Source organism: Escherichia albertii, from assembly GCF_028622335.1.
Classification (GTDB): Bacteria; Pseudomonadota; Gammaproteobacteria; order Enterobacterales; family Enterobacteriaceae; genus Escherichia; species Escherichia albertii.
Genome location: NZ_CP117568.1, coordinates 4552572 through 4610242 on the forward strand (window position 1 = coordinate 4552572; position 57671 = coordinate 4610242).

General features: G+C 49.9%; 54 protein-coding genes and 4 pseudogenes (1 of these 58 only partly in view). 32 read left to right on the plus strand and 26 right to left on the minus strand.

The features are described from left to right. The 12 genes and pseudogenes from moaA to PS053_RS22090 form a co-directional block, all read left to right on the plus strand. Positions 1-314, plus strand: partial view of a GTP 3',8-cyclase MoaA gene (moaA, locus tag PS053_RS22035; RefSeq protein ID WP_002430185.1) — the 3' end only. Its footprint begins 676 nt before the window's first position; only the last 314 of its 990 coding nucleotides appear in the window; the start codon falls outside the window, past its left edge; its stop codon occupies positions 312-314. Positions 315-335: 21 nt separating this feature from the next. Beyond that, entirely contained in the window at positions 336-848 is a 513-nt protein-coding gene (gene moaB / locus PS053_RS22040) for a molybdenum cofactor biosynthesis protein B (protein WP_000084645.1), read from the plus strand. Between the two features lie 2 nt (positions 849-850). Then, positions 851-1336 carry a cyclic pyranopterin monophosphate synthase MoaC gene (gene moaC, locus PS053_RS22045; protein ID WP_256879296.1) on the plus strand — a complete coding sequence of 162 codons (486 nt, stop codon included), beginning with the start codon at positions 851-853 and terminating at the stop codon, positions 1334-1336. Further along, complete coding sequence (moaD, locus tag PS053_RS22050) at positions 1329-1574, plus strand: molybdopterin synthase sulfur carrier subunit (protein WP_137651474.1); 246 nt, start codon at positions 1329-1331, stop codon at positions 1572-1574. The genes moaC and moaD overlap by 8 nt, the downstream gene beginning before the upstream one ends. Position 1575: 1 nt before the next feature. Beyond that, entirely contained in the window at positions 1576-2028 is a 453-nt protein-coding gene (gene moaE / locus PS053_RS22055) for a molybdopterin synthase catalytic subunit MoaE (protein WP_000852292.1), read from the plus strand. A gap of 135 nt (positions 2029-2163) precedes the next feature. After that, positions 2164-2868, plus strand: a complete 705-nt coding sequence (locus PS053_RS22060; RefSeq protein ID WP_000373628.1) for a Bax inhibitor-1/YccA family protein — start codon at positions 2164-2166, stop codon at positions 2866-2868. Between the two features lie 357 nt (positions 2869-3225). Further along, positions 3226-4887, plus strand: coding sequence for a phosphoethanolamine transferase (locus PS053_RS22065; RefSeq protein ID WP_025237334.1), 1662 nt, complete (start codon positions 3226-3228; stop codon positions 4885-4887). A gap of 162 nt (positions 4888-5049) precedes the next feature. Then, a pseudogene (locus PS053_RS22070) lies at positions 5050-5268 on the plus strand (Bax inhibitor-1/YccA family protein); the annotation flags it as partial. A gap of 10 nt (positions 5269-5278) precedes the next feature. After that, positions 5279-5992, plus strand: a complete 714-nt coding sequence (locus PS053_RS22075) for a Bax inhibitor 1 family protein (RefSeq protein ID WP_256879295.1) — start codon at positions 5279-5281, stop codon at positions 5990-5992. Positions 5993-6053: 61 nt separating this feature from the next. Then, positions 6054-6410 (plus strand): DUF3969 family protein, encoded by a 357-nt coding sequence (locus PS053_RS22080; RefSeq protein WP_256879294.1) that lies wholly within the window; start codon positions 6054-6056, stop codon positions 6408-6410. 54 nt (positions 6411-6464) lie between these two features. Further along, complete coding sequence (locus PS053_RS22085) at positions 6465-6644, plus strand: hypothetical protein (protein WP_002430182.1); 180 nt, start codon at positions 6465-6467, stop codon at positions 6642-6644. 380 nt (positions 6645-7024) lie between these two features. Continuing rightward, entirely contained in the window at positions 7025-7435 is a 411-nt protein-coding gene (locus tag PS053_RS22090; RefSeq protein WP_059215665.1) for a YbhQ family protein, read from the plus strand. Here the strand turns inward: PS053_RS22090 and PS053_RS22095 are convergent. Genes PS053_RS22095 through cecR form a run of 5 tightly spaced genes read right to left on the minus strand, consistent with a single transcriptional unit; the run spans position 7397 to position 13038 of the window. Beyond that, positions 7397-8503, minus strand: a complete 1107-nt coding sequence (locus tag PS053_RS22095) for an ABC transporter permease (RefSeq protein WP_273774529.1) — start codon at positions 8501-8503, stop codon at positions 7397-7399. The two genes, PS053_RS22090 and PS053_RS22095, sit on opposite strands and share 39 nt — an antisense overlap. Positions 8504-8513: 10 nt before the next feature. Continuing rightward, complete coding sequence (locus PS053_RS22100; protein WP_024223881.1) at positions 8514-9647, minus strand: ABC transporter permease; 1134 nt, start codon at positions 9645-9647, stop codon at positions 8514-8516. After that, positions 9640-11376: an ATP-binding cassette domain-containing protein gene (locus tag PS053_RS22105; RefSeq protein WP_256879293.1), complete on the minus strand. Its 1737-nt coding sequence runs from the start codon at positions 11374-11376 to the stop codon at positions 9640-9642. Before PS053_RS22105 ends, PS053_RS22100 begins: the two co-directional genes overlap by 8 nt. Then, on the minus strand, positions 11369-12364 hold the full coding sequence (hlyD, locus tag PS053_RS22110) for a secretion protein HlyD (RefSeq protein ID WP_256879316.1): 996 nt from the start codon (positions 12362-12364) through the stop codon (positions 11369-11371). Before hlyD ends, PS053_RS22105 begins: the two co-directional genes overlap by 8 nt. Before the next feature lie 2 nt (positions 12365-12366). Next, a complete protein-coding gene (gene cecR, locus PS053_RS22115; RefSeq protein WP_059215696.1) occupies positions 12367-13038 on the minus strand; it encodes a DNA-binding transcriptional regulator CecR in 672 nt (223 codons plus the stop codon). Between the two features lie 228 nt (positions 13039-13266). Here cecR and rhlE point away from each other — a divergent pair, with 228 nt between their 5' ends. Next, positions 13267-14628, plus strand: a complete 1362-nt coding sequence (gene rhlE / locus PS053_RS22120) for an ATP-dependent RNA helicase RhlE (RefSeq protein ID WP_059223689.1) — start codon at positions 13267-13269, stop codon at positions 14626-14628. 232 nt (positions 14629-14860) lie between these two features. Here the strand turns inward: rhlE and PS053_RS22125 are convergent. Further along, a pseudogene (locus PS053_RS22125) lies at positions 14861-15058 on the minus strand (NADAR family protein); the annotation flags it as partial. Between the two features lie 107 nt (positions 15059-15165). On the opposite strand from PS053_RS22125, the gene dinG reads away from it, so the two are divergent. From dinG to hcxB, 3 genes are all read left to right on the plus strand, one after another. Then, positions 15166-17316: an ATP-dependent DNA helicase DinG gene (gene dinG, locus PS053_RS22130; RefSeq protein WP_025237325.1), complete on the plus strand. Its 2151-nt coding sequence runs from the start codon at positions 15166-15168 to the stop codon at positions 17314-17316. 27 nt (positions 17317-17343) lie between these two features. After that, positions 17344-18306, plus strand: a complete 963-nt coding sequence (gene ybiB, locus PS053_RS22135; RefSeq protein WP_000386562.1) for a DNA-binding protein YbiB — start codon at positions 17344-17346, stop codon at positions 18304-18306. Positions 18307-18446: 140 nt separating this feature from the next. After that, entirely contained in the window at positions 18447-19532 is a 1086-nt protein-coding gene (hcxB, locus tag PS053_RS22140; RefSeq protein ID WP_044713371.1) for a hydroxycarboxylate dehydrogenase HcXB, read from the plus strand. Positions 19533-19778: 246 nt separating this feature from the next. Here the strand turns inward: hcxB and ybiJ are convergent, their stop codons facing one another. From ybiJ to mcbA, 3 genes are all read right to left on the minus strand, one after another. Further along, positions 19779-20039 carry a DUF1471 family protein YbiJ gene (gene ybiJ, locus PS053_RS22145; RefSeq protein WP_000849301.1) on the minus strand — a complete coding sequence of 87 codons (261 nt, stop codon included), beginning with the start codon at positions 20037-20039 and terminating at the stop codon, positions 19779-19781. A 264-nt stretch (positions 20040-20303) separates the two neighbouring features. Next, on the minus strand, positions 20304-20570 hold the full coding sequence (ybiI, locus tag PS053_RS22150; protein WP_000146363.1) for a C4-type zinc finger protein YbiI: 267 nt from the start codon (positions 20568-20570) through the stop codon (positions 20304-20306). Between the two features lie 220 nt (positions 20571-20790). Beyond that, positions 20791-21051: a DUF1471 family periplasmic protein McbA gene (gene mcbA, locus PS053_RS22155; protein WP_002430177.1), complete on the minus strand. Its 261-nt coding sequence runs from the start codon at positions 21049-21051 to the stop codon at positions 20791-20793. Positions 21052-21325: 274 nt separating this feature from the next. On the opposite strand from mcbA, the gene rlmF reads away from it, so the two are divergent. Further along, on the plus strand, positions 21326-22252 hold the full coding sequence (rlmF, locus tag PS053_RS22160; protein ID WP_001275950.1) for a 23S rRNA (adenine(1618)-N(6))-methyltransferase RlmF: 927 nt from the start codon (positions 21326-21328) through the stop codon (positions 22250-22252). A gap of 93 nt (positions 22253-22345) precedes the next feature. Here the strand turns inward: rlmF and glnQ are convergent, their stop codons facing one another. From glnQ to rhtA, 5 genes are all read right to left on the minus strand, one after another. Next, the gene (gene glnQ / locus PS053_RS22165; RefSeq protein ID WP_000569101.1) at positions 22346-23068 is read right to left on the minus strand and encodes a glutamine ABC transporter ATP-binding protein GlnQ; all 723 of its coding nucleotides are present in this window, start codon (positions 23066-23068) and stop codon (positions 22346-22348) included. Beyond that, positions 23065-23724: a glutamine ABC transporter permease GlnP gene (gene glnP, locus PS053_RS22170; RefSeq protein ID WP_001159052.1), complete on the minus strand. Its 660-nt coding sequence runs from the start codon at positions 23722-23724 to the stop codon at positions 23065-23067. The genes glnQ and glnP overlap by 4 nt, the downstream gene beginning before the upstream one ends. Positions 23725-23820: 96 nt before the next feature. Continuing rightward, a complete protein-coding gene (gene glnH, locus PS053_RS22175; RefSeq protein WP_000843863.1) occupies positions 23821-24567 on the minus strand; it encodes a glutamine ABC transporter substrate-binding protein GlnH in 747 nt (248 codons plus the stop codon). A gap of 396 nt (positions 24568-24963) precedes the next feature. After that, positions 24964-25467, minus strand: a complete 504-nt coding sequence (gene dps, locus PS053_RS22180; protein WP_002430176.1) for a DNA starvation/stationary phase protection protein Dps — start codon at positions 25465-25467, stop codon at positions 24964-24966. A 299-nt stretch (positions 25468-25766) separates the two neighbouring features. Continuing rightward, complete coding sequence (rhtA, locus tag PS053_RS22185) at positions 25767-26654, minus strand: threonine/homoserine exporter RhtA (protein WP_002430175.1); 888 nt, start codon at positions 26652-26654, stop codon at positions 25767-25769. Between the two features lie 234 nt (positions 26655-26888). Here rhtA and PS053_RS22190 point away from each other — a divergent pair. Both PS053_RS22190 and ompX read left to right on the plus strand, forming a co-directional pair. Continuing rightward, positions 26889-26954: pseudogene (locus tag PS053_RS22190) on the plus strand (hypothetical protein). Positions 26955-27006: 52 nt separating this feature from the next. Next, positions 27007-27522: an outer membrane protein OmpX gene (gene ompX / locus PS053_RS22195; RefSeq protein ID WP_002430173.1), complete on the plus strand. Its 516-nt coding sequence runs from the start codon at positions 27007-27009 to the stop codon at positions 27520-27522. A 49-nt stretch (positions 27523-27571) separates the two neighbouring features. Here the strand turns inward: ompX and opgE are convergent, their stop codons facing one another. Together opgE and mntS are read right to left on the minus strand one after the other, a co-directional pair. Next, a complete protein-coding gene (gene opgE, locus PS053_RS22200) occupies positions 27572-29155 on the minus strand; it encodes a phosphoethanolamine transferase (protein WP_001054665.1) in 1584 nt (527 codons plus the stop codon). Positions 29156-29422: 267 nt separating this feature from the next. Continuing rightward, positions 29423-29551 carry a manganase accumulation protein MntS gene (gene mntS, locus PS053_RS22205; protein WP_256879292.1) on the minus strand — a complete coding sequence of 43 codons (129 nt, stop codon included), beginning with the start codon at positions 29549-29551 and terminating at the stop codon, positions 29423-29425. A gap of 189 nt (positions 29552-29740) precedes the next feature. Here mntS and mntR point away from each other — a divergent pair, with 189 nt between their 5' ends. Further along, a complete protein-coding gene (gene mntR / locus PS053_RS22210) occupies positions 29741-30208 on the plus strand; it encodes a manganese-binding transcriptional regulator MntR (protein WP_000091014.1) in 468 nt (155 codons plus the stop codon). Continuing rightward, positions 30205-31323, plus strand: a complete 1119-nt coding sequence (locus tag PS053_RS22215; RefSeq protein ID WP_256879291.1) for an anion transporter — start codon at positions 30205-30207, stop codon at positions 31321-31323. Before mntR ends, PS053_RS22215 begins: the two co-directional genes overlap by 4 nt. A gap of 234 nt (positions 31324-31557) precedes the next feature. On the opposite strand, the gene ldtB is transcribed toward PS053_RS22215, so the two are convergent. Beyond that, the gene (ldtB, locus tag PS053_RS22220; protein WP_059219890.1) at positions 31558-32478 is read right to left on the minus strand and encodes a L,D-transpeptidase; all 921 of its coding nucleotides are present in this window, start codon (positions 32476-32478) and stop codon (positions 31558-31560) included. 218 nt (positions 32479-32696) lie between these two features. Here ldtB and PS053_RS22225 point away from each other — a divergent pair, with 218 nt between their 5' ends. Then, the gene (locus PS053_RS22225) at positions 32697-34289 is read left to right on the plus strand and encodes an ABC-F family ATPase (RefSeq protein WP_000961429.1); all 1593 of its coding nucleotides are present in this window, start codon (positions 32697-32699) and stop codon (positions 34287-34289) included. A gap of 199 nt (positions 34290-34488) precedes the next feature. Here PS053_RS22225 and ybiV read toward each other — a convergent pair whose 3' ends face one another. The 3 genes from ybiV to PS053_RS22240 all read right to left on the minus strand — a co-directional run bounded on the left by ybiV (position 34489) and on the right by PS053_RS22240 (position 38787). Continuing rightward, entirely contained in the window at positions 34489-35304 is an 816-nt protein-coding gene (gene ybiV / locus PS053_RS22230; protein WP_000114284.1) for a sugar-phosphatase YbiV, read from the minus strand. Positions 35305-35449: 145 nt separating this feature from the next. Further along, the gene (locus tag PS053_RS22235; protein ID WP_256879290.1) at positions 35450-37882 is read right to left on the minus strand and encodes a glycyl radical protein; all 2433 of its coding nucleotides are present in this window, start codon (positions 37880-37882) and stop codon (positions 35450-35452) included. A gap of 5 nt (positions 37883-37887) precedes the next feature. Beyond that, positions 37888-38787, minus strand: a complete 900-nt coding sequence (locus PS053_RS22240; protein ID WP_256879289.1) for a glycyl-radical enzyme activating protein — start codon at positions 38785-38787, stop codon at positions 37888-37890. Between the two features lie 130 nt (positions 38788-38917). Between PS053_RS22240 and fsa the strand changes: the two genes are divergently transcribed. Then, entirely contained in the window at positions 38918-39580 is a 663-nt protein-coding gene (fsa, locus tag PS053_RS22245) for a fructose-6-phosphate aldolase (RefSeq protein ID WP_010325356.1), read from the plus strand. A 187-nt stretch (positions 39581-39767) separates the two neighbouring features. Here the strand turns inward: fsa and moeB are convergent, their stop codons facing one another. Together moeB and moeA are read right to left on the minus strand one after the other, a co-directional pair. Further along, positions 39768-40517, minus strand: a complete 750-nt coding sequence (gene moeB, locus PS053_RS22250) for a molybdopterin-synthase adenylyltransferase MoeB (protein WP_204619280.1) — start codon at positions 40515-40517, stop codon at positions 39768-39770. Then, positions 40517-41752: a molybdopterin molybdotransferase MoeA gene (gene moeA, locus PS053_RS22255; protein WP_059215675.1), complete on the minus strand. Its 1236-nt coding sequence runs from the start codon at positions 41750-41752 to the stop codon at positions 40517-40519. The genes moeB and moeA overlap by 1 nt, the downstream gene beginning before the upstream one ends. Before the next feature lie 200 nt (positions 41753-41952). On the opposite strand from moeA, the gene iaaA reads away from it, so the two are divergent. From iaaA to PS053_RS22290, 7 genes and pseudogenes are all read left to right on the plus strand, one after another. Next, a complete protein-coding gene (iaaA, locus tag PS053_RS22260) occupies positions 41953-42918 on the plus strand; it encodes a beta-aspartyl-peptidase (protein ID WP_000513808.1) in 966 nt (321 codons plus the stop codon). Continuing rightward, positions 42905-44776 (plus strand): glutathione ABC transporter ATP-binding protein GsiA, encoded by a 1872-nt coding sequence (gene gsiA / locus PS053_RS22265; protein ID WP_256879315.1) that lies wholly within the window; start codon positions 42905-42907, stop codon positions 44774-44776. Before iaaA ends, gsiA begins: the two co-directional genes overlap by 14 nt. A 19-nt stretch (positions 44777-44795) precedes the next feature. Beyond that, positions 44796-46334, plus strand: a complete 1539-nt coding sequence (gsiB, locus tag PS053_RS22270) for a glutathione ABC transporter substrate-binding protein GsiB (RefSeq protein WP_256879288.1) — start codon at positions 44796-44798, stop codon at positions 46332-46334. A 17-nt stretch (positions 46335-46351) separates the two neighbouring features. Beyond that, complete coding sequence (gene gsiC / locus PS053_RS22275; RefSeq protein WP_000936056.1) at positions 46352-47272, plus strand: glutathione ABC transporter permease GsiC; 921 nt, start codon at positions 46352-46354, stop codon at positions 47270-47272. Between the two features lie 2 nt (positions 47273-47274). Then, positions 47275-48186, plus strand: a complete 912-nt coding sequence (gene gsiD / locus PS053_RS22280) for a glutathione ABC transporter permease GsiD (RefSeq protein WP_025237309.1) — start codon at positions 47275-47277, stop codon at positions 48184-48186. A 177-nt stretch (positions 48187-48363) separates the two neighbouring features. Further along, a pseudogene (locus PS053_RS22285) lies at positions 48364-50712 on the plus strand (sensor domain-containing phosphodiesterase). Positions 50713-50719: 7 nt separating this feature from the next. Further along, on the plus strand, positions 50720-52048 hold the full coding sequence (locus PS053_RS22290) for a GGDEF domain-containing protein (protein WP_000086887.1): 1329 nt from the start codon (positions 50720-50722) through the stop codon (positions 52046-52048). On the opposite strand, the gene PS053_RS22295 is transcribed toward PS053_RS22290, so the two are convergent. Together PS053_RS22295 and rimO are read right to left on the minus strand one after the other, a co-directional pair. After that, the gene (locus tag PS053_RS22295) at positions 52035-52748 is read right to left on the minus strand and encodes a HEAT repeat domain-containing protein (protein WP_000343802.1); all 714 of its coding nucleotides are present in this window, start codon (positions 52746-52748) and stop codon (positions 52035-52037) included. The two genes, PS053_RS22290 and PS053_RS22295, sit on opposite strands and share 14 nt — an antisense overlap. Positions 52749-52805: 57 nt before the next feature. Continuing rightward, a complete protein-coding gene (rimO, locus tag PS053_RS22300; RefSeq protein WP_000049365.1) occupies positions 52806-54131 on the minus strand; it encodes a 30S ribosomal protein S12 methylthiotransferase RimO in 1326 nt (441 codons plus the stop codon). 211 nt (positions 54132-54342) lie between these two features. Here rimO and bssR point away from each other — a divergent pair, with 211 nt between their 5' ends. Continuing rightward, on the plus strand, positions 54343-54726 hold the full coding sequence (gene bssR / locus PS053_RS22305) for a biofilm formation regulator BssR (protein WP_000497133.1): 384 nt from the start codon (positions 54343-54345) through the stop codon (positions 54724-54726). Between the two features lie 34 nt (positions 54727-54760). Here bssR and gstB read toward each other — a convergent pair whose 3' ends face one another. After that, the gene (gene gstB, locus PS053_RS22310) at positions 54761-55387 is read right to left on the minus strand and encodes a glutathione S-transferase GstB (RefSeq protein WP_000631895.1); all 627 of its coding nucleotides are present in this window, start codon (positions 55385-55387) and stop codon (positions 54761-54763) included. A 245-nt stretch (positions 55388-55632) separates the two neighbouring features. On the opposite strand from gstB, the gene dacC reads away from it, so the two are divergent. Then, positions 55633-56835, plus strand: a complete 1203-nt coding sequence (gene dacC / locus PS053_RS22315) for a serine-type D-Ala-D-Ala carboxypeptidase (RefSeq protein ID WP_024164614.1) — start codon at positions 55633-55635, stop codon at positions 56833-56835. 44 nt (positions 56836-56879) lie between these two features. Here dacC and deoR read toward each other — a convergent pair whose 3' ends face one another. Next, a complete protein-coding gene (deoR, locus tag PS053_RS22320; protein WP_025237306.1) occupies positions 56880-57641 on the minus strand; it encodes a DNA-binding transcriptional repressor DeoR in 762 nt (253 codons plus the stop codon). Positions 57642-57671 lie beyond the last annotated feature (30 nt).

Sequence of the window (57671 nt, forward strand, 5' to 3'; positions counted from 1 at the left end):
TTCGTCAACGTAGCGACGGCCCTGCGCAAGTCTTTTGCCACCCGGATTACGCTGGGGAAATCGGCCTTATCATGCCGTATGAAAAAGACTTCTGCGCCACCTGTAACCGCCTGCGCGTCTCCTCGATTGGCAAACTCCATCTCTGCCTGTTTGGCGAAGGCGGCGTTAACCTGCGCGATTTGCTGGAAGACGATACTCAGCAACAGGCGCTGGAAGCACGCATTTCAGCGGCGCTGCAGGAGAAAAAACAGACCCACTTCCTGCATCAAAACAACACCGGTATTACGCAAAACTTATCGTACATTGGCGGCTAAAACGCCAAAAGGAGAGATCAGATGAGTCAGGTCAGCACTGAATTTATCCCGACCCGTATTGCTATTCTTACGGTTTCTAATCGTCGCAGTGAAGAAGACGATACCTCCGGTCACTATCTGCGCGACTCGGCGCAGGAAGCGGGCCACCACGTTGTCGATAAAGCGATTGTCAAAGAAAACCGCTATGCCATCCGTGCCCAGGTTTCTGCGTGGATCGCCAGTGACGATGTGCAAGTGGTGCTGATTACTGGCGGCACGGGTCTGACGGAAGGCGATCAGGCGCCTGAAGCACTGCTGCCGCTGTTTGACCGTGAGGTCGAAGGTTTTGGTGAAGTGTTCCGTATGCTCTCGTTTGAAGAGATTGGCACTGCAACGTTGCAATCCCGTGCGGTAGCGGGCGTCGCTAACAAGACACTGATTTTCGCTATGCCTGGTTCGACCAAAGCGTGCCGTACCGCCTGGGAAAATATCATCGCGCCACAACTGGATGCCCGTACGCGTCCGTGCAATTTCCATCCACATTTGAAGAAATAAGTATGTCGCAACTGACCCATATCAACGCCGCTGGCGAAGCGCACATGGTGGATGTCTCTGCCAAAGCGGAAACTGTCCGCGAGGCGCGGGCGGAAGCCTTTGTCACCATGCGCAGTGAGACACTGGCGATGATCATTGATGGTCGCCATCACAAAGGCGACGTGTTTGCTACCGCGCGGATTGCTGGTATTCAGGCCGCAAAACGCACCTGGGATCTGATTCCGCTGTGCCATCCACTGATGCTCAGCAAAGTTGAAGTCAATTTACAGGCCGAGCCGGAGCACAATCGGGTACGTATAGAAACCTTATGCCGCCTGACCGGGAAAACCGGTGTCGAAATGGAAGCGTTAACCGCGGCCTCCGTGGCGGCGCTGACCATTTATGACATGTGCAAAGCGGTGCAAAAAGATATGGTGATTGGTCCGGTACGTTTGCTGGCGAAGAGCGGCGGCAAGTCGGGTGACTTTAAGGTGGAAGCGAATGATTAAAGTTCTTTTTTTCGCCCAGGTGCGTGAACTGGTGGGAACAGATGCAACAGAAGTAGCAGCAGATTTCCCGACCGTTGAAGCATTACGCCAGCATCTGGCGGCGCAGAGCGATCGCTGGGCGCTGGCGCTGGAAGATGGCAAATTACTGGCTGCTGTTAACCAGACACTGGTGAGTTTTGAGCATCCGCTGACTGATGGCGACGAAGTGGCGTTCTTCCCACCGGTAACCGGAGGTTAAGATGGCAGAAACCAAAATTGTTGTCGGCCCGCAGCCGTTCAGCGTAGGAGAAGAGTACCCGTGGCTGGCTGAGCGTGACGAAGACGGTGCGGTAGTCACCTTTACCGGTAAGGTGCGCAACCATAACCTGGGCGACAGCGTCAAAGCATTAACCCTCGAACACTATCCGGGAATGACAGAAAAAGCACTGGCAGAAATCGTTGATGAAGCGCGTAGCCGCTGGCCGCTGGGGCGCGTCACGGTGATTCACCGCATCGGTGAATTATGGCCGGGCGATGAAATCGTTTTTGTCGGCGTTACCAGTGCGCATCGCAGCAGTGCGTTTGAGGCCGGGCAGTTTATTATGGATTATCTCAAAACCCGCGCACCGTTCTGGAAGCGCGAAGCCACGCCGGAAGGCGATCGCTGGGTCGAAGCCCGGGAGAGCGATCAGCAGGCGGCGAAACGCTGGTAGTTTTTTGTTAGCCGGATAAGGCAAAGCTGCATCCGGCAATAACACAACATCAGATATACGTTTACTCCACGTCGATGCACACCCTCATGATTTGCAGTATCCTTAAGATATTCCTTGTATCTTCAGGAGAAAGCCATGGACAGATTCCCACGTTATGATTCAATCGTTCAACCCCGGGCCGGCCTGCAAACCTATATGGCGCAGGTCTATGGCTGGATGACCGTCGGTCTGCTACTTACCGCATTTGTTGCCTGGTATGCAGCCAATTCGGCCGCTCTGATGGAGCTACTGTTCACCAATCGTGTCTTTTTAATTGCTCTGATAATTGCACAATTAGCGCTGGTTATTGTGCTATCAGCGATGATTCAAAAGCTCAGTGCTGGTGTAACGACCATGCTCTTTATGCTTTATTCGGCGCTGACCGGCTTGACGCTTTCCAGTATTTTTATTGTTTATACCGCTGCGTCTATTGCCAGCACCTTTGTCGTTACTGCCGGGATGTTTGGTGCAATGAGCCTGTACGGCTACACCACGAAGCGCGATTTAAGCGGTTTTGGCAACATGCTGTTTATGGCGTTAATCGGTATTGTGCTGGCATCGTTGGTGAATTTCTGGCTGAAAAGTGAAGCGCTGATGTGGGCAGTGACGTATATCGGGGTGATTGTCTTTGTGGGCCTGACCGCCTATGACACTCAGAAACTGAAAAACATGGGTGAGCAGATTGATACCCGCGATACCTCGAATCTGCGTAAATACTCCATTCTTGGCGCATTAACCCTGTATCTGGACTTCATCAACCTGTTCCTGATGTTGTTGCGGATTTTTGGCAACCGCCGTTGAATATTTTTCTTACTTTTGAATCCCGACCAACAGTCGGGATTTTTTTGTAACAGTATTATTACGTTAATTAATGGGGAAAATAATAAACGCCATCAATGGTGTTTATTGAGGATTTTATTTAATAGAATCATTAGTTGGCTATTCAATTGAAATGAAATATTTTTTATCTAAAAGACTGGTATGTACGAAGAATAATGGAGTACAATTCAGCAGTTTAATATTGGTAAGGTGGTTGTTCTTTTTTGGCAAATACCAAATGCAATAAATCACTAATTCGTTAGAATTTTGTTGCAATGTTTCTTATTGGAAATGTCGAACATTGAACATACATTCATGTAAAAAATGGATTAGTTCTCTATGTCTTTTGTATTGCCTTCATTGTCTGTTTATCCACGGCAGAGAAAAATATATCTTTTTTTAGGGCTATTATTTTCCTCTACATTAATTCAACTTTGGCCTTTGTATCATTTACAACCTCTACGAGTAATATTGCGTGTTGGTACATGCAACATTCTAATTATATTATCTCTGACAGCATGTTATCGCTTGTGGATAGGGAAAATTTTAGCGCTGGGTGTATCATTAATACTCGCTGTTAACTTTATGATTGCACTTTGCTCATGGGAGATTTATCAAAGCGATTTCAATAATATTTTTGCTATGAGTATTCTTGAAACTCATTGGGCTGAAGTTAAGTCGATGACAGAGATGTATCTTTCATGGATACCTGTATGCGTTATGTATTTCTTCCTGACCTATTTTTCTATAGATAGTGGTGCAAAATGCCTCTCTTCTAAAATCCAACGCGCTGCAGTGATGGCATTATTAATTTTTCTGGCATGGTTTACTTATAGCCAGTGGAAAAAACAGCAGAAAGATAGTCTTGGAGGGTACTATCCTTTAAGTGCCCGTGTGTTAAAAGTTACGCCATTTTACGTAGCCTCGAACTTTATTGTTGCATACCGTGATATTGCATTTGCAAAAGAAATTAAGCAAATTGATATAGATTTACCAGTGCTAACTATTAAAGACACCAATATTGATACTTATGTGATCATCATTGGTGAATCGGCACGCCGTAGCAATATGGGGTTGTATGGTTTTGAACAAAATACTACACCGGTACAGAATAGTATTGCACCACAGGCACTTATTTTTGACCATGCTATATCACCGGCAGCAGCAACTGTAACTTCGATTCCAATGATACTTAGCAAAGCTACAACGGAAAGTTTTACAGCTGCTGATTTATCAAACAATATTGTTGCCGTAGCCAATAAAGGCGGTTTTAATACAACATGGCTGAGTACACAGAATGTTGTGGGTAAACATAATAATTATATTACTCTGATCGGTACTACCAGCAATCAATCACAGTGGATGACAGGTAAATATGATGATGCACTTTTACTTTATCTTGATGAAGCATTAAAGCAAAAAGGTAAAAAGCTCATCATGCTGCATATCAGTGGCAGCCATGAAATTGCATGTACGCGATACCCTGAATGGGCAGATAAAATAAATACAGGGAACAAATATGAAGATTGTTACAACAATTCAATATTGTTTACCGATTATATTATTGGGGAAGTTATTAAACGTCTGCAAGGTAGAAAATCCTCTTTACTTTATTTTTCTGATCATGGTCTGGAGAAAAATCCTGATATTCCTTCACTCTATATGCACGGCGCAGATACACCAAGTAAAGAAGCCTATGATGTACCGCAATTTATTTGGTACAGTTCTGAGTCATTGAACGGTCAGCCACGTAAACTTGGACATATTCGTGAAAACTATTCATTGCTTAATAACTACGCAATGATTCTTGACTGGTTGGGTATCTCAACAAACGAGCCCCGGTGTAACTCACCGTTATCTGAGTGTTATCGTCCGGCGACATCTATCCCAGTAACGGATGGCAGCCGAGCTAAAGTTTTTGAATATAAAGACTTGCGTGATACTTTTACCTCACCAAAGAAAAAAACACCTTATCGCGAAGCCAGTCCTAATCCGCTGTAATTTAATGACAGGGGAGCATCGCCAGGTGCTCCCTGATTCTTATTGAAAATACAATAGGCAAGGGCCAAACCATAAAATACGATTTATTGCATTGCGGTTGTCTTTTTTGCATCCAGAAATGTAAAAATATTTTGTATGAATAACTTTAGATTCATTCATAATAGTTTAATGATTGTGTTGTGGTCAGGCATTCTATCCTGTGCGCGAAATAAACTCCTTGAACTGGCGATGAAATGCCATAGCGAAGAATTATGGAGTCCGGTTCGCTGCGCTTTTACAGGTGCATTAACACTCTATTATTACTTTATCGGCTTCTTTGGAATACTTGCAGCAATAGCTATAACACTAGTTTGGCAAAGACACTCACGGTTTCCGTGGTAGTGAATTATTTATGGAAAAAATCACAATGTCGGATCTAATAAAGAAACAGCCATTAATAACCAGAATGATGGGTTGCATCTGGTTGATGACTGCGTCTGGTTTATGGGCAACAGCAGGTTTTGCATGGATACTAGACTATTATAATATTACCGCGACACACCAACATACGGCACCGTTCTTTTTAGCTACGGTTTTGCTTCTTGGTTTTGGATTCAGGCTAAGAGCGAAAGTTGAGGAAATAAATGCGTTAGCAATATGTGTTATTTATTTTTCCATAATCAGTTTATTTGCAATTATCTCCGCGAGCCTTTTCCCTGTAACATTTGTTACATTGTTATTTGGTATCTGTGGGGCAATGTTCCTTATTAGTACGCTATTGGCTTTGTGTTTTAATATCAATATGGCATCACGTTGGTATGCTCTATTATTAATTTGTGTTGGCTGGGGTATTTCTTTTGTTACTAATTTTACCTTGCTGAATAGTTTATATCTTTGGCTGATCAGTTTTTGCTTTGTATTATTATGGTCATTTATTGCCTTAAGAAAAATAAATGTGCTGAAGCTTTATGTGCGTAATTTATATAGCGCTGCCCCCTGGACTTTGAAGCATTGCGTCGTTGCCGGGGCGTTAATGCTTTACTTCGATTTTGTCTGTTTCTTTTGGTCAATTGTAATGATGATTTTTGAGTTGCTCAATATCAGGCGTTGGTTGCAAAGGTTATAAGGAGTTTTATGCATAAAATAATATATTGGTGATATGTTGACTGTTTAATGAGGGATTTCTTATGGAATTAATTTGTACCATTGATAATAAATACGTAGATAAATTTATGGGAATTCTACTTTCAGGCAATTTACAGTCTCTGAAAGAGGGAGCAATAACTATAGATGAGTCTGAATTGCTTGTTTTCAGGCCTTTTATTTCCAGCCTTATGCAGAGGAATGGTTGTGATTGTAAATTAGTGCATATAATTGATTTGGGGTGTGAGCTTGAAGATATTGAATCACTGGTTCCTGAGACATTTGAAGCGGTTATACAGAGCTTAATGACTAAAACAAGTGATTATATACATGCCAAAAAAGATGATTACCCTATGAGTGATAATGTGGAAAACATAGTTTCCTTTACATTCAGAAAATAAAAGGTTTATGAGATATTAAAAGATAAAACCGTTGCAGCAGATGTTAGTGCTTTAATGCTTGAAATTGGTTCAGAATTAGATGCTTCTGTTTCACTTGTTCAGCAAACATGCGATGAATCTGAGTTTAACAATTATCGTTCCGCTGTGGGTGAAATTATGGGGCGAATGCTCGTCGATATCATGAATCCCATCTATAAACAGCACCCCGAACTAAAACCCAGAGAAATTACCTGAAAATCACCGCGCTGCTTCATTCTGCCCCCATAACTGTCAGGTCTTTCCAGTACCAGATTACAGCTTAATGTCGCAGTGTAATAAATTTTCCCTCCAGTACTTTTTGCAGTCAGACGATACGGCGCCTGACTATGTGGATTGCGTTACGAAATTCCGGTAACACGATACGTCGACTAAACGGCGTAAAACTCTTGTAAATATGGACGGTGAACACTTTTGAACGAAAAGTGTTGTCTTCACCCAGACACAGCTCTTCTGTCTTTGCCTCTTACTTTATTGAAATAATGTAATCGGTGTCACAAAAAGGTGCGGTCTTACGGAATTTTCCGTAAAGTTCGGTACTCTGAATTAGTAGAGATAAATTCTTCAGGAGAGAAGCCATGAAGTGGCAACAACGTGTTCGTGTCGCAACTGGCCTGAGTTGCTGGCAGATTATGTTGCATTTACTGGTAGTGGCGCTGCTGGTGGTAGGCTGGACGAGTAAGACTCTGGTTCACGTCGGCGTGGGATTATGTGCGTTGTATTGCATCACGGTGGTGATGATGCTGGTGTTCCAGCGCCACCCCGAGCAACGCTGGCGCGAGGTGGCTGATGTGCTGGAAGAGCTGACCACTACCTGGTATTTTGGCGCGGCGCTGATTGTGCTGTGGCTGTTGTCCCGCGTGTTGGAAAACAACTACTTGCTGGCGATTGCAGGGCTGGCGATCCTTGCTGGCCCGGCGGTAGTGTCGTTACTGGCGAAAGATAAGAAGTTACATCACCTTGCGTCTAAACATCGCGTACGCCGCTGACCCTGTCGTGGCCGTTATTACCAGTAGCGGCCACAAACTATTCCACACAATATCCAGACTCGCATCCTTCAAATAGATCTGCTTGGTAATGTCCGTAAAGTGGCGAATAGGGTTAATCCATGTCAGGTTTTGCAGCCACACCGGCATGTTCTCCACCGGCGAAACGTAACCGGAAAGGAGAATGGCGGGCATCATAAAGACGAACACGCCGATAAACGCCTGCTGTTGCGTTGAACACAGTGACGAAATCAACAGACCGAATCCCACCAGCGATAAACCGTAAATCACCATCGTAAAGTAGAACAGCGCCAGCGATCCGGCGAAGGGAATCTGATACGCCCAGATCCCAATCGCCAGCACAATGGTGGCCTGGAAGGTGGCGACAATTAACGCCGGGACGGCTTTGCCGATAAATATTTGCCAGGTGGTGAGGGGCGAAACCAGCAATTGATCGAACGTACCTTGTTCACGTTCGCGGGCGACGGAAAGCGAGGTGACGATCATCACGCCGATAGTGGTGATCATGGCGATCAGCGACGGCACCACGAACCATTTGTAATCGAGATTCGGGTTATACCAGTTGCGTACCACCAGTTCGCTGTTGTTGGGCTTTGGTTTTCCTTCCAGCAGCTCCTGCTGATAATTTTTGACGATCTGTTGCAGGTAATTAGCGGCGATTTGCGCACTGTTGGAGTTACGCCCGTCGAGGATCAACTGCAACGGCGCGGTCTGAAAGGTATCCAGTTTGCGCGAGAAGTCAGCCGGGAAACGCACCAGCAATAACGCCTTTTGTGTGTCGATGGTCGGACGGATCTCCTGCGGGCTTTTCAGCAGCAACACATGGGTAAAGGCGCTGGCGCGGGCAAAGCGCTGGGTCAGTTCTACTGAATGTGCGCCGTTATCTTCGTCGTAAATGGCGATGGTGGCGTTGGTCACTTCCAGCGTGGCGGCGAACGGGAACAGGATCACCTGAATCAACACGGGTAAAATCAGAATTGCCCGCGTCTGTGGTTCGCGCAGCAGCGACTGCAACTCTTTGCGGATTAATGTCCATAAGCGATGAAACATGCTCTTCTCCCTAATCCAGCCGACGTTTGGTTTTCAGCCACGTCAGGCCGATAAACATCACCGCCGAAGCGATCAAAAACAGCACATTCACTATCAGCACCACTGGAATATTCCCGGCGAGAAACAAACTTTGCAGGGTACTGACGAAATAACGTGCGGGAATAATGTACGTCACCGCGCGGATCACCGCCGGCATACTGTCTATCTGAAAAATAAAGCCGGAAAGCATAATCGACGGCAGGAAAGCGGCGTTTAGTGCCACCTGGGCGGCGTTGAACTGGTTGCGGGTAATTGTGGAAATCAGTAGCCCCATCCCCAGGGTACTGAGCAAAAACAGGCTGGAGATAAAAAACAGAATCAGCAGCGACCCGCGATACGGCACGCCGAGAATAAACACCGACACCAGCATACACAGCAGCATCGCCAGCATCCCGAGAAAGTAATAGGGAATCAGCTTACACAGCAGCAGTTCCGTGCGGGTAATCTCCGTAGAGAGTAACGCCTCCATAGTGCCGCGTTCCCATTCTCGCGCCACCACCAGCGAGGTGAGAATGGCGCCGATGACCGTCATGATGATGGTCACCGCACCGGGGATAATAAAGTGCTGGCTAATCGCCGCCGGGTTAAACCAGTAGCGTGTCTGGACGTCAATAAGCGGTTCAAAAGTCTGCCCGTTGTCCTCCGCCCGCTGCATTTGCCAAATCTGCCAGATCCCTTCGACATAGCCCTGCACAAAGTTAGCGGTATTTGGTTCGCTGCCGTCGGTGATCACCTGAATCGGTGCGGTGGCGTTGGCGCGCTCCATCTGCTCGGCGAAATCCACCGGAATAACCACCAGACCACGAATTTTTCCCGCCTGCATTTTGGCGATCAATTCCTGACGGTTATCGCTGATGGTGGCGTCGATGTAGGGCGAACCGGTCATGGTGTGGGTGAAATCCAGCGCCGCTTCGCTACGCTGTTCCAGCAAAATCCCGACCCGCAGCTTGCTGGAGTCGAGGTTAATGCCGTAACCAAAAATAAACAGCAGCAACAGCGGGATCACCACCGCAATCAGCCAGCTACTCGGATCGCGAATGATCTGCCGCGTCTCTTTGACGCACAACGCCCGCACGCGACGCCAGGAAAGGATCGGATTACTCATTGCCATGCTCCTTATCCCAGTCGTGGATCAACTGAATAAAGGCTTGTTCCATGGTGGGATCGGGTTGCTCATCGTTGGCCGACTGCGCTTTCAAATCATCCGGCGTGCCGCTGGCGATTAATTTCCCACGGTACACCAGGCCGATGCGGTCGCAATATTCCGCTTCATCCATAAAGTGGGTGGTGACCATCACCGTGACGCCTTTCTCTACCATGCTGTTGATATGCAGCCAAAATTCGCGGCGGGTGAGGGGATCGACGCCGGAAGTCGGCTCATCGAGAAACAGAATATCCGGTTCATGCATCAGCGAACAGGCCAGCGCCAGCCGTTGTTTAAAACCTAATGGCAGTTCATCGGTGGCGTGGGAGGCGATACTTTTCAGGCCGAACGCCTCGCTCATTCGAGAGATTTTTTCATTCTGCGCCCGACCGCGTAAGCCATACACGCCAGAGAAAAAGCGTAAATTCTGTTCGACCGTCAGGTTGCCGTAGAGCGAAAACTTTTGCGCCATATAGCCGAGGTGCTGGCGCGCTTTACCGGAACTCTCTTTCAGATCCATTCCCAATACCAGCGCCTGACCAGAGGTCGGAACCAGCAAACCGCACATCATCTTAAACGTGGTCGATTTCCCCGCGCCGTTTGGCCCGAGCAAACCAAAAATCTCCCCGCGTTTAACAGCAAAGTTGACGTGATCAGTGGCGGCAAAATCGCCAAATTTCTTGGTCAGCTCTTTCGCTTCGATTACTGTCTCGTCGGGTGTACCTTCTACCGTATGTAATATTGCGCCCAGCGGCGATTCCGAAGTTCCGGCACCGCCGAGCAAATCAATAAACGCATCTTCAAAGCGCGGCGTAGTTTCGTTGATGTTGATTTCCGGCATCCCGTCGGCATGGCGAATATCGTCTGGTGTGGCCTCTTTTTTGAGGATCAGGCGTACCGATTTCCCCTGAATCATCCCGTCGCTGACCTGCGGCAGTTTCAATGCCCGTTGCAACAATTTGCGGTTGCCCTCGTGCGGGCTGGTCATCAGAAAACTGCGTCCGGCCATAGTTTGCGTCAGAGCCGTCGGTTCCCCCTGATACAACAATTCGCCTTCGTTCATCAGCAATACGTCACGGCACTGCTCGGCTTCGTCAAGATACGAGGTGCTCCAGAGGATTAACATCCCTTCGCCCGCCAGCTCATGCACCATCTGCCACAGTTCGCGCCGTGAGATAGGGTCAACGCCGACGCCGGGTTCATCGAGCAGCAACACTTTCGGTTCGCCCACCAGCGTACAGGCCAGGCCGAGTTTTTGCTTCATCCCGCCGGAGAGCTTGCCCGCCAGACGCCCGGTAAACGGGCCAAGAGACGTAAACTCCAGCAGGCGAGCAAAAGTTTGCTTCCGCGCTTCACCGGTGACGCTGCGCAAATCCGCATACAGATTGAGGTTCTCCATCACCGTGAGATCTTCATACAGGCCGAATTTCTGCGGCATATAGCCGAGCACGGCGTGCAGCGCAGCATCGTTTTTGATGGGATCAAAGCCAATCACCGTGGCACTGCCGTTGTCGGGTTTCAGTAATCCCGCCAGCATCCGCATCAGCGTGGTTTTACCCGCGCCATCCGGCCCCACCAGCCCCGTCACATAACCAGCGTGAATGGTACAGTTGAGTGGCGCGACGGCGGGCTTGTCCATGCCCGGAAAACGTTTTTCCAGGCCGTTCAGCGTAATAACGGCATCATTCATGTCCTGCCTCGTTACCGAATTGCACCGTTACTGGCATTCCCTGGCGTAACGCATCATCGGCGTCTGTCACTACAATACGCAGGCGATAAACGAGGTCGGTACGCAGATCCGGCGTTTCGACGGTTTTCGGCGTAAATTCAGCAGTTGGTGAAACGAAACCGATCCGCCCGTGATACGGCTTGTTCGGGCGACCATCGGTATAAAGCAGCACTTTGCGCCCCGGCTGAGCCTGGTCGAGATTACGCTCATCAACATAGGCGCGTACCCACACCGGGCGTGTCAGCGAGACGGTAAACACTGTGCCGCCTTCATTGAGCACCGTGCCCGGTTCTACCGCGCGGGTTAACAACGTGCCATCAGAGGGGGCAATCAGCGTCGAGTCCTGTAAATTCAGCTCCGCCTGCGCCAGTTGCGCCTGCGCCTGTTCGAGGCTGGCTTTCGCCTGGGCGATGTCCTGCTCGCGATTACCGGAACGGTACTGACGTAGTTTATCCTGTGCCGATTTCAGCGTTGCCAGAGCCTGGTCGCGCGAGGAGCGGGCATTTTCCAGGTCGTTTGCCGAAATGGTGCGACTTTTCCACAACCCTTGCTGGCGGTTGTAGAAGTTCTGCGCATAGTCATAAGCGGCCTGCGCTTGTTTCACTGCGGCGGCAGCCTGGGCAATTTCTTCATCGCGATATCCCGCGAGCATCAGGTCATACTGCGCCTGAGCTACCGAAACGCCCGCTTTTGCCTGCATCAGGGCGATTTCATACGGTTTGTGATCCAGTTCGCCCAGCACCTGGCCTGCTTTTATCGCATCGCCTTCGTCTACGGCCAGCGACTCAACGCGACCGCCAACGCGGAAGCTAAGGTTCACCGTACGAATATCCACGTTGCCATACAGCGTCAGACCGTTATCCTGGCGGCTCTGATACCACCAGTAGCCTCCGGCAACCACGGCGGCAAGCACCACTACCGCCAGTCCAATTACGACAGATTTTTTCATCACTACAAACTCCTTTGCGATAATCCTTGCAAAATCAGATCGATATGACAGGTTATCGTCTGGTTGATCAGTTCGGTCTTTTCTTCATCGAACGCGGCCCAGCCGGTGCGTAACAGAATAGTTTCTTTGCCAAGACGAAACGCCAGAATCTCGCCAATCAGCGCATGAGTATGGAGGATCGTGCGAATATCGTTGGCATCGCAACCTGTCCAGGCGGCGATCAGGCGTGTGAGGTGGCAGTGCAGTGGGCTAATCACCTGTTCATGCACGAGGTGGTAGGCTGCTGTGGGGGAGAGTTGCTCACGGGAAATAAACTTGCTGAGGTTGACGGTGTTATCCTGGGTGAGCAGTTGGATCATATTCCTGCAAGCGCGAAGGATCAGCTCACGGATAGCGGCGCGATCTGGTTCTGGTTGTGAGAATAAGCGTTCGGCTTCTTCTGCGTGTGGGCGGAACTGCTCGCCAATGAAATCGGCAATCCATTGGGCACAGGCCAGGTACAAATCTTCCTTCGAACCGAAATAGTAGGTGATGGCGGCGATATTCTGCCCGGCCAGGGCGGCGATATCACGGGTGGTGGCGTTCATTCCATACTCGCCAAACTGCGCTAGCGCCGCAGCAATAAGCTGTTTTTTCGCCTGCTCACCCTTGATTGTCATGGCAGGGTTATTCATCGCACAGCCCATTCTTAATCAAATGATTGATTAAGATTATGACCCCTTTTTACTGTTGTCCAGTATGGCCAGGAATTTTAGCAATACCAGTCTCAGGGATAATTTATGCGCCGCGTCACAAAAACTGCTACACTCCGCCCCCTCATGACATTGTGGTTTTTGTCATTTTCCTTTTCAGTATCTCCCTGAAAACTACACCGGTAACGGTCGGGGCGGTTCGGAGTAGTTATGTCTTTCGATTCTTTGGGTTTAAGCCCTGATATCCTGCGCGCTGTTGCCGAGCAGGGTTACCGTGAACCCACTCCTATCCAGCAGCAGGCGATCCCTGCGGTGCTGGAAGGCCGCGACCTGATGGCCAGCGCCCAGACCGGCACCGGCAAAACCGCGGGCTTTACGCTGCCGTTGTTGCAACACCTGATCACTCGCCAGCCGCACGCCAAAGGACGTCGCCCGGTACGCGCGCTGATCCTCACCCCGACCCGTGAACTGGCGGCGCAGATTGGCGAAAACGTCCGTGATTACAGCAAATACCTGAACATTCGTTCGCTGGTGGTGTTTGGCGGCGTCAGCATTAATCCGCAGATGATGAAGCTGCGTGGCGGTGTTGATGTGTTGGTGGCAACACCGGGACGTTTGCTGGACCTGGAACACCAGAACGCGGTGAAGCTGGATCAGGTTGAAATTCTCGTCCTCGATGAAGCTGACCGTATGCTCGACATGGGCTTTATTCACGACATCCGTCGTGTGTTGACTAAATTGCCAGCGAAGCGCCAGAACCTGCTGTTCTCCGCCACTTTCTCTGACGACATTAAAAACCTGGCGGAGAAGCTGCTGCATAATCCGCTGGAAATCGAAGTGGCACGCCGCAATACCGCGTCTGATCAGGTAACCCAACACGTTCATTTTGTTGATAAGAAACGCAAACGCGAATTGTTGTCGTACATGATTGGTAAAGGGAACTGGCAGCAGGTGCTGGTATTTACCCGTACCAAACATGGCGCTAACCATCTGGCGGAACAGCTCAATAAAGATGGCATCCGCAGTGCGGCGATCCACGGTAATAAATCGCAAGGCGCGCGTACCCGTGCGCTGGCCGATTTTAAATCGGGCGATATTCGCGTACTGGTGGCGACTGACATTGCTGCGCGTGGCCTGGATATCGAAGAGTTGCCGCACGTCGTCAACTATGAACTGCCAAACGTACCGGAAGATTATGTCCACCGTATTGGGCGTACCGGTCGTGCAGCAGCCACTGGCGAAGCGTTATCGCTGGTGTGCGTTGATGAACACAAACTGCTGCGTGATATCGAAAAATTGCTGAAAAAAGAGATCCCGCGCATTGCGATTCCGGGCTATGAGCCGGACCCGTCAATCAAAGCTGAACCGATCCAGAATGGTCGCCAGCAACGTGGCGGTGGTCGTGGGCAAGGCGGTGGTCGCGGTCAACAGCAACCGCGCCGTGCAGAAGGTGGCGCGAAATCAGGTAGCGCGAAGCCCGCAGAAAAACCGTCTCGCCGCCTCGGCGATGCCAAACCGACAGGCGAACAACAACGTCGTCGCCGTCCGCGTAAACCTGCCGCTGCGCAGTAATCTTTTATGCCGGGCATAGCCCGGCATGAGACTGATGACAAACGCAAAACTGCCTGATGCGCTACGCTTATCAGGCCTACGTGAACTCTGCAATATATTGAATGTGCATGTTTTTGTAGGCCGGATAAGGCGCTTGCGCCGCATCCGGCATTTCACAACAAGCACTTGTCAGCCATTTGCGAGCGCGGCAAAAAGATTTCTCTGTTTTATCGCCCACAAGCCACCCGATGCGTTACTTCTCCGCAGCCAATTGTCCGCGCAACGCCATTAAAAGATACCCCAGGCGATTCTTGCCCTGACCATTACCGCCATCTCCCCAGTAAGCATCATTTTGCGTATGCTCAACCAGTTTTGCGGACGCGGTTGCCAGCAAGAGCGTACGCAGTTTTGCATGTTGTTCGAATTTAGCGCGAAGCGCTTTACGCATCATTCTGGTGGTTATTGCGAGCCGCTTTCCAGAAACAGAAAAACCATTACCCCTGAAAACCGAAAAAATGTCACAATATTGGCTGTTTATACAGTATTTCAGGTTTTCTCATGGCATTAACCGCCGCGCTTAAAGCGCAAATCGCCGCCTGGTATAAGGCGCTTCAGGAACAGATCCCCGACTTTATTCCCCGTGCGCCGCAGCGGCAGATGATTGCAGAGGTCGCTAAAACGCTGGCCGGAGAAGAAGGGCGGCATCTGGCGATTGAAGCCCCCACCGGCGTTGGGAAAACGCTCTCCTATTTGATCCCCGGCATCGCCATTGCCCGCGAAGAGCAAAAAACGCTGGTGGTGAGTACCGCTAACGTAGCGTTGCAGGATCAGATCTACAGCAAAGATTTGCCGTTGCTGAAAAAAATCATTCCCGATCTTAAATTCACTGCCGCTTTCGGGCGTGGGCGCTACGTTTGCCCGCGAAACCTGACGGCGCTCGCCAGTACTGAACCCACGCAACAGGATCTGCTGGCGTTTCTCGACGACGAACTCACACCGAACAATCAGGAAGAACAAAAACGCTGCGCGAAGCTGAAGGGCGATCTCGATACTTATAAATGGGATGGTTTGCGCGATCACACTGATATTGCTATTGATGACGATCTCTGGCGCCGCCTGAGTACTGATAAAGCCAGTTGTCTTAACCGCAACTGTTACTACTATCGCGAATGCCCGTTTTTTGTCGCTCGCCGGGAAATTCAGGAAGCGGAAGTGGTGGTGGCAAACCATGCGCTGGTGATGGCGGCGATGGAAAGCGAAGCGGTATTGCCTGACCCGAAAAATTTGCTGCTGGTACTGGATGAAGGTCATCACCTGCCGGACGTGGCGCGGGATGCGCTGGAGATGAGCGCCGAAATCACCGCGCCCTGGTATCGGCTGCAACTGGACTTGTTCACCAAACTGGTCGCCACCTGCATGGAGCAGTTTCGCCCGAAGACCATCCCACCGCTGGCAATTCCTGAACGTTTGAATGCGCATTGTGAAGAGTTGTATGAGCTTATTGCCTCTTTAAACAACATTCTCAATCTCTACATGCCTGCCGGGCAGGAGGCAGAGCACCGTTTTGCGATGGGCGAACTGCCCGATGAAGTGCTGGAGATTTGCCAGCGTCTGGCAAAACTTACCGAAATGTTGCGTGGTCTGGCGGAGTTATTCCTCAACGATTTAAGCGAGAAAACCGGCAGTCACGACATTGTGCGTCTGCATCGGTTGATTTTGCAGATGAACCGCGCGTTGGGGATGTTCGAGGCGCAAAGCAAACTCTGGCGGCTGGCTTCGCTGGCGCAATCTTCCGGTGCGCCAGTGAGCAAATGGGCGACGCGGGAAGAGCGCGAAGGGCAGTTACATCTGTGGTTTCACTGTGTGGGTATTCGTGTTAGCGACCAACTGGAAAGGCTGTTGTGGCGCAGTATTCCGCACATTATTGTTACCTCCGCAACCTTGCGTTCGCTGAACAGTTTTTCGCGTTTGCAGGAGATGAGCGGGCTGAAAGAGAAAGCGGGTGACCGCTTTGTGGCGCTGGATTCGCCCTTTAACCACTGCGAACAGGGCAAAATTGTTATTCCCCGGATGCGCTTTGAGCCTTCCATCGACAACGAAGAGCAGCACATTGCCGAAATGGCAGCGTTCTTCCGTGAGCAGGTGGAGAGCAAAAAACATCTCGGTATGTTGGTGCTGTTTGCCAGTGGACGAGCGATGCAGCGGTTTCTCGACTATGTGACGGATTTACGCCTGATGTTGCTGGTACAGGGCGATCAACCGCGTTACCGTTTAGTTGAACTACACCGCAAACGCGTTGCCAACGGTGAGCGCAGCGTGTTGGTGGGTTTACAGTCATTTGCCGAAGGGCTTGATTTGAAAGGCGATCTGCTCAGCCAGGTGCATATCCACAAAATCGCTTTTCCGCCTATCGACAGCCCGGTGGTGATCACCGAAGGGGAATGGTTAAAAAGCCTCAACCGCTATCCGTTTGAGGTGCAAAGCCTGCCGAGCGCCTCGTTTACCCTGATTCAGCAGGTTGGGCGATTGATTCGAAGCCACGGTTGCTGGGGCGAAGTGGTGATTTACGACAAACGCTTGCTGACCAAAAATTATGGCAAGCGACTACTGGATGCATTACCGGTATTTCCGATTGAGCAACCGGAAGTCCCTGAAGGTATAGTTAAAAAGAAAGAAAAAACGAAATCTCCACGCCGTCGGCGGCGTTAATGATGTGAGTCAGGTAAGGAGTCGTAAATGGACTATCGCAAAATCATTAAAGAGATCGGGCGCGGGAAAAACCACGCGCGCGATTTAGACCGGGACACCGCGCGCGGTCTGTATGCCCATATGCTCAACGGTGAAGTCCCCGACCTTGAGTTGGGCGGCGTATTGATTGCGCTGCGTATCAAAGGGGAAGGGGAGGCTGAAATGCTCGGCTTCTATGAAGCCATGCAAAATCACACCGTCAAGCTGACGCCGCCGGTCGGCAAGCCGATGCCCATCGTCATTCCAAGCTATAACGGCGCGCGTAAACAGGCCAACCTGACGCCGTTGCTGGCGATTCTGCTGCATAAACTTGGTTTTCCTGTGGTGGTTCACGGTGTCAGCGAAGATCCAACTCGTGTGCTGACCGAAACCATTTTCGAACTGATGGGTATTACGCCAACGTTGCACGGTGGGCAGGCGCAGGCGAAGCTCGACGAACATCAACCTGTCTTTATGCCTGTTGGCGCGTTTTGCCCGCCGCTGGAAAAACAACTGGCGATGCGCTGGCGGATGGGCGTGCGTAACAGTGCACATACCCTGGCGAAACTGGCGACGCCGTTTGCTGAAGGTGAGGCGCTGCGTCTTTCCAGCGTCTCACATCCTGAGTACATCGGACGGGTGGCTAAATTCTTCAATGATATTGGCGGGCGGGCGCTGTTAATGCATGGCACCGAAGGCGAAGTCTATGCTAATCCGCAACGCTGCCCGCAAATAAATCTTATTGACCGCGAAGGGATGCGGGTGCTGTATGAAAAACAGGACACTGTTGGCAATGAGTTACTGCCACAAGCAAAAGACCCGGAAACCACGGCGCAGTGGATTGAGCGTTGCCTGGCTGGCAGCGAAGCGATTCCCGAATCGCTGAAAATCCAGATGGCTTGCTGTCTGGTGGCAACGGGAGAAGCGGCAACTATCAGCGACGGCCTGGCGCGCGTTAATCAGGCATTTTAATTTTTATCTCCGCCGGATGAGCAATGTCATCCGGCCGTTACCCCACCGCAATATGAAATTCCTGCATCTTTATTGACCTTCCCGCGCCCGGCGTGCAGCATAAAAAAACAACAAACACATAACATAAACAGGAGTTAACTATGGAAAGTGGTCATCGCTTTCATGCGCAGACGCTGCACAGTTTTATTCAGGCTGTATTTCGTCAGATGGGGAGCGAGGAACAAGAAGCGAAATTAGTCGCCGATCATTTAATCGCGGCAAATCTGGCAGGGCATGATTCACATGGTATTGGCATGATCCCAAGCTATGTGCGCTCCTGGAGTCAGGGACATCTACAAATTAACCATCATGCCAGAATAGTCAAAGAAGCGGGGGCGGCGGTCACGCTCGATGGCGATCGCGCATTGGGTCAGGTCGCGGCGCACGAAGCGATGGCACTGGGGATTGAGAAGGCACGTCAGCACGGTATTGCCGCCGTGGCGCTACATAACTCGCATCATATTGGGCGCATTGGTTACTGGGCGGAACAGTGCGCGGCGGCGGGGTTTGTCTCTATCCACTTTGTTAGCGTGGTCGGTATTCCAATGGTCGCGCCGTTCCACGGTCGCGACAGTCGCTTTGGCACCAATCCGTTCTGTGTGGTTTTCCCACGTAAAGATGATTTCCCGCTGTTGCTCGATTACGCCACCAGCGCCATCGCATTTGGTAAAACTCGCGTTGCCTGGCATAAAGGCGTCCCCGTGCCGCCAGGCTGCCTGATTGATGTTAACGGTGTGCCGACGACGAATCCGGCGGTAATGCAGGAGTCGCCGTTAGGTTCGCTGTTGACCTTTGCCGAACATAAAGGCTATGCCCTCGCGGCGATGTGTGAAATTCTTGGCGGGGCGCTTTCTGGCGGTAAAACGACGCATCAGGAAACGTTACAAACCAGTCCCGATGCCATTCTTAACTGCATGACCACTATCATCATCAACCCGGAACTGTTCGGTGCGCCGGATTGTAGCGCGCAGACCGAAGCTTTTGCTGAGTGGGTGAAAGCCTCGCCGCATGATGAAGATAAGCCGGTTTTGCTACCGGGCGAGTGGGAAGTGAACACGCGTCGCGAACGGCAGGAGCAGGGGATTCCATTGGATGCGGGAAGCTGGCAGGCCATTTGTGATGCAGCGCGGCAGATTGGTATGCCGGAAGAGACGTTGCGGGCTTTCTGTCAGCAGTTAGCCAGCTAAAAAAAGCCCGTCCAGTGACGGACGGGCAAACAAGGGTAACATAGGATCAATGAGGGTTAGAGCATATGCGTCTGTCGGCAAACAGACAGGGAAATACTTTTGCTGGACGTAGCGTAAATGCCATATCCGACCAACGGTTGAATTTTGTAGGCCTGATAAGACGCGGTAGCGTCGCATCAGGCATCTGATGCCGGATGCGGCGTAAACGCCTTATCCAGCCTACGAATTACTGATCCGACCTACGAATTACTTATAGATAACCGCAGTTCCGCTTAATTTATTGTTGTTGGTCGCGGAGGTAATGCTGTATCCGCTGGCGCCAGCAGCCGCAGCTTTTTCAGCCAGTTTTGCTTCCAGAGCATCAAGGGTAGATGCGCCATCGGCAGAAACCACGCCGATTTTATTCATGTTTTGTGCCTGGGAAGCCGTTACCGGTTCTGCCGCGAACACACCAAATGACAGAGTTGAAAGAGCCATAGCAGCAACAACAGTATTGATAGTTTTCATGATTAATCTCTCGCAGGTGATTTTTGTTTAAGTGACGTTGTTTCGTCGATGTGATGAGTATCACGTTTTTTTGTGTGAGAGAAAATCGAAGAGAATTGACCACCTTGTTCAAATAAATTGATTAATATCTAACATGTTGATATTTAATTCATTTATCACATTTATGAATCATTTCCATATCGGGTGGCATTCACGGCGGCGTTAAAGGCACGGAATGCCACTCAAAATTCAAATCATACTCGCTATACATCATACCAGTTGTAGTTAACGTAACTGGCTGTCTTTTGAACCTCTGCGATTATATCCCGTATAAACGGGTTTTTGTAAATCTTTCTCCTGCTGGCAGTGAATACATAAGCGCACGCCAGGAATGGCTTCCCGACGGGCTTGCGGGATGGGGGCTCCGCACTCTTCACATTCATACAGGCTCTCGCCACGAGGGATTTCACCCCGGGCGCGGGCAATCGCATCTTCAATTGTACTGTTGATCTGTTCGTTGACGGCGTCATCGTTAGCCCAACCGGATGCCATATCGTCCTCCCATATCAATGCTTGTACACTTAAGTGTAGTTAATATAGGGACGAACTCAGGCAGTTCAACTGTCAGATTCTCTGACTATTATAAAGGGAAGCGTTATCAGCACTGTTTTGCCCTGCGCTAGTGAGTGCCTGTGCCACTGGCGCAAAGATCGGCAAAAGTGTGAGTGAACGAAAACTGCATCCATAGGCGAATGCAGTTACGTTGGCGTGGTTATTTGTAGATAGTTGCGGTACCGAACATCTGGTCTTTCCCGCCTGCTGAGTTAATGACATAGCCCTTCGCGCCTTGTTCTTGCGCTTTTTCTGCCAGTTTATTCTCCAGATCGCTTAAGTTTGATGCGCCGGTAGCCGAAACAGTTCCGGCGGGGCGTAGTTGTCCGGTGTCCTGGCTACTCAGGGGCTGCGCGGCAAAAGCCGTGAAGGTGATTCCGCTCAGGACGGTGGCAATCAGTAATGCGAGGCATTTTTTCATGATGACATCCTCATAAATACAACGGGTAGTGCCTGATAAGTGTAGGTCGCCTGCGCGATGAAAATGACGCAAAAAATTGACAGAGATGTGCTTGTTTTTTGAACGATAAATTTTTACAAAACAAGACAAATCAACGATATATAGCATACTGATTTTTATAGGTAATTGATGAAAAAGTAGGGGGTATTGCGTTTTTGCGCATGATTAGCGCAACCAGATATTTACCCTGCTACGTTATGCGAGTATCTTACGCCGCTGCTTAAAGGAGAATGCTATGTCTGCCCAGAAACCGGGGTTACATCCGCGTAACCGTCATCACAGCCGCTACGATCTTGCCACGCTTTGCCAGGTGAACCCTGAACTGACGCAATACCTCACTCTGACGCCTGCTGGTGAGCAAAGCGTTGATTTTGCTAATCCACTAGCAGTTAAGGCGCTTAATAAAGCGTTGCTGGCACATTTTTACGCCGTGGCGAACTGGGATATTCCAGAGGGTTTCCTTTGCCCGCCAGTACCGGGCCGGGCGGATTATATTCATCATCTTGCCGATTTACTGGCAGAAGCATCAGGCGCTATTCCTGTTAATGCCAGCATTCTGGACATTGGCGTTGGCGCCAACTGTATTTATCCGCTGATTGGCGTGCATGAATATGGCTGGCGTTTTACGGGGAGTGAAACTCATAGTCAGGCGTTAAGCAGCGCGCAGGCAATTATCAACGCCAACCCTGGGCTTAACCGCGCCATCCGCCTGCGTCGGCAAAAAGAGGCCAACGCTATTTTCAGCGGTGTTATCCATAAAAACGAGCAGTATGACGCGACCTTGTGTAATCCGCCGTTCCACGATTCTGCGGCGGCGGCACGGGCAGGCAGCGAACGTAAACGTCGAAACCTGGGACTGGGCAGAGACGACTCGCTGAACTTCGGCGGCCAGCAGCAGGAGCTGTGGTGTGAAGGTGGTGAAGTGGCTTTTATCAAAAAGATGATTGAGGAAAGTAAAGGCTTCGCGAAGCAGGTGATGTGGTTTACCTCGTTGGTTTCTCGTGGGGAAAATCTGCCGCCTTTATATCGTGCATTGACTGACATTGGTGCGGTGAAGGTCGTCAAAAAGGAGATGGCCCAGGGGCAAAAGCAAAGCCGCTTCATTGCCTGGACCTTTATGAACGATGAACAGCGCCGTCGTTTTGTGAATCGCCGGCGTTAAAGCATCCGCTTCCCCGGCGGTCGGTTCAGGCGCTGAATCCGCTATGGCTGTTACGCCGGGGAGAGGCATATCCAGCATGTTGCCTTTGTTTCATCAAGAGACGTGTTGTAAAAATTCCTGCAAACGCTGGCTTGGTGGGTTCTTAATCAACACCTGCGGGTCGCCATCTTCAGCAATACGACCCTTGTCGATAAAGATCAGACGCGAAGCGACTTTTTCGGCAAAACCGATTTCATGAGTCACTATCACCATTGTCATACCTTCTTCTGCCAGATCCTGCATGACCTTCAGTACTTCATGACGCAGTTCCGGGTCAAGGGCAGATGTTGGTTCATCGAACAACATCATTTTCGGTTTCACCGCCAGCGCACGGGCAATTGCCACACGTTGTTGCTGACCACCGGAAAGCTCGGAAGGATAGTGATGTGCGCGTTCTGCCAGACCGACTTTCGCCAGTAGTTCACGCGCCAGTTTTTCTGCCGCGTCTTTGCTTGCACCGCGTACACGCAGTGGACCAAACATCACGTTTTCCAGCGCTGTCAGGTGCGGGAAGAGGTAAAACTGCTGAAATACCATGCCTGCTTCCTGACGAATCAGGCGCTCATCGACTTTCGGATCGTTGACTTTCAGACCGTCCACAATCAGATCGCCGGAAGTGATTTCTTCCAGTTTGTTAATGCAGCGCAACAGAGTCGACTTGCCGGAACCCGAGGGGCCGATAATGACCACGACTTCGCCCTGGGTAATGTTTAAATCAATATTGTGCAGCACCTGGGTAGGGCCAAAATGCTTGGAGACGTTTTTAAATTCAATCACAGGATTTTCATCCTTCTTTCCAGACGACGCAGAATAAAGCTCAGCACCAGAGTAATAATCAGATAGAACACCGCAACGGCGCTCCAGATCTCAAGAGCGCGGAAGTTACCGGCAATAATTTCTTGTCCTTGCCGGGTCAGTTCCGCCACGCCGATAACAATAAACAGCGAGGTGTCCTTAATACTGATGATCCATTGGTTACCCAGTGGCGGCAGCATACGGCGCAGTGCCAGCGGTAAAATGACGTAACGGATGGTTTCCCAGCGTGAAAGTCCAAGCGCCAGCCCCGCCTCACGAAAACCTTTGTGAATCGACAACACCGCGCCACGAGTGATTTCCGCAATGTACGCGCCGGAGTTGATCATGATGGTGACCACCGCCGCGGTAAACGGGTCGATGCGTAAATCATTAAACGCCATCGGTAGGGCGAAGTAGATAAACATCACCTGGACGACGATAGGTGTTCCGCGGATTACTTCAATGAAGACCAGCGCGATGTGATTGGCGATCCAACCACCGAAAGTGCGTGCAAAACCTGCCGCCAGGCCGATTACCAGACCGCCAGCCAGACCGAGGATCGAAATCCACAGGGTCATTTTGGCGCCTTCAATCAGAAGCGGAATGGCCGGCCAGATGGCACTCCAGTCAAACTGCATATGTTGTTCCTGTTACCGTGGTGTCAATAATCAAGGGATCGCATTGCCCGGTCAGCAAACGTACTGCCGGGCATTGGCGAGCCAAATACAGCGTTGTTATTTCGGTTCAGTACCGAACCATTTTTTGTAAATTTCGTTGTAAGTTCCGTTCTCGCGCAGGGTTTTCAACGCGCCGTTGACTTTGTCACGTAGCGCGTCGCTACCTTTCGGGAACGCAATCCCGTACTGTTGCGCTTCCAGGGAGTCGCCTACCGCTTTAAACTGACCGTTACCAGCGGTTTTGATGAAGTAAAGAATGTTTGGCGTGTCGTGCAGTACGGCGTCTGCGCGGTTGGTGCCCAGCTCCATATAGGCATTATCGATGTTCGGGAACTGACGTAGATCTTTAGTTTTGATGTTCGCTTTTGCGTAATCAACAGAGCCAGTGCCGCTCTTCACCGCGACCACTTTACCGTCGAGATCTTTCACGCTTTTAACGTCGTTATTGTTGGCTTTCACCATCACTAACAGGCCGCTTTTGTAGTAGCCGTCAGAGAAGTCGATCGCTTTTTTGCGTTCGTCGGTAATAGTGATGCCAGCCAGCGCCAGATCAACGTTTTTGGTTTGCAGCGCCGGAATAATGCCGCTGAAATCCATGGGTTTCAGTTCGTAATCCAGCTTCAGTTCTTTTGCAATCGCCGCCCACAAATCCACATCAAAGCCGACGTATTTATCGCCCTGTTTAAATTCAAACGGAACGAAAGCGGTATCCGTCGCCACAACCAGTTTTTTATCCGCGGCATGAGAAGAAACCGCAAAAGCCAGGGTCAGTGCAGCCAGTGAAACTTTTAATACAGACTTCATAGCATTTCCTTTTTTTCTATCCACGGGACGATCCCCTGCGTGACATTCACATATATGAAAAAATCGTGCCAGTTTTACAACTCTTTGATTTTTCTAGGAGCGATGGAAACTTATTGCACGATTTGTAGGGCAATACTCTTAGGTTGCACTATTTCGGGGCACCAAAGTGGTGCGTTAAAATTGTGCTATCAACACAGCGATTATTTAGCGTAAATCCTGATGAAAAAACAATCTTTATGTAACGATTTTGTGATGGTGTTGATACAAATGATTTACCTTATCAGTCGGAAAGGGCTGATGGCTGCACTAAAAAGGTGCGTTGAGAGAGGCTACAAAAAAACGGCCTCCTGAACAGGAAGCCGCTTTTACTCATGCTTTGATTCTTCAGCAATGGATTTATTCGATATTGGCTTCAATAAACCACAGGAACTTATCCAGGTCGCGGGAAGCGGCGGTCAGGATGTCTGCGGTGTCGTCGTCTTTTGTCTCACCGATGGCTTTACGCACGTCGTTAGCGACAATCGCGTAACGGTCCGCCAGCTCTTTCAGGTGATCCTGAACGTTATGGATGTCCAGCGGGTAGCTTTTCAACGGGGTTTTGCTATTGATAACTTGAGTGGTGCCAAGAGCAACGCCGCCCAGCTGTACCGCACGTTCTGCCATGGTATCGAGATGATCAATCAGAGCGGTACGGAAGCCATCCAGCATTTCATGTACGGCAATAAAGTTAGCGCCGCGCATGTTCCAGTGCGCTTGTTTGGTGATTAAGGAAAGATCAATGAACTGGATAACCTGGCGATTCAGCAACTCAATTGTCGCTTTTTTCTCGCTGTCGGAGACATCGTTGCGGGTATAAAGCATATTGGTCGCTTTTGATTTGACTAATTTAGCGGTACTCATAATTTCATATCCTCTTGATGTTATGTCCCAGTAATTTACGAGACTAAGTATAGCACCAGCTATGTGTTCCGCTATTGCGGCTGTTCCTATCACACTAATAGCGCTAACAAGAGTGAAAAATAAAAAATGATATAAATTCAGTGTGTTATATATATAAATAAGAGCAATTCTTATTTATTTGCTTACCAGGAGTTTTCAGAATAAATATGCTTTTGTGTAGCCAGCAATATAAAGATGCAATGGATGAAGAGTAACGGAATATTTTGCATGGTTATGCATAACCATGCAAAATTGTAAAATTAATTAATATCTAATTCTTTTATTTTGCTCTCTTTGCGTACTGTCAGGGTGGAGCCCATTGACGCGGCAATGATAGCGCCGAGCGCCAACAGTTGTACCGGCGCTAATGTTTCGCCGAGGAAAATCATCCCGGAAATAGCGGCCATTGCCGGTTCCATACTCATCAGCGTACCAAAAGTTCGCGTCGGCAGGCGGGTCAGGGCAATCATCTCTAACGAGTAGGGCAGGGCGGTAGAGAGAATGGCGACCGCCAGACCCAGTGGAATAACCGACCAGTGCCAGAGTGCCTCTCCGGCTTGCACAGCGCCAATGGGCACGAAAATAAGCGCTGCAATAAGTGAACCGATCGCCACCGTAGCTGGGCCGTGTTCAGCGCCTGCACGCTGTCCGCTTAATATATAAATAGCCCAGCAGGCACCCGCACCAAGCGCCAGTGCACAACCGGTTAAATCAACATGAGAAACATCCTGATTCAACGGCAGCAGAAACCACAGGCCAAGCACCGCCAGCACAACCCAAATGAAGTCTACCGGACGACGAGAAGAGAACAGCGCCACCGCCAGCGGCCCGGTGAATTCCAGCGCTACCGCAATTCCCAGAGGCACAGTCTGAATGGCGAGATAAAAGAGATAGTTCATCCCTCCCAGCGATACACCGTAAAACAACAGGGGTAAACGTTGTTCTTTGGCAAAACGCAGCCGCCACGGCTTAAAGAACGTAATCAGAATCATCGTGCCCAGAGCCAGACGCAGTGCGGTAACTCCTGGCGCGCCTACCAGTGGAAACAGTGATTTTGCTAATGAGGCCCCACCCTGAATAGACGCCATGGCAACGAGCAATATTAATATCGGTAACCAGACCGGCATTTTACGTAATGAACCAGGCATCCTTTCTCCCATAAGTTTGTATAGTCAGGTAAAGCGTGGAGTTTACTGGATATACCCGAGGCTGGTTGAGCATTTGTTGAAAAAATTTTTCCCTGTTTTGACCAAAATGCGCCAGAATTGATGGATTCATCAGTCTGGTGATTAGGAATAATCTGGATGAATGATAGTGGGTATGTGCATAATATTTATGCAAAACACTAAAAAAATTGTTTAAATTTAGATGGATAGCGCTATATGGAAACGTTCTGTTACACGAAATAGCCCGTTAGACATCACAAATCGCAAAGAGTTTCCCATTAATTTTTGATATATTTAAAGCTTAGGACTTATTTGAATCACATTTGAGGTGGTTATGAAAAAAATTGCATGTCTTTCAGCACTGGCCGCAGTTCTGGCTTTCACCGCAGGTACTTCTGTAGCTGCTACTTCTACCGTAACTGGCGGTTACGCTCAGAGCGACGCTCAGGGCAAAATGAACAAAATGGGCGGTTTCAACCTGAAATACCGCTATGAAGAAGACAACAGCCCGCTGGGTGTGATCGGTTCTTTCACTTACACCGAGAAAAGCCGTACTGCAAGCACCGGTGATTACAACAAAACTCAGTACTATGGCATCACTGCTGGTCCGGCTTACCGCATCAACGATTGGGCAAGCATCTATGGTGTAGTTGGTGTTGGCTATGGTAAATTCCAGACCACTGAATTCCCGGCTTACAAACACGACACCAGCGACTATGGTTTCTCCTATGGCGCAGGTCTGCAGTTCAACCCGATCGAAAACGTTGCTCTGGACTTCTCCTACGAGCAGAGCCGTATTCGTAGCGTTGATGTAGGCACCTGGATTGCCGGTGTTGGTTACCGCTTCTAATCATTTCGGTGATATAAAAAATCCGCCTCTCGGGGCGGATTTTTTTGTCTTAAGATTTGGGGTCGAAAAGGTCAGTTCCGAGATGGTTATAATCCACCTTTTGTAACTGGAAGTTGGTGATGTATATCGGCCCGGCATTCTTTTCGGAAATAAACGGATAGTTGATGTTAATTTCCTTCGCTTTGATCCCTGTCCACTGAGAGAAAAAACCTAAGAAATCATTGGCTGAACGGCGGGCTTTAATCACCTTGTGCGCTTTATCGTCGCTGGAAATGACCATAAAAGGAACCTGGAAATTTTGCTGGTATTTATCGTCATGGGCCAGATATTGCACTTCTTTTCCGCGTTCTTTAAAGGCCAGGCCGTGGTCGGAAAAATAGACCATAGAGAAACTGCTACCGCTGTTGCGCAATTGGTCGTACAACTTACGCAGTAAATCGTCCGTTTGCGTCATGGTGTAGAGATAACAAGACGTTTCTTTCGATTGCACAAAGGTTTCATATTTGCCTTGTGTCCGGTCGCAGGCCTGCGGATGCGAGCCCATCAGATGTAAAACTATCAGTTGCGGTTGCGAATGTTCTTCCGCCAACACTTGAGCGGTCATTTTCAGTAACGCTTCATCTCTGGTGTTCTTATCCGCTTCAAAATCACCATCTTTCAGGAATTGCACTTCATCCGCACGTTTGGCGATACTGGCAATAGCTGTATCGTATTCACCAATTTGTCCCTGATTAGAAAACCACCAGGTCTGAAAGCCTGCGCGGTTAGCCAGAGTCACAAAGTTATCCTGAAACTGTGGTTTACCGTCGACCACGCGGTTAAGCGTTAAGCCGAGCGATTTTTGCGTTGAGCCACTGGCAGCAATGTAATCAGCAAAAATCAAACCGTTAACGCTGCTGGCAAATGGAGTATTGTTCCAGTGACCGCCAAAGGCGCCGAGGGCATCGCGACGTGCACTTTCGCCAATGACGACGACATAGGTTTGATATTTGGGTTTAACCGCAGTGACCGTCCAGGTATCTTTCATTCCGGCAAGTTTCGCCATCCGTTCTTGCTCTTCAATCACCTCGTTATTGTTGACGATGACATCCTTAGCAAAACGAAATACCGGATACCCCGTATCTTTGAGTTTAAATACGCCGCCCCAGGCCAGGTTCTGAAGCGGGGCGACAAAAAAAGTGGCCACGCTGAATACCAGACACAGGCTGTCGAATTTATTCCAGCATATTTTTTCGCGCTCTTTTTTTCGCCTGACGGCAATCACGCCGAGCGCAAAAATAAATAACCCGATCAGATAGCTATACCACGGAAAAATGGTCAGGATTTCGGTCGATTCTTCCATATTGGTGGAATGCAATGCCAGCAATGTATTGAAGTTAGGAGCACCATAAGCCTGACCAAAAGGAAAATAACAGGCCGCGACCAGCGAACTAATGCCCACCAGAACTTTTTGCACGCGAGGCAATGTCCGCCACAGCAAAAGCAAAATAGCCGTAAACGCGGCGGTGTAGAGCAAACTGAAGGGATAACCTAAGCCGAGATTAATTAATAGCGACTGTAAAAAGTAGAACGCAGTCCACGGGCTAAATACCCGGCTACGGGTAACAAGTGATTCTTTGAGGGTTAAATTCATATGCCACTATCGTAACAAACGCCATGTGCTCACCCTGGCGTCAAGGGTCAATACCTGCAGAGTGCGTGAAGAGGGGAAGGGTCCGCATCCGCGAGCCGCAATATACGCAGGGCTGCAAGAAGATAGAGCGAGCGACTGCTCAGGTCAACTGCTGATGTGGAAATCTTTTGCGAAGAAGATAGCAAATCCGACAAAAAGCGGCGCTTTTCAATCAACATCATACTGTACCTGCAATACACAGGAGTGAAGCGGCGTACCGCGACGCCGCTATTTATCGGAAGGTTTATCCTGCTGTGGCTTGTTGTTGACCATATCGCACAACATAGAAAGCAGCATTAACCGTACTTTAAAGGGAGAGTGAGTAAACACGTGCATACACCTCTTGAATTCGTTCATAAAACCTCCTGACTTGCTAATCCCGCCGATCCATGAGGGATGATTGCATTACATACAGATATAGCACAGGCTATATTATATAGCCATTGCTAAAACGTTAAATTTTTGTGCCTTAGCAACTCTGGTTTACAATGTGCGCATGTAATGAGAACGCTATACATGCGTCACCATAATTAATGAGGAAGCATCATGAGTCGTCGCGCAGGTACGCCAACAGCAAAGAAAGTGACGCAGTTAGTGAACGTGGAAGAGCACGTTGAAGGGTTTCGTCAGGTCAGAGAGGCACATCGGCGCGAACTTATCGATGATTACGTTGAGCTAATTTCTGATTTGATAAGAGAAGTCGGGGAAGCTCGTCAGGTCGATATGGCCGCTCGCCTTGGGGTTTCGCAACCTACAGTGGCCAAAATGCTCAAGCGGTTAGCCACTATGGGATTTATCGAAATGATCCCCTGGCGCGGCGTGTTTTTAACGGCGGAAGGGGAGAAGCTGGCGCAGGAAAGCCGCGAGCGGCATCAGTTAGTCGAAAATTTCTTGTTGGTGTTGGGGGTTAGCCCGGAGATCGCTCGTCGCGATGCGGAAGGTATGGAGCACCATGTTAGTGAAGAGACGCTGGAGGCATTTCGTCTGTTTACCCAGAAACACGGTGCCAAATGAGTCTTCCCTTTTTACGCACCCTGCAAGGCGATCGTTTTTTTCAGTTATTAATTATCGTTGGTATTGGATTAAGTTTCTTTGTTCCCTTCGCGCCTGAATCCTGGGCTGGCGCTATTGACTGGCACACCATCATTACCTTAAGCGGTTTGATGCTGCTGACGAAAGGTGTCGAGTTAAGCGGTTATTTTGATGTGCTGGGGCGCAAAATGGTGCGCCGCTTTGCGACCGAACGTCGACTGGCGATGTTTATGGTACTGGCGGCGGCGCTACTGTCTACGTTTCTGACCAACGATGTCGCACTGTTTATCGTTGTCCCGCTGACCATCACGCTAAAAAAGCTGTGTGCGATTCCGGTTAACCGGTTGATTATTTTTGAGGCGTTAGCGGTGAACGCCGGATCGCTGCTGACGCCAATAGGTAATCCGCAAAATATTCTTATCTGGGGACGTTCTGGCCTTTCGTTTGTTGGTTTTATTGCTCAAATGGCGCCGCTGGCTGGGGCGATAATGCTGACGTTACTGGTGTTGTGCTGGTGTTGCTTTCCGGGCAAGCCTTTGCAATATCATACCGGTACGCAAATGCCGGAATGGCAACCGCGTCTGGTATGGAGTTGTCTGGGTCTGTATATCGTCTTTCTGGCGGCGCTGGAGTTGAAACAAGAACTGTGGGGACTGGCAATTGTGGCGGCGGGCTTTGCACTGTTGGCGCGTCGCGTGGTGCTTAGCGTTGACTGGACGCTGTTGCTGGTGTTTATGGCGATGTTTATCGACGTGCATTTACTGACGCAGCTTCCTGCTTTACAGGGCGTGCTGGGAAATGTGGGGCGTTTATCCGAACCCGGATTATGGTTGACGGCGATTGGTTTATCGCAAGTCATCAGCAACGTGCCGAGTACTATTCTTCTGCTGAATTATGTGCCGCCGTCTTTGTTACTGGCATGGGCGGTCAACGTGGGAGGTTTTGGTTTGCTGCCGAGCTCGCTGGCGAATTTAATTGCGCTGCGTATGGCGAACGATCGCCGCATCTGGTGGCGTTTTCATCTTTATTCGATACCAATGCTGTTGTGGGCGGTGCTGGTGGGATACGTTTTATTCGTTATGCTCCCGGCGGGGTAAGGTCTGACAAATTAAAAAGCGGATTATTAGTCCACCTCTGATTGTTGGTAATACGCGCTTTGTTCATGCCGGATGCGGCGTTAACGCCTTATCCGGCCTACAAAAACTTGCGGATTCAATATATTGCAGGTTCTGCGTAGGCCTGATAAGCGTAGCGCATCAGGCAATTATGTATTGCTATCAGTAGTTTCAGGCGGACTATCAGTCCGCCTTTTGCATTTTAGTCAGAGAAGATTAATTCAGACGAACCGGCATCCCGGAACGGTTTTGAATAGCCTGATCCAGGACAACCTGGTCCACATCGGGCTGACTGGTCACTGCTTGCACACTCTTCGTCAGGGTAATTGGTACAATTTCCTGACCTTCAAACTGGGCTTCAGTGGTAGACAGCGGGTTATGGACTTCAATGTAACGGCTGCCGTCAGGCTCAGTGGTTGCTTTCACTGGCTCATCAATGAACTGTACGCGAGTACCAACAGGCACTTTCTCGAACAAGAATTTGATATCTTCGTTACGCAGACGGACACAACCATGGCTTACACGCAGACCGATACCGAAGTTGGCGTTGGTGCCGTGGATAGCGTACAGACGACCGATATACAGTGCGTACAGACCCATCGGGTTATCCGGGCCTGCCGGAACGACAGCCGGGAGCGGTTCGCCTGCTGCACGGTATTCTGCATGCATTTTGGCGGTTGGCGTCCAGGTCGGGCCTGCTTTCTTACGCTCTACTTTGGTGGTCCAGTTAACAGGCGTGTCTTTGCCTAACTGACCAATCCCGATCGGCAGCACGATAACGGTGTTGGTGCCTTTCGGATAGTAGTACAGACGCATCTCTGCGCTGTTAATCACAATTCCTTCATGAACAGTGTCTGGCAGGATCAACTGCTGCGGAATGTTCAGTACGGTGCCGCCTTTTGGCAGGAAGGTGTCCACGCCCGGATTAGCTTCCATCATGTTGGAAAGGCCCATCTGGTACTCGGCGGCAAAATACTCCAGCGGCTGAGTGTTACCTTCAGGGATGGTGATCACCTGATTCTGACCAACCAGGCGACTTCCGTCGGTTGGCAGAGGATAAGTTACCGCAGAGGCGGTACTGCAAAAGCCGACAACAGCGAAGGCCGCTGCGAATAACGTTTTCAATTTCATGTTCATGTTAAGCGAGATTTCGTGCCTGGCAGGCCATTAGGTTGAGAATATTAGAGTATTGGAAGCGCATTATATGTTCATTCCAGCTAACAGTGAAATCAGATGTGTACGAAATCACATTTTTTGCCTTTAACTTGAGTGTAGTCCTTACGCGGCGAACAGGATCTTAATTCAGACTTGTGGCATAATACGCGGTTTGTCATATCTCTTTTCAGGATACGCCTGTGTTAGTTTCCAGTAACGTCACCATGCAGTTCGGCAGTAAGCCGTTGTTTGAAAACATTTCCGTCAAATTTGGCGGCGGCAACCGTTACGGCCTGATTGGCGCCAACGGTAGTGGTAAATCCACCTTTATGAAGATCCTCGGCGGCGACCTTGAGCCGACGCTGGGCAACGTTTCTATCGATCCAAATGAGCGCATTGGTAAATTGCGTCAGGATCAATTTGCCTTTGAAGAGTACACCGTGCTGGATACGGTGATCATGGGGCATAAAGAGTTGTGGGAAGTGAAGCAGGAGCGCGACCGCATCTATGCTTTGCCGGAAATGAGCGAAGAAGATGGCTATAAGGTAGCCGATCTGGAAGTGAAATACGGCGAAATGGACGGTTACTCTGCGGAAGCTCGCGCCGGTGAACTGTTGCTTGGCGTGGGTATTCCAGTGGAGCAACACTACGGCCCGATGAGCGAAGTTGCGCCTGGCTGGAAGTTGCGTGTGCTGCTGGCGCAGGCGTTGTTTGCCGACCCGGACATTCTCCTGCTCGACGAACCGACCAACAACCTGGACATCGACACCATTCGCTGGCTGGAGCAGGTGCTGAACGAGCGTGATAGCACCATGATTATCATTTCGCACGACCGTCACTTCCTTAACATGGTTTGTACCCACATGGCGGACCTGGATTACGGCGAACTGCGCGTTTACCCGGGCAATTACGATGAGTACATGACGGCGGCGACTCAGGCGCGTGAACGCCTGCTGGCCGATAACGCCAAGAAGAAAGCACAGATTGCCGAGCTGCAATCCTTCGTTAGCCGCTTTAGCGCCAATGCCTCGAAATCACGTCAGGCGACTTCGCGCGCGCGTCAGATTGATAAGATCAAACTGGAAGAAGTGAAAGTCTCCAGCCGTCAGAACCCGTTCATCCGCTTTGAGCAGGATAAGAAACTGTTCCGTAATGCACTTGAAATAGAAGGGTTGACCAAAGGGTTTGATAACGGTCCGCTGTTTAAAAATATCAACCTGCTGCTGGAAGTGGGGGAAAAACTGGCCGTACTGGGCACCAACGGCGTTGGTAAATCCACACTGTTGAAAACGCTGGTGGGCGATCTGCAACCGGACAGCGGCACCGTAAAATGGTCTGAGAATGCGCGCATCGGTTACTATGCGCAGGACCACGAATATGAGTTCGATAATGACCTGACGGTATTCGAATGGATGAGTCAGTGGAAGCAGGAAGGCGATGATGAGCAGGCAGTGCGTAGCATTCTCGGTCGTTTACTGTTCAGCCAGGACGATATCAAAAAGCCTGCTAAAGTGCTCTCCGGTGGCGAAAAAGGTCGTATGTTGTTTGGTAAGTTAATGATGCAGAAACCGAATATTCTGATCATGGACGAACCGACCAACCACCTGGATATGGAATCCATTGAGTCGCTGAACATGGCGCTGGAACTGTACCAGGGCACGCTGATTTTCGTTTCTCATGACCGTGAGTTCGTTAGCTCGCTGGCGACGCGTATTCTGGAAATTACGCCAGAACGTGTGATCGACTTTAGCGGTAATTACGAAGATTACCTGCGTAGTAAAGGAGTCGAGTAAGTTATTATCAGTAGCCCTGATATGCTCAGGGCTACTGAAACTGATGACAAATACAAAATTGCCTGATGCGCTACGTTTACCAGGCCTGGCAGTGTGTCGCAATGTATTGAATCTGCAAAATTTTGTAGGCCGGATAAGGCGGTCACGCCGCATCCGGCATAATGGCGTGCATTTTCTCAATAAACTGAATTGGCAATTATCAAAGAGTAAACGGCGGTTTATTTTCCAGCACTGCCTGAATCACATTCAGCGCGCCTTCATGATTATTATCATCGGTAGCGTAACGGGCGATTTTTTTTATATTTTCCGCGCCATTGTCCATGGCAAAAGAATAACGCGCCATTTTAAGCATCTCTGCGTCATTACCGCTGTCACCAATGGCTACCACATTTTGCGGCGACAGATCCCAGCGTTTTAATAAACGCGATATGCCATTTGCTTTATGTAAGCCAGGAATAATCAAATCGATAAAGCCAAAACCGCTGGTGACGGGTTTCATAATGCCGTCGAGCGCCACGTGCAGTTTGTCGATCACTAACGGGATTTGTTCGTCCGGCAAATTGAGCGAAAACTTGAACAGCACGTCATCAATCTCCTGATAATCCTTTACAGGTTTCAGACGATGGTAGTGTTTTGCCATCAATGCAACGAATGATTCCGGTGCATTCTCGCTGACGTAAGCACTTTGCAGACCACAGGCGACAAAATTCAGTTGTTTATCTTTCAACAACTCACCAATGACAATTTGTGATTCATGTCGGGTGAGTTCACCGTGAAAAAGCTGCTTACCGTGTTCATAAACCAGTGCGCCGTTTTCCGCCACAAAAGAGATCTCATTCTTTAGTTCGGGAAAGAAGGAAATGAGTTGGTAATACTGGTTACCGCTGGCGACAACGAACTCAATATCGCGTTTTTTCAGTTCCTGATACTGCGCCATAAAACGTGTCCGATTGTACGTTTTGGCGTCGTTAAGAAAAGTACCGTCCATATCTGTGACGATAACTTTTACGCTCATAGGTGTGCTCCTGGCTCGAAAATGAAACCGTAACAGTGTAATAACAATGTGACGCAGAGCACAAATTATATTTCGAATGAAAGTGAGAGTAGAATTGACGATGTGAATGACTTAGCCCGGCGACAGCCGCCACCGGGCGGAAGGTTTACAGCATATGTTCGGTACGGGCGATGATGTCGTCCTGGGCTTCCGGTGACAAAGCAGTAAAGAAAGCGGAATAACCCGCTACGCGCACGACCAGATCGCGGTATTGATCAGGATGTTTTTTGGCATCCAGTAATGTTTCGCGGGAAACGATGTTGTACTGAATATGCCAACCTTTATGCACTTCAAAGAAGGTGCGTAGCAGGATCATCAGCTTCTGCTTGTCAGATTCATTCTCCAGCGTCGCCGGGTTCAGTTTCTGGTTGAGCAACACGCCACCGAGAATTGATCCGGTAGGCAGTTTCCCCACTGAGCCAATGACCGCCGTTGGGCCGAGATGGTCAGTACCGGAGGCCGGGCTCGCGCCTTCTGCCAGCGGAGTATGCGCTTTACGTCCGTCCGGTGTTGCCATTGTCTGCGCGCCAAACGGCACGTTAGCGGAGATGGATGACGTACCCGCATAATAGTTACCGCCGATCGGGCCACGACCGTAGCGTGGGTTATGGTACTGCTTCAGCTCGTCGATATAGGTCTGATAAGCGCGAGCCAGCAGCGTATCGACAGTATCATCGTCGTTGCCGTATTTCGGCGCGCCGTTAATCAAACGCTGACGCAACTGCTCGTGGGTCAGGCCGTCGAAGTCTTCCGCCAGTGCGGCAGCCAGCTGTTGCTGACCAATCGCGCCTTGTTCAAACACCAGTTTCTTCACTGCCGCCAGACTGTTGCCGAGGTTGGCGATACCGACTTGCAAGCCAGACACCCAGTCATACTTCGCGCCGCCTTGTTTGATACTTTTCGCTCGCTCAATGCAGTCATCCACCAGCGCTGAACAGAGAATATCGTGCACGTTCTCTTCCAGCATGGTGTCGACGACATATTCGATTTCGATTGATTTACGCGTGTAGTAACGGATTTGTGTATCCCATGCGTCCATCACTTCATCGAAGTTGTTGAAATTACCCGCCGACAACGCTTTTTCTTGCGGCAGGAACACGTTGCCGCTGGTGGCGTCGCGACCGCCTTCCAGCGCTGCCAGCATCACGCGGGCGAAGTTGATAAAGCTCATGCCGGTGCAGCGATAGCCCCATTTACCGCCGACTGCGGTTTCGATACAGCCAATTGCCGCGTAGTCGTAAGCGTCCTGCGGTTCAATACCGAGTTTAATAAATTCCGGGATGACGATTTCGTCGTTGTTGAACGCGGGCATCCCGAAACCGCAACGAATCACTTGTACGCAGGCATCGAGGAAATCGTTGCTCATTCCCGCGTGGTAGCGCACGCTGAGGTTAGGCTGAGTGGAACGCAGGCGGCCGCAGGATTCGAGGATCGCATAAGAAAGTGGATTCACCGCGTCCATCGGCTGACCATCAACCAGATTTTGCCCACCAATGGTAACGTTCTGGTACAGCGGACTACCGGCAGAGGCTTTCGAGTGCGAGCCGGAGCGGATCTTGTTCACTTCCAGCAATTTCAGCCAGCAGCTATGCAGTAATTCGATGGCGTGTTCGCGATCCAGTGTCTGGTTGAGTTCAACGTCCCGGCGATAGTATGGATAGAGATACTGGTCCATACGACCAAACGAAACGGAGTGACCGTTGGATTCGATTTGCAAAATCAACTGGATGAAATAGCACAGTTGCAACGCCTGCCAGAAAGTCTGCGGCGGCTGGTGGGCGATAAGATCGCAGTTTTCTGCTATCGTCAGCAGTTCATCGCGACGGCTTTCGCGGGTTTCGGTCGCGGCCATTTCACGCGCCAGGGCAGCGAAACGTTCAATGTGTTCACTGACTGCCACCAGCACGATATCAATGGCTTTCAGGAACTGCTCGCCGTGCAGATCTTCCAGCACCGTCAGGTTGATACGCGAGCGACGCTCCGCTACTTTCTCGCGCAGACCATCAAGCCCTTTTTCCAGCAGCAGCGGGAAATTAACCGCCAGGTGTGCATCACCGGAGGTCATATTGCCTTCCGCTTTAATGATGCCGGTCGCCAGCAGACCTTTTTGCTCATCGGTAAACATGCCGTAACAGCGATCCTGTACGGTCTGACCGCGCCACCACGGGCACACGTCATGCAGAACGCGTTTGTTCTCTTCGCTCACCGCAAAACCAGCGCCGGGGCGATCCGCCAGATCATCAATCTCTTTTTCGATCCACGACACGGTATATTCCGGGAAGATCGGCGCGGCGCGAACTTCGCTGGCCTGGTTGCCGATGATCAACTCATCATGTTTGATCCAGATGGTGCGATTCGCCAGGTGATGGGCCAGCGCCAGCGCGCGACGTACCGGGATCGGCTTATTGAGATGTTGTTGATACATCTCGGTATAGTGCTGCGCGCGCTCGGTACAGACCGGCGGTTTAACAATATGCACCAGCGCATTTTTGTGCGCTTTAATGCGGTCGCTGAGCGTGTCCAGTTTCAGTGTGGTCATGGTTGTTATCCTCGTAAGGTCGCGGTTAACCCTTTCTGGCAGGCATACTGCTGGGCAAAGTCGAGCAGTTCTGGTGCATCAAGTGGTTTTTCCGGCGCGTCATAGGGCAGATTAAGTAAGTGATATTTGTTGATGCCCAGCGTGTGGTAGGGCAGGAAATGGATTTCGCCAACGTGCAGCTTATCGGCGGCAAAATCGGTAATGGCTTTCACGGAGGCTTCATCGGTATTAAACCCCTGAATCAACGGCACGCGGATAATGATTTTTTTGCCCGCTGCGGCGAGTTTTTTCAGATTATCCAGTACTCTGGCGGCGTTACCGTCGGTCCACTGTTTAAACGGCACATCGGCGACGTGTTTTAAATCGGCGAGAAACAGATCGATATAGGGCAGAGAAGGGACGATATATTTCCACGGCACATGCAGGCAAGTTTCTACCGCAGTATGAATACCAGCCTCGTGGCTGGCTTGCAGCAGCGCCGCCGCCAGTTCCGGCTGCATAAACGGCTCACCACCGGAAAGTGTTAAACCGCCGCCGCTGCGATCGTAAAACGGTTTATCTCGCAGAACGGTCGCCATGATCTCCTCAACGCTTTTCACTTCTCCGCAGACGGTTAACGCCTGTGTCGGGCAGCAGTCGGTTAACGCCGTCAGATGCTCCGGGGTTAACTTTTCCCGATGAATAAGCAAACCACTCAGCGCGCGCTCAATCACTTCCGGCGCGGCCTTAGCGCACAGCTCGCAGCCTTCCAGACACAGACGTGCGTCATACAGCAGATCCTGCGTCCGGGCGCGGCTTTCCGGGTTCTGACACCAGCGGCAGCCCAGTGAGCAACCTTTAAGAAAAACAACCGTGCGGATGCCGGGGCCGTCATGGGTCGAGTAGCGCTGGATATTGAAAATCATAGATGCCTCTCTTTTTCGTTCAAACATTAAAATGCTTTCGAATGAAAGTTTGATTGATGTGCATCAACTGTTCAGAGAGTTTTCTCGTGATAGTCTTTTTTCAGACAAAAAGTACATTTTGAGGATGGCTATGGAACTGTATCTGGACACTTCTGACGTTGCTGCGGTGAAGGCGTTGGCACGAGTTTTCCCGCTGGCGGGCGTAACCACTAACCCGAGCATTATCGCCGCAGGTAAAAAACAGCTGGACGTTGTGCTGCCGGAACTTCATGAGGCAATGGGCGGGCAGGGGCGTCTGTTCGCACAGGTAATGGCGACAACCGCCGAAGGGATGGTGAATGACGCACGTAAACTGCGTTCTATTATTGCGGATATCGTGGTTAAAGTACCGGTGACCGCCGAGGGGCTGGCAGCGATTAAGATGCTGAAAGCCGAGGGTATTCCGACGCTGGGCACGGCGGTGTATGGCGCAGCACAAGGGCTGCTGTCGGCGCTGGCGGGCGCGGAATATGTTGCGCCTTACGTTAATCGTATTGATGCTCAGGGCGGAAGTGGTATTCAAACCGTGACCGATTTGCATCAGTTACTAAAAATGCATGCGCCGCAGGCGAAAGTGTTAGCTGCGAGTTTCAAAACCCCGCGTCAGGCGCTGGACTGCTTACTGGCAGGATGTGAATCAATCACTTTGCCGCTGGATGTCGCGCAACAGATGATTAGCTATCCGGCGGTTGATGCCGCAGTAGTGAAGTTTGAGCAGGACTGGCAGGGGGCTTTTGGCAAAACGTCGATTTAACAGGGCGTTCTGCATCCTCATAAATTGATTATGACTTGGTGGGGGGCGCCGATGCCTGTCGCATCTTATCATACCGGGAAATCTGCGCCCGAAGCGTAGACCGGATAAGGCGTTCACGCCGCATCTGGCGCCCGGAGCAAATGCCTGATGCGACGCTCGTCGCGTCTTATCAGGCCTGGGGCGGCAATTACTGCCCGCACACCTCGCACCCCGGATTACGCATCAGTTTCATTTCGCGGAACTGGCAGGTCATTGCATCGTACAGGACAATTTTGCCGCTGGCGGGTTTGCCATAGCCCGCCAGTAGTTTAATCGCTTCCATTGCCTGTAATGAACCAATCACCCCAATCAACGGTGCCATCACACCCGCTTCCACGCAGGTTAGTGAGTTTTCACCGAACAAACGACTAAGGCAGCGATAGCAAGGCTCAGCGTCCTGCCAGGTAAAGACGGTTACCTGGCCTTCCATGCGAATTGCCGCGCCGGAAACCAGCGGCACCTTCGCGACAAAACACCCGGCGTTCAGTTGATTACGTACCGCAACGTTATCCGTACAGTCGAGCACCAGATCGTGTTTTGCAATCATCGCAGCAAGTTCTGCGTCATCAAGCAATGCATTCACTGGCGTAATAATGATGTGGGGATTGATTCGCGCCAGCGCGTCACGTGCGGATTCAACCTTAGGTTGCCCGATCGTGGCGTCGCTGTGCAGCGTCTGGCGTTGCAGATTCGAGAGCGAAACCGTGTCGAAGTCGAGCAGCGTCAGGTTGCCGACACCGGCGCTTGCCAGATATTGCGATGCCGCGCAGCCGAGACCACCCAGCCCGACCACCAACACGCGAGAATCTTTCAGCGCTTCCTGACCGTCAAAATCAAAACCACGCAGGATGATTTGTCGGTTGTAGCGCAGCATTTCCTGATCGCTGAGTTCTGCCATTACACGCCTCCGAACAACGCGTTAAACGGTTCGACTTCTACCCATTCGCCTGCTTCAACATTGCCGCGATCGCGTTCCAGCACGATAAAGCAGTTGCCGAGGCTAAAGGAGCTAAAAATATGTGACCCCTGATGCCCGGTGGTGGTGACTTCCAGTTCACCGTTCGCATTGCGTTGCAGTACGCCGCGTTGAAAATCAAGACGACCAGGTGATTTCTTCAGATGAGAAGCCGTGCGCACACGCTGGCGCGGCGGCAAGCCACTGGCGGTATTGCCGCTTAATTTCGCCAGCAACGGTTGCACCAGTTGATAGAACGTCAGTGTCGCTGAAACAGGGTTACCTGGCAGGCCGCAGAACCAGCTATTGCTGAGCTTACCGAACGCGAACGGTTTACCTGGTTTAATCGCCAGTTTCCAGAAGGTAATTTCCCCCAACTCTTCAAGAATCGTTTTGGTGTAGTCCGCCTCGCCCACAGAAACGCCGCCGGAACTGATCACCACATCCGCCTGGTTGTCGGCTTCAATAAATGCGGCGCGCAGGGCATGGGGATCATCGCGGATAATCCCTAAGTTGATGACCTCGCAACCCAATTGCTCAAGCATCAGATGCACCGCTAAACGGTTGGTATCGTAGATTTGGCCGTCACCCAGCGGCTGGCCTGGCAACTGTAACTCATCACCGGTGGAAAATAGCGCTACGCGAACTTTGCGAATGACCGGAATTTCGGCAATCCCCAGTGAAGCGATTACTGGTAGTTCGGCGGTGGTCAGACGAGTACCTGCCGGGAAGACAACAGCTCCTGCAGAAATATCTTCACCACGGCGACGAATATTTTGCCCGTGGCAAACATCGGCGGTAAAACGAATTCCCTCTTCAGTTTGTTCAGTCTGTTCCTGCATCACCACGGCTTCACAGCCTTCCGGCACTGGTGCTCCGGTCATAATACGGATGCAGGTGCCAGTGGGCCACTCGCCGTGATACGGTTGGCCGGCAAACGACTTGCCTGCAACGGGCAGTGGCTTTCCGGTGGCGACATCGGCTAAACGTACTGCGTAGCCGTCCATTGCGGAGTTATCAAATCCGGGGACATTGAGCGGCGAAACGACATCGCTTGCCAGAATACGACCAAAGCACTGTACCAGCGGCAGTGTTTCCTGTGCAGTCAGAGGGACAACGCGAGAAAGTATCTCGCCAAGCGCGGCGTCGAGCGGCATCAGTCCGGTGGTAAATTCCATGAAAATACTCCTGGGGGCTAAATCGAATTTGCCTATTATGTCAGAAAAACGTCACGGACTGTATGCTACCTCGGTCGTAGTGCAGTCCCTGCCTTTACATGCCACATACATCTTTCTATATTCAAAAATTGAATGAATAATTCTCAAAAATTCTGATATTTATAACAAAAGTGGCGCACCTCTCTTAATGGATAAATACTATGGGCAAAGCAGTCATTGCAATCCACGGCGGCGCAGGCGCAATCAGCCGCTCGCAGATGAGCTCGCAACAGGAATTACGCTACATTGAGGCGCTGTCCGCCATTGTTGAAACTGGACAGAAAATGCTGGAGGCAGGAGAAAGCGCGCTGGATGTAGTGACGGAGGCCGTGCGTTTGCTGGAGGAGTGTCCACTGTTTAATGCCGGTATTGGCGCCGTCTTTACGCGTGATGAAACCCACGAGCTGGATGCTTGCGTGATGGATGGCAACACTCTGAAAGCGGGGGCGGTGGCGGGCGTCAGTCATCTGCGTAATCCGGTTCTTGCCGCCCGGCTGGTGATGGAGCAAAGCCCGCATGTCATGATGATTGGCGAAGGGGCAGAAAATTTTGCGTTTGCTCATGGCATGGAGCGCGTCTCGCCGGAGATTTTCTCCACGCCGTTGCGTTATCAACAACTACTGGCAGCTCGCGAGGAAGGGGCAACGGTTCTCGACCATAGTGGTGCGCCACTGGATGAAAAACAGAAAATGGGCACCGTGGGGGCCGTGGCGTTGGATTTAAACGGCAATCTGGCGGCAGCCACGTCCACGGGCGGAATGACCAATAAATTACCTGGACGAGTGGGCGATAGTCCTTTAGTTGGCGCAGGTTGCTATGCCAATAACGCCAGCGTTGCTGTTTCATGTACCGGAACGGGCGAAGTGTTCATTCGCACGCTGGCGGCGTATGACATTGCCGCGTTAATGGATTACGGCGGGTTAAGTTTGTCGGAGGCCTGTGAGCGGGTGGTGATGGAAAAACTTCCGGCATTGGGCGGCAGCGGTGGATTAATCGCTATCGACCACCAGGGCAACGTCGCTCTGCCGTTTAACACCGAAGGGATGTACCGTGCCTGGGGTTATGCAGGCGATACGCCAACCACGGGTATCTACCGCGAAAAAGGGGACGCCGTTGCCACACAGTGATGAACTTGATGCCGGTGATGTGCTGGCGGTTGATAATCTCAATATTGCCTTTATGCAGGACCGCCAGAAAGCGGCGGCGGTTCGCGGACTCAGTTTTCGTTTACGACGTGGCGAGACGCTGGCGATTGTCGGGGAATCTGGTTCCGGCAAGTCAGTCACTGCGCTGGCGCTGATGCGTCTGCTTGAACAAGCTGGCGGTCTGGTGCAGTGCGAAAAGATGCTGTTGCGACGGCGAAGCCGTGAAGTGATTGAACTTAGTGAGCAGACTTCCACGCAAATGCAGCGCGTACGCGGCGCGGATATGGCGATGATTTTTCAGGAACCGATGACATCGCTGAATCCGGTATTTACCGTTGGCGAACAGATTGCCGAGTCTATCCGCTTGCATCAGAACGCCAGTCGCGAAGCGGCGATGATAGAGGCGAAGCGGATGCTGGATCAGGTTCGCATCCCTGAATCACAGACTATTCTTTCGCGTTATCCCCATCAGATTTCCGGCGGAATGCGCCAGCGGGTAATGATTGCGATGGCGCTGTCGTGCCGCCCGGCAGTGCTGATTGCTGATGAACCGACTACCGCGCTGGATGTCACGATTCAGGCGCAGATCCTGCAATTAATCAAAGTATTGCAAAAAGAGATGTCGATGGGAGTCATCTTCATCACCCACGATATGGGGGTGGTGGCAGAAATTGCCGATCGGGTGCTGGTGATGTATCAGGGAGAAGCGGTTGAGACGGGGAGCGTCGAACAGATTTTCCATGCGCCGCAACATTCTTATACCCGTGCGTTGTTAGCCGCTGTTCCGCAACTCGGCGCGATGAAAGGGCAGGATTATCCCCGACGTTTCCCGCTGATATCACTTGAGAAACTGGCTAAACAGGAACGTCCCATCGAACAAAGAACGGTAATTGAGGGCGATCCTATTTTACAGGTGCGTAATCTGGTCACCCGTTTCCCATTGCGCAGTGGCGTGCTGAATCGCGTGACGCGGGAAGTACATGCCGTTGAGAAGGTTAGTTTTGATCTCTGGCCGGGCGAAACTTTATCGCTGGTAGGGGAATCGGGGAGCGGTAAATCCACTACCGGACGAGCACTATTACGTCTGGTGGAAACTCAGGGCGGCGAGATTATGTTCAACGGTCAGCGAGTTGATACCCTTTCACCTGGCAAGCTGCAGTCATTACGCCGCGATATTCAGTTTATTTTTCAGGACCCTTACGCCTCTCTGGATCCACGCCAGACCATTGGCGATTCGATTATGGAACCACTGCGTATTCACGGCTTAATGCGGGATGAAAAAGCTGCCGCACGTGTTGCGTGGTTGCTGGAGCGCGTTGGCTTGCTACCTGAACATGCATGGCGTTATCCCCATGAGTTTTCCGGCGGTCAGCGCCAGCGCATCTGCATTGCCCGCGCGTTGGCGTTGAATCCCAAAGTGATTATCGCTGACGAAGCCGTGTCGGCACTGGATGTCTCTATTCGCGGGCAGATTATTAACTTGTTGCTCGATTTACAGCGCGATTTCGGCATTGCGTATCTGTTTATCTCCCATGATATGGCGGTCGTTGAACAGATTAGCCATCGCGTGGCGGTGATGTATCTTGGGCAAATCGTTGAGATTGGCCCACGGCGCGCGGTATTTGAAAATCCGCAACACCCTTATACGCGTAAATTGCTGGCGGCAGTTCCTGTTGCCGAACCGTCAAGGCAGCGCCCACAGCGTGTGCTGCTGCCGGACGATCTTCCCAGCAATATTCATCAGCGTGGGGAAGAGGTTGCAGCCGTCTCTTTGCAACTTGTCGGACCAGGACATTACGTCGCACAACCACAATCAGAATACGCATGCTTGCGTAGATAACATTCAGGCGGAGAATAAAATGGCAAGAGCTGTACACCGTAGTGGGTTAATGGCGCTGGGTATTGCGACAGCGTTGATGGCATCTTGTGCATTCGCTGCCAAAGATGTGGTTGTTGCCGTGGGATCGAACTTCACCACGCTCGATCCGTATGATGCGAATGACACATTGTCGCAGGCAGTGGCGAAATCGTTTTATCAGGGACTGTTTGGTCTGGATAAAGAGATGAAGCTGAAAAATGTGCTGGCGGAGAGCTATACCGTCTCCGATGACGGACTGACATATATTGTGAAATTGCGTGCAGGCATTACGTTCCAGGATGGCACCGACTTCAACGCGGCGGCGGTGAAAGTGAACCTGGAGCGGGCCAGCGATCCGGCAAATCATCTTAAACGTTATAACCTGTACAAAAATATTGCCAAAACGGAAGTGGTTGATCCGACAACGGTGAAGATTACGCTTAAACAACCGTTTTCAGCGTTTATTAATATTCTCGCCCATCCGGCGACAGTGATGATCTCGCCTGCGGCGCTGGAAAAATATGGTAAAGAGATCGGTTTTCATCCGGTCGGAACCGGGCCGTATGAGCTGGATACCTGGAATCAGACCGATTTTGTGAAGGTGAAAAAATTCGCGGGTTACTGGCAGCCAGGATTGCCCAAACTGGACAGCATCACCTGGCGCCCGGTCGTGGATAACAATACCCGGGCGGCGATGCTGCAAACCGGTGAAGCGCAGTTTGCTTTTCCTGTTCCCTATGAGCAGGCGGCGCTGTTGGAGAAAAACAAGAATATCGAGTTGATGGCCAGTCCGTCGATTATGCAACGATACATCAGCATGAATGTCACGCAAAAGCCGTTCGACAACCTGAAGGTACGCGAGGCGCTGAATTATGCCATCAACCGTCCGGCGTTGGTGAAAGTTGCGTTTGCCGGCTATGCAACGCCTGCCACAGGCGTGGTACCGCCGAGTATCGCCTATGCGCAAAACTATAAACCGTGGCCTTATGACCCGGCGAAAGCGCGGGAGTTGTTGAAAGAGGCGGGATATCCTGATGGTTTCAGTACCACACTGTGGTCATCACACAATCACAGCACTGCGCAGAAAGTATTGCAATTTACTCAGCAACAACTGGCGCAGGTGGGGATTAAAGCCCAGGTGACGGCAATGGATGCCGGGCAACGGGCGGCAGAAGTGGAAGGCAAAGGACAGAAAGAGAGCGGCGTGCGGATGTTCTATACGGGCTGGTCGGCTTCGACGGGTGAAGCTGACTGGGCGTTATCGCCGCTGTTTGCCTCACAGAACTGGCCGCCGACGCTATTTAATACGGCTTTTTACAGCAACAAACGGGTGGACGATGATCTTGCGCTGGCGCTGAAAACTACCGATCCTGTGGAAAAAGCCAGATTGTATAAGGCCGCGCAGGATATTATCTGGCAAGAGTCGCCGTGGATCCCGCTGGTGGTAGAAAAACTGGTGTCGGCGCACAGTAAGAAGCTGACCGGTTTTTGGATCATGCCAGACACCGGCTTCAGCTTTGAAGACGCGGATTTGCAATAAGCAACGCAGGGAGTGGAATGCTTAATTACGTTATCAAACGTTTGCTGGGGTTGATCCCGACGCTGTTTATCGTCTCGGTGCTGGTGTTTTTATTTGTCCATATGTTGCCTGGCGATCCGGCGCGATTGATTGCCGGACCAGAAGCGGACGCCCAGGTTATCGGACTGGTACGCCAGCAACTGGGACTGGATCAGCCGATGTACATTCAGTTCTGGCATTATATCACCAGCGCCGTGCAAGGCGATTTCGGCCTGTCGATGGTGTCGCGTCGCCCGGTTTCCGATGAGATTGCCAGCCGCTTCATGCCTACACTGTGGCTGACTATCGCCAGTATGAGCTGGGCAGTGTTGTTTGGCATGGCGGCGGGGATTATTGCCGCTGTATGGCGTAACCGCTGGCCGGATCGATTAAGTATGACCATTGCGGTGTCGGGGATCTCCTTTCCGGCATTTGCGCTGGGGATGCTTCTGATTCAGGTTTTCTCTGTTGAACTCGGCTGGTTACCTACTGTCGGCGCAGACAGTTGGCAGCACTACATTTTACCCTCTCTGACGCTTGGCGCAGCGGTAGCGGCGGTGATGGCGCGCTTTACCCGCGCTTCATTTGTTGATGTTTTAAGCGAAGATTACATGCGTACTGCGAGGGCGAAAGGAGTCAGCGAAACCTGGGTTGTTCTCAAGCATGGGTTGCGCAACGCGATGATCCCGGTAGTCACGATGATGGGCTTACAATTTGGCTTTTTGCTTGGCGGTTCCATCGTGGTAGAGAAAGTTTTCAACTGGCCGGGACTTGGGCGATTGCTGGTTGATTCCGTAGAAATGCGCGATTACCCGGTGATTCAGGCGGAGATTCTGCTTTTCTCGCTGGAATTTATTCTTATCAACTTAGTGGTGGATGTGCTTTACGCCGCCATTAACCCGGCTATCAGGTATAAGTAAGGATGCGATTATTTAACTGGCGTCGTCAGGCAGTGTTAAACGCCATGCCACTGGTAAAACCTGACCAGGTGCGCACACCGTGGCATGAGTTCTGGCGACGTTTTCGCCGTCAGCATATGGCGATGTCTGCCGCAATGTTCGTTGTCTTGTTGATTGTGTTGGCGATTTTTGCTCGCTGGATAGCCCCTTACGATGCAGAAAACTATTTTGATTATGACAATCTGAATAACGGTCCTTCTTTACAGCACTGGTTTGGCGTCGATTCTCTGGGACGCGATATTTTTAGCCGCGTTCTGGTCGGCGCTCAAATTTCACTGGCAGCCGGCGTGTTGGCTGTTTTTATCGGCGCGGCGATCGGGACGTTGTTGGGCTTATTGGCAGGCTATTATGAAGGTTGGTGGGACCGGCTGATCATGCGTATTTGCGACGTGCTGTTCGCGTTTCCCGGTATTCTGCTGGCTATCGCTGTTGTTGCGGTGTTGGGAAACGGCATTGCCAACGTGATTATCGCTGTCGCAATTTTCTCCATTCCGGCATTTGCCCGACTGGTGCGCGGCAACACGCTGGTGCTGAAACAGCAAACCTTTATTGAATCGGCGCGCAGTATTGGCGCCAGCGATATGACCATTTTGTTGCGCCATATTCTGCCGGGAGCCGTTTCTTCTATCGTGGTGTTCTTCACCATGCGTATTGGTACTTCGATAATCTCCGCCGCCAGCCTGTCGTTTCTTGGCCTGGGCGCACAACCGCCGACCCCGGAGTGGGGAGCGATGCTCAATGAAGCGCGCGCAGATATGGTTATCGCACCGCACGTAGCGGTTTTCCCTGCACTGGCAATCTTCCTGACCGTGCTGGCGTTCAATTTGCTCGGTGATGGATTGCGTGATGCTCTGGACCCTAAAATAAAGGGATAGTCACGGTTGAATATTGGTTAAAGGGGTAATGACCTCACAGGAAATTATTGCCTTAAGCAAGTGTTGTATCTTTCTACCAATTTTGTAGAATCAGGAAATTTGGTAAATATACGATTGTAATAGTCTATTTATTCAGCAAGCCAGCGTGCTGATTGTTATTTTGTTACGTGTATTAACATGCTTAGTTTATACGAAAAAATAAAGATAAGGCTGATCATTTTATTTCTATTGGCTACGCTGTCATTTATTGGCCTTTTTTTTGTTATCAATTATCAGCTAGTCTCAGATCGGGCGGTGAAACGTGCTGATACCCGCTTTGAACTTATTCAAAAGAACTTAGGGTATTTTTTTTAAGATATCGAACGCTCGGCTTTGACGCTAAAGGACTCGCTGTATCTGTTGAAAAACAGTGAGGAAATTAAACGTGCCGTGATTCTAAAAATGGAAATGATGCCATTTTTAGACTCCGTGGGGATGGTACTTGATGATAATAAATATTATCTTTTCTCACGGAGAACAAATAATAAAATTCTTGTTTATCACCAGGAGCGAGTTAACGGGCCGCTTATTGATGAGGCAGGGCGAGTTATTTTTTCCGATTTTAATCCGTCGCAGCGTCCATGGTCTGGGGCTTCGGATAAGTCAGTTAGTACCTGGAATCAGGCATATAATTGTTTTGATCGTCCAGGGAAAAAATGCATCTCATTTACTTTGCGTATTAACGGTAAAGACCGTGATTTGCTGGCGGTTGATAAAATTCATGTCGACTTAAACTGGCGATATTTGAATGAATATCTTGATCAAATCAGTGCGACTGATGAAGTGCTCTTTCTGAAGCAAGGTTTAGAGATTATTGCGAAAAATCAACTCGCCCGTGAAAAGTTGATTATTTATAATAGCGAGGATAACTATAACATTATTGATTCAGTTGATACGGAGTATATTGCAAAAACATCAACTGTTCCTAATAATTCGTTATTTCAGATCTATTTTTATTATCCATCAGGGCATTTTTTTAATGCCTCAGATAAACTATTTTATTTGCCATTTGTTTTCATTATTGCAGTCTTGTTGGTTATCTATTTTATGACAACCAGCGTGTTCCGCAGACAATTTTCTGAAATGACTGAGCTGGTCAATACGCTGGAGTTTTTGCCAGACTCTACGGATCAAATGCAGGCGCTTAAAATCCGCGAAGGAGATGCGAAAGAGATTATCAGTATCAAAAATTCGATTGCGGAAATGAAAGACGCCGAAATTGAACGGTCGAATAAACTGCTGTCATTGATCTCCTACGATCAGGAAAGTGGTTTTATCAAAAATATGGCGATCGTTGAGTCAAATAATAATCAGTATCTGGCTGCCGGGATCATCAAACTGTGTGGACTGGAAGCTGTTGAAGCCGTGTTCGGTGTCGAAGAGCGTAATAAAATTATCAGAAAACTCTGCCAGCGAATTGCTGAGAAGTATGCACAATGTTGCGATATCGTGACATTTAATTCCAATACCTATCTTTTGCTGTGCCGGGAAAATGTACAGACATTTACCCAGAAAATATCCACGATTACTGATTTCGATGTTAGCTTTGGCTATCGTAATCTGCGAATACATAAATCTGCCATTTGTGAACCGTTAAAAGGGGAAAATGCCTGGAGTTATGCTGAAAAACTCAAAGTGGCGCTTTCCAGTATCCGTAATCATATGTTTTCTGAATTTATTTTCTGTGATGACGCAAAACTCCGGGAAATTGAAGAAAACATCTGGATTGCCCGTAATATTCGCCATGCAATGAAAAAGGGCGAGCTGTTTTTGGTCTATCAACCGATTGTTGATATTAAAAATCGCGATATTGTTGGGGCGGAGGCTTTGTGCCGTTGGAGCTCAGAGGAACGAGGGATTATCTCACCCTTAAAATTTATCACTATTGCTGAAGATATCGGCTTTATCAATGAGCTGGGGTATCAAATTATTGAAACGGCGATGCGCGAGTTCAGAGCGTTTAGTCATCATGTAGAGCTTAAGCATGATTTCTTGCTGCATATCAATGTTTCGCCCTGGCAGCTAAACGAACCACTCTTTCATGAACGTTTTACAACCATCATGAAAGAGCATGAACTGAAAGCCAAAAATATCTGTATTGAGATCACGGAAACGGTGATCGAACGAATTAATGAGCATTTTTACTTTAATATTGAACAATTGCGCAAACAGGGAGTTCATATATCGATCGATGACTTTGGTACAGGTCTGTCTAACCTGAAACGTTTTTATGAAATTAACCCTGACAGCATAAAAGTAGATTCACAATTTACCGGTGATATTTTCGGTACCGCAGGAAAAATTGTGCGCGTTATCTTCGATCTGGCCCGCTATAACCGGATTCCAGTAATTGCAGAAGGCGTTGAGAGCGAAGAAGTTGCGCGAGAACTAATCAAATTAGGATGTGTTCAGGCCCAGGGGTATCTGTACCAGAAGCCGTTGCCGTTCTCTGCCTGGGACAGAAGTGGAAAATTAGTGAAAGAGTAGTATAAGTATGTCCAGAATCAATAAATTCGTACTTACAGTCAGTCTGCTGATTTTTATTATGATTTCAGCAGTTGCCTGCGGGATCTACACTCAAATGGTAAAAGAACGAGTGTATGGCCTGAAACAGTCCGTTATTGATACTGCTTTTGCGGTGGCGAATATTGCGGAATATCGACGCAGTGTGGCAATTGATCTCATCAACACATTAAGCCCTACAGAAGAACAACTGTTGATGGGGTTGCGTACAGCCTATGCTGACTCGATTTCACCCTCTTATTTATATGATGTTGGCCCTTATCTGATTTCCAGTGATGAGTGTATTCAGATCAAGGAGTATGAGAAGAATTATTGCTCAAATATCATGCAGGTTGTTAAGTATAGACATGTTAAAAATACGGGGTTTATCTCTTTTGACGGTAAAACTTTCGTCTATTATCTCTATCCGGTTAACCACAACCGTAGTCTAATATTCTTGCTCGGGCTGGAACGATTTTCTTTATTGTCAAAATCACTGGCCATGGATAGTGAGAACCTGATGTTCTCTCTGTTTAAGAATGGTCAGCCGGTTGTCGGTGATGAATATAATGCCAAAAACGCCATTTTCACTGTTTCGGAAGCGATGGAGCATTTCTCTTATTTACCGACCGGTTTGTACGTTTTTGCTTATAAGAAAGATATTTATTTTCAGGTCTGCGCGCTGATAATTTTCTTTGCTGCTCTGGTGGCGATTATTTCGGGTACCAGTTGCCTCTATCTGGTACGTAGAGTGATCAACCGTGGCATTGTTGAGAAAGAGGCTATTATTAATAACCATTTTGACCGGGTATTAGATGGTGGTTTTTTTTTCTCGGCTGCGGATGTCAAAAAACTCTACAGTATGTATAACTCGGCATTTCTGGATGATCTGACCAAGGCAATGGGCAGAAAATCTTTTGACGAAGATTTAAAAACTCTGCCGGAAAAAGGCGGTTATTTGTGCCTGTTTGACGTCGATAAATTCAAAAACATTAACGATACCTTCGGTCATTTGCTGGGCGATGAGGTGTTGATAAAAGTGGTGAGGATCCTCAAAGCGCAGATTCCGCTGGATAAAGGTAAAGTCTATCGCTTTGGCGGCGACGAATTCGCGGTGATTTATACTGGAGGCACTCTGGAAGAGTTACTATCGATTTTAAAAGAAATCGTCCATTTCCAGGTGGGGAGTATTAATTTAAGTACCAGTATCGGCATCGCGCACACAAATGAGTGTACGAGCGTCGAACGCTTAAAAATGCTGGCGGATGAGCGGCTGTATAAAAGTAAGAAAAACGGCAGGGCGCAGATTAGCTGGCAGTAGTGTTTTGAAGGAAAGGCCGCTCCTCATGTTCTTCAAACCAGATTTCTGCTTCTGTACGCACGCCTTCATGGCGATCGTTTAGCATGATTGTCAGAATGGCCCGGAGCTCTGCAGAATCATAACCTTGCTGATTAATAGCGAATGCCGCCCAGTCGCGAACATCATCATCGGTATCGTGAAGTAGCGCGATGAGCGGCGGCAATAACGAATCATCGCGCAGACAACCAATGGCAAAAGAGACGGAGAAGCGGATGCCAACATAAGGCGAATTAAATGCGAAGTGACAACGGTTCGCTAAAAGAGGCCAGTATTCTGTAAGCCCGATGCATCGATGCCCAAGAGCCGTGATGGCGCTAGCCCGCACGGTAGCTGTAGGATCGTTTGCTGCTACGTCATCAAGCTGCTGCATTATCAGCGGAATTTCGCTTTCTGTGGTTTTCAACTGGCCAAGCAAGTGGCAGGCAGTGTCCCGAGCCTTGAAATTTGCTTCCCGGAGCATCCGGTAGGCGACGGCGAGCGTATCATCATAAAGTGGAGTGTTTTCGCTGCTGCCAAACATTAGCCATCCAGCTGCCGCGTAACGAATTTTGGGATTGTTCGCGTACAAATGATGATATAAACCGTCTTTATCCAGCTTTCGGCAAAATTCAAATGCTGCAGATTCCTGATTTTCCTTACGACGGCGATATTTTTCGTCCATTTTTCATCCCTGTTAGTGGTAGTGCCGCCGGCACCCGGCAGGCGGCATAACGACATCTTAAACCCGACTTCCCCACAAATCATACTCGTCGGCATGTTCGACTTTCACACGCAGGATGTCGCCTGGCTTAACGTGGGTTTCGCCGTTGAGATAGACTGCGCCATCGATTTCTGGCGCGTCTGCCATGCTGCGGCCAATCGCGCCTTCTTCGTCCACTTCGTCGATGATAACCAGAATTTCACGGCCGACTTTCTCTTGCAGGCGTTCGGCGGAAATCTGCTGTTGCAACTGCATGAAACGGTTCCAGCGTTCCTCTTTAACCTCTTCCGGTACCTGATCCGGCAGTGCATTGGCATCAGCACCTTCAACCGGGCTGTATTTAAAGCAGCCAACGCGATCCAGACGGGCTTCTTTCAGGAAGTCGAGCAGCATCTGGAAATCTTCTTCCGTTTCGCCCGGGAAACCGACGATAAAGGTTGAACGCAGAGTCAGCTCCGGGCAGATTTCACGCCATTGTTTGATGCGAGCCAACTGGCGATCTACTGAACCCGGACGCTTCATCAGTTTGAGAATACGCGGGCTGGCATGCTGCAATGGAATATCCAGATATGGCAGGATTTTGCCTTCGGCCATCAGCGGGATAACGTCATCCACATGCGGGTAAGGATAAACGTAGTGAAGACGCGTCCAGATCCCCAGTTTCGATAACTGTTCACACAGACTGACCATGCTGGTTTTTACGGGTTCGCCGTTGTGGAATCCAGTACGGTGTTTGACATCTACGCCATACGCGGAGGTATCCTGGGAGATAACCAGAATCTCTTTTACGCCAGCATCGACCAGACGTTTGGCTTCGCTTAATACTTCGCCAATTGGGCGACTTACCAGATCGCCGCGCATTGACGGGATAATGCAGAACGTACAGCGGTGATTACAGCCTTCGGAAATCTTCAGATAGGCGTAATGGCGCGGCGTCAACTTAACGCCTTGTTCCGGTACAAGACTAAGGAATGGGTTGTGTTTCGGTTTGGGGACGTAGTGATGAACGTGCTCCAGAACCTGTTCGTAGCTATGAGGTCCGGTGATTTCCAGCACTTTCGGGTGGACTTCACGGATCTGATCTTCTTTTGCCCCCAGACAACCGGTCACAATCACTTTGCCGTTTTCATTCAACGCTTCGCCAATGGCTTCCAGTGATTCTTGCACCGCACTGTCAATAAAGCCGCAAGTGTTGACGATCACCATATCCGCGTCGTCATAGCTCGGTACTACATCGTAACCTTCAGTACGCAGTTCGGTCAGAATGCGCTCTGAATCGACGAGGTTTTTCGGGCAGCCAAGGGAAACAAAGCCGATTTTCGGCTGGGGAGTTACTTTGCTCATAGCTTAAAAAATATTCAGTTATGGGAATAGTCAGGGCAGGGATTCTACAGAGTTCTGGATAAAATTTGTATCGTAATCTCATGTGCTGGAGGACGCGAAGAAAATGTAAATGTTGTTAATGAGAGGTGAATAATTGATCCCGAGCAGCATTTAGTACAAAAAATGACCATACTATTAAATTGCACCATAGCTACAAGAGGAGGAACGAAGTATGTTCGTTGACAGACAGCGGATCGATCTGCTTAACCGGCTAATCGACGCAAGAGTTGACCTCGCCGCATATGTGCATCTGAGGAAGGCCAAGGGATACATGTCCGTCAGCGAAAGCAATCATCTGCGAGATAACTTTTTTAAACTGAATCGCGAACTGCACGATAAATCGCTGCGGTTGAATCTACACCTGGATCAGGAAGAGTGGAATGCTCTTCATCATGCTGAAGAAGCATTAGCGACAGCCGCAGTATGTTTGATGAGTGGGCACCATGACTGCCCGACTTTTATTACCGTCAACGCCGATAAGCTTGAAAATTGTCTGATGAGCTTAACGCTGAGTATCCAGAGCCTACAGAAGCATGCGATGCTTGAGCAGGCCTGAAAGCTAAGGGGGAGAGGGCGTCTCCCCCTTTAATTTAGCTAACGGGGATCATTACGACTTTACGCACCGCAGGGCGCTCGGTGAGTTGCTGATACCAGCGTTCCAGATTTGGACGCGGTGTCCAGGTCAGTCCAACGTTGAGCAAATTGTAGATAAACGGCGCAATGGCAATATCACCTACCCCAAATTCATCGCCAGAGAACCATTTCACTTTTGCCAGTTCTGCATCAAGAAGAGCAAACAATGCATCGCACTCTTTGTAACTGGCATCGATGGCGGCTTGATCACGCTTTTCAGGTGGCGTTCTGACTAATCCCATCAGGATCCCGCGATGGGCATTGCTGAGCGTCTGGTTTGCCCAGTCCATCCACTTTTCGGCTTCTGCGCGACGAGCCGGTGAGTCGATCCACAAACGTTTTTGCCCGTACTGTGCCGCAAGGTAACGGACAATCGCGTTTGATTCCCAAAGAATTAAATCACTTTCGTCATCACGCAACAGCGGCACCAGTCCGTTGGGATTCATTGCCAGAAAATCGGCATCGTGGTTAACCCCAAACTCACGACCGGCCAGAATTTGTTCATAAGGCAGTTCCAGTTCTTCGAGTGTTAACAATACCTTTTTCACGTTAGTCGAGTTATTCCTACCCCACAGCGTAATCATAGTCCCCCCTTTTATACAGGCAGCCACAGGCTGAGCAGGACTTTGATGGTGAAGTAAAGTTAACTTTTAAGCAACAGCTGGCAAAAAAATGACGGCAGAAGCAGCGAAGCGGCAGGATATTGCATAAACTTTAAAAACTTTACCAACTTACGGTTTCTTTAAGTTTGTGTGTGCGTTATTAATCACCGGACTTATCATACGGCGATATAACGTATTTTTTTTGAATGGATACTCGGGTGGCATTTATGACGCAATACTCCTCTTTCCTTCGTGGTCTTGCAGCGGGTTCTGCACTTTTATTCCTTTTTGCCCCAACGGCATTCGCGGCGGAGCAGACCGTTGAAGCGCCGAGCGTGGATGCGCGTGCATGGATTTTAATGGATTACGCCAGCGGTAAAGTGCTGGCGGAAGGCAATGCGGATGAGAAGCTGGATCCCGCGAGCCTGACTAAAATCATGACCAGTTATGTGGTTGGACAGGCACTGAAAGCCGATAAGATTAAACTCACCGATATGGTGACGATCGGCAAAGATGCCTGGGCGACAGGAAATCCGGCGCTTCGCGGCTCGTCGGTGATGTTCCTCAAGCCAGGCGATCAGGTTTCTGTTGCTGATTTGAATAAAGGCGTAATCATCCAGTCCGGTAACGATGCTTGTATTGCGCTGGCTGACTATGTCGCGGGCAGCCAGGAATCATTTATTGGATTGATGAATGGTTATGCGAAAAAACTGGGGCTGACAAACACCACTTTCCAGACGGTGCACGGGCTGGATGCGCCGGGACAATTCAGCACCGCGCGCGATATGGCATTGCTGGGTAAAGCGTTGATCCACGATGTGCCGGAAGAATACGCCATTCATAAAGAAAAAGAGTTCACTTTCAACAAAATTCGTCAGCCTAACCGTAACCGCCTGTTGTGGAGCAGCAATCTCAATGTTGATGGTATGAAGACCGGTACTACGGCTGGCGCTGGCTATAATCTGGTCGCTTCGGCTACCCAGGGTGATATGCGTCTTATCTCGGTGGTGCTGGGGGCGAAAACTGACCGTATCCGTTTTAATGAGTCCGAGAAATTGCTGACCTGGGGCTTTCGCTTCTTTGAAACCGTGACGCCGATTAAACCTGATGCCACTTTTGTAACCCAGCGTGTCTGGTTTGGTGATAAGAGCGAAGTGAATCTCGGTGCTGGCGAAGGGGGATCCGTGACGATTCCGCGCGGACAACTGAAAAATTTAAAAGCCAGTTACACGCTAACGGAACCACAGCTCACAGCGCCGCTGAAAAAAGGTCAGGTTGTCGGGACCATTGATTTCCAGCTTAACGGCAAATCCATTGAGCAACGTCCGCTGATCGTGATGGAAAATGTGGAAGAGGGCGGATTCTTTGGTCGGATATGGGACTTTGTGATGATGAAATTTCATCAATGGTTCGGCAGCTGGTTCTCTTAATCTTCAGGTAACCGGATGACGCGTTAACGTCATCCGGTCATGTATTATGAGTACATCAACTTCATACGCTGTGCTTGCGCGTACTTCACATATTCATCTTCCGGGCAGCAATCGCTAACGACGATATCAAAGCGCTTCAGGTCCCCCATGCGTGCCGGACGAACTTTGCCAAATTTACTGTGATCGACAACCAGGACATGCTTTTGCGCCATCGACATCGCCCAGTGTTTTACCGGCAACTCTTCCAGGTTAAAACAGGTTGCCCCTTTACTGATATGCACTCCGGCAGCGGAATAAAAAGCGATATCCGGGCAGAAATTATTCAGGGTTAGCTGAAAATCGATCGGTTTGAAGATAGCGTTGCTGGCGTGGAATTCTCCGCCGCAAAGAAACGCCCGGCAATGAGGTTTCTCTTTCAGAGCCAGAAAGGTATTGAGTGAGTAACAAATCGCCGTGAATGGCGTTTCATCATCTATTGCTTCAATAATCCATGGCGTGGTGGTTCCACAATCAAAAAAGAGAGTCTGATCGGGCTCTACCAGCGTTGCAGCCAGTTTTGCCGCCCGACGTTTTTCTTCCACCAGGCGAGATTTTTGATCGCTTAACAGATAATGGCTGGCGCTGCGCGGTTCCAGAACGATATAACCACCGAGTAAAACGACAGGCGCGCTGTGGTTATTCAAGTCACGACGAATTGTCATTTCCGAAACCCCGAGCAGGGCGGCGGCGTCCTTAAGGTGTAACTTATCGCTGCGTTTTAATTCCTGGAGCAAGTGCCCGATACGCTCTTCGCGACGTGTTTCCATAATCCCTCTGAATAGTTATTAAAGCGAGCC

Excerpts from the sequence above, each read along its gene's own strand:
- moaE (WP_000852292.1), top strand. The coding sequence starts at position 1,576 with ATGGCAGAAACCAAAATTGTTGTCGGCCCGCAGCCGTTCAGCGTAGGA.
- mcbA (WP_002430177.1), bottom strand. The coding sequence starts at position 21,051 with ATGAAAAAATGCCTCGCATTACTGATTGCCACCGTCCTGAGCGGAATC.
- PS053_RS22235 (WP_256879290.1), bottom strand. The coding sequence starts at position 37,882 with ATGACCACACTGAAACTGGACACGCTCAGCGACCGCATTAAAGCGCAC.
- hcxB (WP_044713371.1), top strand. The coding sequence starts at position 18,447 with ATGGAAAGTGGTCATCGCTTTCATGCGCAGACGCTGCACAGTTTTATT.
- gstB (WP_000631895.1), bottom strand. The coding sequence starts at position 55,387 with ATGATTACGCTGTGGGGTAGGAATAACTCGACTAACGTGAAAAAGGTA.
- PS053_RS22215 (WP_256879291.1), top strand. The coding sequence starts at position 30,205 with ATGAGTCTTCCCTTTTTACGCACCCTGCAAGGCGATCGTTTTTTTCAG.
- iaaA (WP_000513808.1), top strand. The coding sequence starts at position 41,953 with ATGGGCAAAGCAGTCATTGCAATCCACGGCGGCGCAGGCGCAATCAGC.
- gsiD (WP_025237309.1), top strand. The coding sequence starts at position 47,275 with ATGCGATTATTTAACTGGCGTCGTCAGGCAGTGTTAAACGCCATGCCA.
- rhlE (WP_059223689.1), top strand. The coding sequence starts at position 13,267 with ATGTCTTTCGATTCTTTGGGTTTAAGCCCTGATATCCTGCGCGCTGTT.
- PS053_RS22075 (WP_256879295.1), top strand. The coding sequence starts at position 5,279 with ATGGAAAAAATCACAATGTCGGATCTAATAAAGAAACAGCCATTAATA.
- ybiI (WP_000146363.1), bottom strand. The coding sequence starts at position 20,570 with ATGGCATCCGGTTGGGCTAACGATGACGCCGTCAACGAACAGATCAAC.
- rhtA (WP_002430175.1), bottom strand. The coding sequence starts at position 26,654 with ATGCCTGGTTCATTACGTAAAATGCCGGTCTGGTTACCGATATTAATA.
- PS053_RS22290 (WP_000086887.1), top strand. The coding sequence starts at position 50,720 with ATGTCCAGAATCAATAAATTCGTACTTACAGTCAGTCTGCTGATTTTT.
- PS053_RS22090 (WP_059215665.1), top strand. The coding sequence starts at position 7,025 with ATGAAGTGGCAACAACGTGTTCGTGTCGCAACTGGCCTGAGTTGCTGG.
- opgE (WP_001054665.1), bottom strand. The coding sequence starts at position 29,155 with ATGAATTTAACCCTCAAAGAATCACTTGTTACCCGTAGCCGGGTATTT.
- PS053_RS22295 (WP_000343802.1), bottom strand. The coding sequence starts at position 52,748 with ATGGACGAAAAATATCGCCGTCGTAAGGAAAATCAGGAATCTGCAGCA.
- PS053_RS22085 (WP_002430182.1), top strand. The coding sequence starts at position 6,465 with ATGCTTGAAATTGGTTCAGAATTAGATGCTTCTGTTTCACTTGTTCAG.
- ybiJ (WP_000849301.1), bottom strand. The coding sequence starts at position 20,039 with ATGAAAACTATCAATACTGTTGTTGCTGCTATGGCTCTTTCAACTCTG.
- mntR (WP_000091014.1), top strand. The coding sequence starts at position 29,741 with ATGAGTCGTCGCGCAGGTACGCCAACAGCAAAGAAAGTGACGCAGTTA.
- PS053_RS22105 (WP_256879293.1), bottom strand. The coding sequence starts at position 11,376 with ATGAATGATGCCGTTATTACGCTGAACGGCCTGGAAAAACGTTTTCCG.
- PS053_RS22080 (WP_256879294.1), top strand. The coding sequence starts at position 6,054 with ATGGAATTAATTTGTACCATTGATAATAAATACGTAGATAAATTTATG.
- moaD (WP_137651474.1), top strand. The coding sequence starts at position 1,329 with ATGATTAAAGTTCTTTTTTTCGCCCAGGTGCGTGAACTGGTGGGAACA.
- hlyD (WP_256879316.1), bottom strand. The coding sequence starts at position 12,364 with ATGAAAAAATCTGTCGTAATTGGACTGGCGGTAGTGGTGCTTGCCGCC.
- rlmF (WP_001275950.1), top strand. The coding sequence starts at position 21,326 with ATGTCTGCCCAGAAACCGGGGTTACATCCGCGTAACCGTCATCACAGC.
- dacC (WP_024164614.1), top strand. The coding sequence starts at position 55,633 with ATGACGCAATACTCCTCTTTCCTTCGTGGTCTTGCAGCGGGTTCTGCA.
- ybiB (WP_000386562.1), top strand. The coding sequence starts at position 17,344 with ATGGACTATCGCAAAATCATTAAAGAGATCGGGCGCGGGAAAAACCAC.
- cecR (WP_059215696.1), bottom strand. The coding sequence starts at position 13,038 with ATGAATAACCCTGCCATGACAATCAAGGGTGAGCAGGCGAAAAAACAG.
- PS053_RS22095 (WP_273774529.1), bottom strand. The coding sequence starts at position 8,503 with ATGTTTCATCGCTTATGGACATTAATCCGCAAAGAGTTGCAGTCGCTG.
- moaB (WP_000084645.1), top strand. The coding sequence starts at position 336 with ATGAGTCAGGTCAGCACTGAATTTATCCCGACCCGTATTGCTATTCTT.
- glnH (WP_000843863.1), bottom strand. The coding sequence starts at position 24,567 with ATGAAGTCTGTATTAAAAGTTTCACTGGCTGCACTGACCCTGGCTTTT.
- PS053_RS22100 (WP_024223881.1), bottom strand. The coding sequence starts at position 9,647 with ATGAGTAATCCGATCCTTTCCTGGCGTCGCGTGCGGGCGTTGTGCGTC.
- moeA (WP_059215675.1), bottom strand. The coding sequence starts at position 41,752 with ATGGAATTTACCACCGGACTGATGCCGCTCGACGCCGCGCTTGGCGAG.
- mntS (WP_256879292.1), bottom strand. The coding sequence starts at position 29,551 with ATGAACGAATTCAAGAGGTGTATGCACGTGTTTACTCACTCTCCCTTT.
- gsiB (WP_256879288.1), top strand. The coding sequence starts at position 44,796 with ATGGCAAGAGCTGTACACCGTAGTGGGTTAATGGCGCTGGGTATTGCG.
- bssR (WP_000497133.1), top strand. The coding sequence starts at position 54,343 with ATGTTCGTTGACAGACAGCGGATCGATCTGCTTAACCGGCTAATCGAC.
- ybiV (WP_000114284.1), bottom strand. The coding sequence starts at position 35,304 with ATGAGCGTAAAAGTTATCGTCACAGATATGGACGGTACTTTTCTTAAC.
- ldtB (WP_059219890.1), bottom strand. The coding sequence starts at position 32,478 with ATGAACATGAAATTGAAAACGTTATTCGCAGCGGCCTTCGCTGTTGTC.
- PS053_RS22065 (WP_025237334.1), top strand. The coding sequence starts at position 3,226 with ATGTCTTTTGTATTGCCTTCATTGTCTGTTTATCCACGGCAGAGAAAA.
- moaC (WP_256879296.1), top strand. The coding sequence starts at position 851 with ATGTCGCAACTGACCCATATCAACGCCGCTGGCGAAGCGCACATGGTG.
- dps (WP_002430176.1), bottom strand. The coding sequence starts at position 25,467 with ATGAGTACCGCTAAATTAGTCAAATCAAAAGCGACCAATATGCTTTAT.
- gsiC (WP_000936056.1), top strand. The coding sequence starts at position 46,352 with ATGCTTAATTACGTTATCAAACGTTTGCTGGGGTTGATCCCGACGCTG.
- dinG (WP_025237325.1), top strand. The coding sequence starts at position 15,166 with ATGGCATTAACCGCCGCGCTTAAAGCGCAAATCGCCGCCTGGTATAAG.
- ompX (WP_002430173.1), top strand. The coding sequence starts at position 27,007 with ATGAAAAAAATTGCATGTCTTTCAGCACTGGCCGCAGTTCTGGCTTTC.
- rimO (WP_000049365.1), bottom strand. The coding sequence starts at position 54,131 with ATGAGCAAAGTAACTCCCCAGCCGAAAATCGGCTTTGTTTCCCTTGGC.
- deoR (WP_025237306.1), bottom strand. The coding sequence starts at position 57,641 with ATGGAAACACGTCGCGAAGAGCGTATCGGGCACTTGCTCCAGGAATTA.
- moeB (WP_204619280.1), bottom strand. The coding sequence starts at position 40,517 with ATGGCAGAACTCAGCGATCAGGAAATGCTGCGCTACAACCGACAAATC.
- glnP (WP_001159052.1), bottom strand. The coding sequence starts at position 23,724 with ATGCAGTTTGACTGGAGTGCCATCTGGCCGGCCATTCCGCTTCTGATT.
- PS053_RS22240 (WP_256879289.1), bottom strand. The coding sequence starts at position 38,787 with ATGATTTTCAATATCCAGCGCTACTCGACCCATGACGGCCCCGGCATC.
- PS053_RS22060 (WP_000373628.1), top strand. The coding sequence starts at position 2,164 with ATGGACAGATTCCCACGTTATGATTCAATCGTTCAACCCCGGGCCGGC.
- fsa (WP_010325356.1), top strand. The coding sequence starts at position 38,918 with ATGGAACTGTATCTGGACACTTCTGACGTTGCTGCGGTGAAGGCGTTG.